Raw genomic sequence first — 55,704 nt, 5'->3', positions numbered from 1 at the left:
AGGGCGTCGAGTTCATCCAGCTTGCGGCGGTAGACCGCGAGCGACGCGGGGCAGGAGTCGCCCTCCGGGTGCCCGGCTCTCAGACACTCCACGAAGGGCCGCGTCTCCTCCAGGTCGAACCCGAAGTCCCGCAGCGTCCGGATCTGCCGCAGCAGCTTCAGATCGCCCTCGTCGTAGGTGCGGTGACCGTTGCCCGTGCGTCGCGCGGTCAGCAGCCCCCGTGACTCGTAGTACCGCAGGGCCCGGGTGGTGGTCCCGGCCCGCGCCGCCAGCTCACCGATTCGCATGCGTCCGACCGTAGCCCTTGACGCCGACGTCAAGGCAACGCGTCATGAGGGCACCCGCCACCCCGGTGGCCACCAGCAGCCCGGCCGCCGTGCCGAACGCGGCCCCGGCGCCCCGGGCGAGGAACACACTGCCGAGCAGGGCGACCCCGAGCGTCGAGCCGAGCTGCTGCACGGCGTTGAGCAGCCCGGCCGCGGAACCGGTCTCGTGCGGGCGCACCCGGTGCAGCGCCGTGGTGAAGAACGGCACCGTGAACAGCCCCTGCCCCACACCGCACACGGCGAGCACGGGCAGCAGCGGCCACGGGTAGCGGCCGGCCGGGACGACGCCGTACACGGCGACGCCGGCCAGGACCCCGGCGAGCAGCACCCCGAGACCGGCGTGCAGGACCCTCGCCCCGTGCGCCGGCACCAGCCGCGCCCCCGCGTACCAGGACGCGACGGCCATCGCGCACGACCAGGGCAGCAGGGTCAGACCGGCGGGGAGCACCCCGATGCGCGGGCCCAGTTGCAGCTGCACGACCACGACCAGCGTCAGCCCGGTCACCACCGCGAAGAACAGCAGGGAGCACAGCAGCGCGGCCGGGAAGCCGCGGTCGGCGAAGAGACCGGGCTCGACCAGGGGGCTGCGGCCGAGGCGGTCCCGGCGCCGCTGGTGCAGTGCGAAGAGGGCGGCCAGAGCGAGGCCCGCGGTCCACATCACGGCGTACCGCAGGAGGCCCGCGCCCTCGATCAGCGGATACGTGACCAGTCCGGCGGCGGCGGTCGCCAGGGCCGTGCCGAGCGGGTCCAGCCGGGGACGCCGTAGCGACCGGTCCTCGCTCAGCAGCGGGGTCGTGAGCAGCACTCCGACACCGAGGGGGACGTTGACGAGGAACGCCGCCCGCCAGGACGCGGCATGGGTGAGCACCCCGCCGAGGACCGGTCCGCAGACCGAGGCAAGGCCCATCACCGGGCCGATCCAGCCCATGGCGCGGGCCAGTTCGCGCCCGTCGAACAGGGCGCGTATCAGCCCGATGGTCTGGGGGATCACCAGTGCCGCGGCGGCGCCCTGTACGGCCCGTGCGGCGAGGAGCGCTCCGGTCGCGGGCGCGCAGGCGCACGCCAGGGACGCGAGGACGAAGACGGCCGTCCCGGCCCGGAAGACCCGTCGGCGGCCGGCGATGTCACCGAGGCGGCCACCGGTGACGAGCAGCACCGCGAACGGCAGGGTGTACGCGGCGCCGTACCACTGGATGGCGGAGAGGGGGCCGCCGAGATCGGCGTGGATGGCGGGCGCGGCCACGTTCATGATCGTGGCGTCCAGAAGGTTCATCGCCTCGGCGACGAGCAGGACGGCCAGTGCCGCCCAGCGCAAGGAGTGACTGTTCCGCATGCCGACGAGCGTGCGGACGAACGCCCCGCGCGTTCCATCCACAGCGCCTAAACTGCCGATTCCTTCCATGTGACGCCCATCGGTGAGGGATTCATCCGTGATCGACGAGATCGACCGGGCTCTGGTGCACGCGCTGCACATCGACGGCCGGGCCCCGTTCAGCCGTGTCGGCAGCGTGCTCGGGGTGTCGACACAGACGGTGGCGCGGCGCTTCCGGCGGCTGGCGGCCGAGGCGTCGCTGCGGGTCGTGGGGCTGGCGGAGCCCGGGCACGCCGGGCGCACCCAGTGGCTGCTGCGGCTCGGCGCGGGCCCGCACAGCGCACAGGACCTGGCGCGGGCGCTGGCCCGGCGTCCGGACACGTCCTGGGTGCGGCTCGCCTCGGGCGGCACCGAGATCCTCGCGGTGGTGCAGACCCCCGCGGACGACGGGCACACGCTGCTGCTGCACGACCTTCCGCGCACGAGCGGGATCACCGCGGTCTCGGCGCACTGTCTGCTGCACGTCTACCGGGGCGGGCCGACGGGCTGGCGAGGCCGGGAGGTGGTGCTGACGGAGGACCAGGTCCGGCTGCTGCGGCCGGGCGGCGCGGCGCCCGTGACGGCACGCCCGCTCACCGACGCCGATCTGCCCCTGCTGGAGGCGCTCGGGCGGGACGGCCGGGCGAGCCAGGCCGAGCTGGCCGCGGCCACCGGCTGGTCGCCCGCCACGGTCGCGCGCCGGCTCGCCGAGCTCCAGGCCTCCGGTGCCCTCTACTTCGATGTCGACCTCGACGACACCGCGCTGGGCGCGACCGCGCAGGCGTTGCTGTGGATGTCGGTCGCGCCGGCCCGGCTGGACGAGGTGGCGCGCACCCTCGCCGGCCACCCCGAGCTGGCGTTCGTCGCGGCGACGACCGGCCCCACCGATCTGGTCGCCCAGGCGCTGTGCCCCGGCCCGGCCGCGCTGCACGCCTATCTGACCCGCCGTCTGGGTGCCCTGGACGCGATCCGCTCGCTGGAGTCGGCGCCGGTGCTGCGCACGGTCAAGGCCGCGGGCCCGCTGGGTCCGGCGCCGGCCCGAATCAGACGGTGACCTCGAGGCCCGCCGACTCCTCCACCTCCATGAGCGAGGCGCTGTGCCGCTCCTCGTCGAACGCCTTGCGGCCACCGCGCACCCCGAACAGCCGTTTGGCGAGGGCGATGTAGAGGACCGCGAGGATGTTGAGCACCAGCGTGGCGATCTTCAGTCCGCTGACGTGCTCGGTGAGTTCGTAGATCTCCAGGGGCAGAAAGGCCGCGGTGGCGACGACCGTCAGATACTCCGCCCAGCGCTTGGCGTACCAGAGCCCGACCGCCTCGATCAGCTCGATCAGCGCGTAGGCCAGCAGGAGCCCGGCGACCAGGAGCAGCGTGGAGTGCCGGTAGCCGAAGGCCTTCTGGACGGTGCCGACCACGGGTGAGTGGTCGAGGTCGTAGTGGAAGTGCCGGAAGACGGGCCGCAGCACGTCGAGGTACTCGGTGAAGAGCCGCCGTACCGCGTCCTGGCTGTTGCTGAACTTCCACACGGCCACCGCGACGAGCACGATGAACACGCCGCGCACGGCCCGTTCGACGGCCAGGAAGCGCAGGATGAACAGGTCGCGCAGCACCTTCCCGCGCGGCACGAGCGGCGCGTCGGAGGCCGGTCCGGAGCCGTGCGGCTCGCCGAGCACGAAGTCGCCGCAGCGCAGGCACCGCCAGACGTCCCCGAGTGCCGTCCGGGCGTGCAGCCGGACCCGCAGCCGGGGGTCGTCGGGCGCGTAGGTCACATGCCCGCGGCGCGCACAGGTGCGCCGGTCCCAGTCGATCTTCATGCCCCGTGCCTCCCGGACAAAAGGTGCCGTGCCGGTCGGTCCGGCACGGCACGGTCGTACTCGTACTACGAGACGTAGACGCAGGGGCCCGGGGTTCCGCGGGGGATCAGCGGTTTCCGGTGGCCACGAGCTCGCGCTCCTCATTCTCCTCCCTGGCGGCGGCCGAGGCGCCCTTCCGCGGCAGCAGCACCCCGACCAGCACGGTCCCGACGGCGAGGATCACCGCGCCGACCAGGCTGGTGTGGGCGACCGCGTCCGCGAAGGAGGCGCCGACGGCGTCGGCCATCTGCCGGGCGCCGTGGGCGAGCTGGTCGGCCTGCGCCTTGAGCTGCCCGGCCTGCCGGGCGTTCTGGACGTGCGCGGCCTGCTCGGCGAGCTGCCTGGCCTTGTCGCCGATGCCCTGCGCCACCGCGTAGCCGGCGCCGACGGAGTCCTGGGCGGTGGACAGGGCTCCCGGGGGCAGTCCGTGACCGGCCGTGGCGTCCTTGAGGTGCGAGGAGTAGGAGTCGGCGAGGACCGAGCCGAGGACGGCGATCCCCAGCGAGCCGCCGAGTTCAAGGGAGGTGTCGTTCACCGCGCCGCCGACACCCAGCTCGGACTCCGGGAACGCGCCCATGATCGCGTCCGTGCAGGGCGAGAGCGCGAGGCCGATCGCGAGGCCCAGGATCACCAGGGGTGGCGCGAAGTCGCCGTACGTCGAGGTCGAGTCGATCCGGGTGAGCAGCGCGAGGGCGGCCGTGCCGCCGACCATGCCCGCGGTCACCGTGATCCGCATACCGATCCGGGGGGTGAGGTAGCCGGTCAGCGCGGAGCCGACGAACACCGCGCCGGCGAGCGGCAGCATCCGCACCCCGGTCTGGAGAGCGTCGTAGCCGAGAACGAACTGGAGGTGCTGGGTGAGGTAGTAGAAGGCGCCGAAGACGGACAGGAAGAACAGCGCGACGGCCACGTTGGAGCCGGCGAAGCGCCGGTGCGCGAAGCGGCGCACGTCCAGGACCGGGCGCGGGTGCCGCAGCTCCCAGAGGACGAACAGGACGAGCCCGGCGCCCGCGACGACGGCCGCCGTGACCGCCTTGGCACCCCAGCCGAAGTGCGGCCCCTCGATGATCATGTAGACCAGGGAGCCGACCCATACGACGGACAGCGCGCCGCCGACGTAGTCGATGCGGTCGTGGTGCGCGGCCCTGGACGGCGGGACCAGGACCAAGGCGGCGACGAGCGCCACCGCGGCGATCGGCACATTGATCAGGAACGTGGACGACCAGCCGTGGTTCTGAAGGAGGGCACCGGCGACCAGGGGACCCGCCGCGATGGCGAGGCCGGCGGTCGCGGTCCACAGGGTGATCGCCTTGGCCCGCTCGGCGCGCGGGAAGGTGGCGGCGAGGAGGGACAGGGTGGCGGGCATGATCAGCGCGGCGCCGACGCCCATCACCGCACGGGCCGCGATGACCGTCGCGGCGCTGTCGGCCAGATAGCCGGAGACGGCTCCGCCGCCGAAGACGACGAGCCCGAGGACGAGCGCGCCGCGCCGGCTGTACTTGTCACCGATCGCGCCGAGCAGCAGCATCAGCGCCGCGTAGGGCACGGTGTAGCCGTCGATGACCCACTGCAGGTCGGCGCTGGACAGACCGAGGTCGCGGGTCATGTCGGGCGCGGCGACGGTGAGGGCGGTGTTCGCCATCACGATGATCAGCAGACTCAGGCAGAGCACCAGCAGCGCCCACCAGCGCCGGGCGTAGGGCCGGTCCATCCTCTCGACCGGTTCGCTCATGACGAGACGCATGGGTGCGGGCCTTCCTCTTTCTCCGTGACCGAGGGCCTGTGCAGGCCAACGACTTGCACAGCGGCGTGCAATTGCACAACCATGTGCAATGTACTGCGTTGCACAGCGCTGTGCAAATGAGGAGGCGAAGACTCTGTGGAGGCACAGGCAAGCGCTCGGGCGGCCGTGCAGAATGGCTGACATGACCACGGGTAACCCGAGCCGGGCCGACGCCAACCGCCGCCGCATCCTCGAGGTCGCGCTCACCGAGCTGCTGCGCGACCCGGACGCGTCCATGGACCAGATCGCCCGGGCCGCCGGTGTCGTACGGCGCACGGTCTACGGCCACTTCCCGAGCCGCGAGGCACTGATCAGCACGCTCGTCGACGGCGCCGTCGAGGCGGTCGCGGCGGCGCACGCGGCGGGGCGCGAGGGGGTGGCGGACCCGGCGGAGGCGGTGGCCCGCTCGATCCTGGCGGTGTGGGAGGTCGCCGACCGCTACCGGATCCTGGTCGCGCTGGCCCAGCGCAGCGTCACCGTGCAGGGCATCCGCGACCGTCTCGCGCCGGTCCGCTCGGCCTGTGCCGAGATCCTGGCCCATGGTCTGGAGCAGGGCGTGTTCGTCTCACCGCTGCCGCCCAAGGCTTTGGCGTACGTCCATGAGCAGATGCTGTTCGCGCTGATGGAGGCGGTGAACGACGGTCTGCTCCCGGCCCGGGACGCGGGCCCCTCCGCCGCGCTCACCCTGCTGTGCGCGGTGGGCGTGCCCGCTGCCCGGGCCGCCGAACTGGTGGCGAAACTCAGCGAGTGAAGCCCCCGACGCCGGACGACAACTGCCCGAGGGGCTGTAACAGCACCGAGCGGCCGGGCCCACAGGGATGGGGCCCGGCCGCTCGGGGTCGGGGGAGGCGCGGACCGGGCGGCCGACGACGGGGGATCGGTTCGGCCGCCCGGGGTACGGCGGATACGGGAACTACCGGATCACGGGTTACGAGGCTCAGGCCTTGGCCAGTTCCTTGCCGCCCTGCTCGGGCAGCGGGGCCGCGGCGCCGCCCTCCTCGTCCACCAGGGTCTGCTCGTCGAAGGGGATCTCACCCGCGAGCACCCGCCGCACCCGCTCCTTGTCGACCTCACCGGTCCAGGTGCCGATGAGCAGAGTGGCGACCGCGTTGCCCGCGAAGTTCGTCACGGCGCGGGCCTCGCTCATGAACCGGTCGATACCGATGATCAGGCCCACACCGTCCACCAGGGCGGGCTTGTGCGACTGCAGACCGCTGGCCAGGACGGCGATACCGGAACCGGAGACCCCGGCCGCGCCCTTCGAGGCGACCATCATGAACAGCAGCAGACCGATCTGCGACCCGATGCTCATGGGCTGGTCCAGTGCGTCCGCGATGAACAGCGAGGCCATCGTCAGATAGATCATCGTGCCGTCGAGGTTGAAGGAGTAGCCGGTCGGCACGGTGATGCCGACGACCGGACGGCTGACGCCCAGATGCTCCATCTTGGCGATGAGCCGCGGCAGCGCGGACTCCGAGGAGGAGGTGGACACGATCAGCAGGAACTCACGGGCGAGGTACTTCAGCAGGTACCAGATGTTGACCTTGGCCACCACGCGCACCAGCGTGCCGAGCACGATCCCGACGAACAGCAGACAGGTCACATAGAACCCGACCATGATCGTGGCCAGCGCCTTCAGCGCGTCCACGCCGGTCTCGCCTACCACGGCCGCCATCGCGCCGAAGGCACCGACCGGGGCCGCCCACATGATCATCGCGAGCACCCGGAAGACCAGCTTCTGAATGTGCTGGACCCCGCGCAGGACCGGCTCGCCGGAGCGTCCCATGGCCTGCAGCGCGAAGCCCACGAGCAGCGCGACGAGCAGCGTCTGGAGCACCTGCTCCTGGGTGAAGGCCGACACCATGGTGGTCGGGATGATGCCGAGCAGGAAGTCCACCGGTCCCTCGGCGGCGGCCTTGGCCTGCTGGTGCCCGACGCCCTTCACGGCCTCGGTCAGATGCATCCCGCTGCCGGGGTGGATGACATTGCCGACGACGAGACCGATGGCGAGCGCGACGAAGGACATCGCGACGAAGTAGCCGAGGGCGAGGCCGCCCACCTTGCCGACCTTGGCGGCCTTCCGGACGGAGCCGACACCGAGCACGATCGTGCAGAAGATGATCGGCGAGATCATCATCTTGATCAGGCTCACAAAGCCCGTGCCGAGCGGCTTCAGCTCCTTGGCGAAATCGGGCGCGGCGAAGCCCACGGCGATGCCGAGGAGCACCGCGGCGATCACCGCGAGGTAGAGATAGTGGGTGCGGTCCCGCCTGGCTGCGGGCGCGGCTGGTGCCGTTCCGGGTGTGCTGGCCACGGCTGCTCTCCTCGACGTCGTCGTCGGATCTTCCGGCGTGCGGCTCACGTCCGGCGAAAACCGGGAGGCGTCCGCCCGGTGGCCGGAAGACATCCCCCCGGCGACCGGGAGGCGTCTTGCTCCCGGGGATGCGGTGACTATCTCCCGCCCTGTGAGGGTGGTCACCCTTCCGTTCATTTAGTTCACGCTTATACGGCGTCGGTCACGAGGTCCGAGGGGGCGGCAGGCCCCGCTACGGCGGACCGGGGCCCCGGTACGGCGGGACCGCGAAGCCCCGTGCGACCGCCTGGAACGCCGAGAAGGCCGCCCGCGACCCCTGGACGACGGGCCGGGACCGCGAGGCAGACTGAACGCATGCGCGTGCCCAGACTCCCGAGACCCCGCAGCCTGGCCGGCCAGCTCTTCGCGATGCAGGCCGTGCTGATCGCGGTGCTCGTCGCCGGGTACGCCCTCTTCTCCTACGTCAGCGACCGCGGCCAGGCCCAGGACGCGGCCGGCCGGCAGGCGATGGCGGTCGCCCGGTCGGTCGCGGACGCCCCCTCGGTACGGACGGCGATCCACACCCCGTACCCGACACAGACGCTCCAGCCGTACGCGTCCGAGGTGCAGCGGCACACCGGCGTCGACTTCGTCACGATCATGAACCCGGGGGGCATCCGCTGGACCCACCCCAATCCGGAGCTGATCGGCGAGCACTTCCTCGGCCACACCGCCCGCGCGCTCAAGGGCGAGTCGTTCACCGAGACCTACACCGGAACCCTGGGCCCGTCCGTGCGCGCGGTCACGCCCATTCGCGACGGCGGCCGGATCATCGGCCTGGTGAGCGCGGGCATCAAGGTCGACACCGTCTCGGCGCGGATCCGGGAACAGGTGACGACCCTGGTCTCGGTGGCGGGCGGGGCCCTGGCCCTGGGCGCCGTCGGCACGTATGTGATCAACGCCCGCCTGCGCCGCTCCACCCACGGCCTGAACGCCACCGAACTGAGCCGGATGCACGACTACCACCAGGCCGCGCTGCACGCCGTGCGCGAGGGTCTGCTGATGCTGGACGGCCGCTTCCGGGTGGCACTGATCAACGACGGCGGGCGGGAGCTGCTCGGGGTGAGCGGCGAGGTGGTCGGCCGCTCGGTCGCCGACCTGGGGCTGCCCGCCCCGCTGACGGGTGCGCTGCTGTCCTCCGAGCCCCGGGTCGACGAGGTCCATCTGACGGCGACGCGGGTGCTGGTCGTCAACACCTCCCCCGTCTCCGGCGGCGAACGCCGGGGCACGGTGGTCACCCTGCGCGATGTGACCGAACTCCAGTCGCTGACGGGAGAGCTGGACTCGGAGCGCGGCTTCACCCAGGCGCTGCGCTCCCAGGCGCACGAGGCGGCCAACCGTCTGCACACGGTGGTCTCGCTGATCGAACTGGGCCGCGCGGAGGAGGCCGTCGACTTCGCCACCGCCGAACTGGAGCTGGCCCAGGCCCTCACGGACCAGGTGGTCGCCGCCGTGAACGAGCCGGTGCTCGCGGCGCTGCTGCTCGGCAAGGCGGCGCAGGCCAACGAGCGAGGCGTGGAACTGGTGGTCTCGGCGGCGAGCCGCATCGACGACGGACTGCTGCCGGCGTCCCTGCCGTCCCGGGACCTGGTCACGATCCTCGGCAATCTGATCGACAACGCGGTCGACGCGGCCCAGGGCTCGGAGGGCGGCCGGGTGACGGTGACCGCCTGCGCGGAGGGGACGGAGCTGGTGCTGCGGGTGTCGGACACGGGCGCCGGGGTCGATCCGGCGCACGCGGAGGCGGTGTTCCGGCGAGGCTGGTCGACCAAACCGGCCCCCGCGCCCGGCGGCCGGGGCCTCGGCCTCGCCCTGGTCCGTCAGACGGTGCGCCGCCACGAGGGCAAGCTGACGGTGTCGGAGGCCGCGGGAGGCGGGGCCGAGTTCGAGGCGCGGATCCCGTTGCCTACCGTAGGGGCGGCTTCGGGGACGGACGCCGCGGCGGCCGACGAGCTTCCCGGGGCCTTCGCCGAGCCCGCGCTGCCCGGAGGTGACCTGTGAGCGAGCCCATCCGCGTCCTCGTCGTGGAGGACGACCCGGTCGCCGCCGACGCCCATGTGATGTACGTGGGCCGGGTGCCGGGCTTCACGGCGGTGGGCACGGCGCACACGGGCGCGGAGGCACGTCGCCTGCTGGACCGGACCCCCGTGGACCTGCTGCTGCTGGATCTCCACCTGCCGGATGTGCACGGCCTGAAACTGGCGCGCTCCCTGCGGGCGGCCGGCTACCACGCGGACGTGATAGCGGTGACGTCGGCGCGGGATCTGGCGGTGGTGCGGGAGGGGGTCTCGCTGGGGGTGGTCCAGTACGTGCTGAAGCCGTTCACCTTCGCGACGCTGCGGGACCGGCTGGTGCGTTACGCCGAGTTCCGGGGCGCGGCGGGCGAGGCGAGCGGCCAGGAGGAGGTGGACCGGGCCCTGGCCACGCTGCGGGCGCCGGGACCGGCGGCGCTGCCCAAGGGGCTGAGCGCGCCGACCCTGGAGCGGGTGACCGGGGTGCTGCGGGACCAGGAGGAGGGACTGACGGCCGCGGGGGTCGCCGAGGCCGTCGGCATCTCCCGGATCACCGCCCGCCGCTATCTGGAGCACCTGGTGGAGACGGGCCGGGCGGGGCGCAGTCCGCTGTACGGGCAGGTGGGACGACCGGAGTTGGTGTACCGGTGGGTCCGGGAGACCGGGCGGACGCGCTGAATCCGGCCGACGACGGCCGGGTCCCGGGTGTCCGGGTGTCGGCGGCACCGGGATCGACAGGTTCGCGCCGCGCCCGCCACTCCCCCGCGCCCCTTCACCACCCCTCTTCCCCTGACGTATGGTCCTCCGGTGTCCACCCGCGCCGGCGCTCCCCGGGCCGTCCCGTACGCGCCGTGATCACCGGCGGGGGCGGCCCTCACAAGCACGCATATGCCCCGTCACCTTGCCCGACGCCCTCCGCGCCGCCCGCGGGAACGCCCTCCGGCCCGGGCCGTGCGGCCCCCGTGGCCCGCTCGGTGCGGCCGACGAGCGGCGCCGGCCGTCAAACCCCGGACGGCCGAAACCGTATGTTCCTACAATCCGTGAGTGTGGCCGAACAGACCGTAGTCACCGCAGTCCACACCCCCCTACGTTGTGCGCGTGCACCGACCGCAGTCTCAGCAGCCCACCCCACCCACTCCGCCGTTCAACGCCCTTGCCGCCCGGAGACTGCGGGCGGCGCTCGGAATGCGGCCCGAGCACGTCGCCCACGGCATGCGCTCCTCGTACGGGCTCCCCTATGTGACCGTCGACCTCGTGATCGCCTGGGAGCGCGGGATCAGCGCCCCGAGCACCTCCGAACTCACCGCGCTGGCTGGCATGTTGTGGTGCTCCACCGGTGAACTCATCGGCGCGCCACGCACGTTACGCGAGCACCGCGTCGCGCGCGGGCTCGCGCCGGAGGACATCGCGCACGCCGTGGGTCTCGAACTCCTCGCCTACGTACGGATGGAGGAGGCGGACGAGTGGCGGGGCAACGACCGGCAGTCCGCCGCCCTCACCGAGGTGCTGGGCCTGACCCTGCCCGACTTCGTCACGGTGTCCGGGCGCGACGGCCGCCTCGCGGAACTGCTGCGCAGCGCGGTCACCGCCCGCTGGCAGGCGTACGTCCGCCCGCTCGGCAAACTGCTGCCCCTGGGCCGGCATCTCCTGGAGGACGTCCTGGAGGAGATGCACGCCGACTACCAGGGGCAGATGGTCGCCCCGCTCAACTGGGGCGCCACGGCGGCCGCGGCCGACTCGGGCGAGGCCGGCCGCGACTATCTCGACCACATCGTCGGGATCTTCTGGTCCACGGTCGAGAGGAGCTCCGCCTGAGCCCCCGGGCGACCCGAAGGCCCCTGCTGACGACAGGCCCTAGAACACCGACTCCGCCTCGTCCATCCGGTCCGTGGGCACCGTCTTCAGCTCGGTCACCGCCTCCGCCAGCGGCACCATCACCACGTTCGTGCCGCGCAGCGCCGTCATCATGCCGAACTCGCCCCGGTGCGCCGCCTCCACCGCGTGCCAGCCGAAGCGGGTCGCGAGCACCCGGTCGTAGGCGGTCGGCGTGCCGCCGCGCTGGACGTGGCCGAGGATGACCGGCTTGGCCTCCTTGCCGAGGCGCCGCTCCAACTCGTAGGCCAGCGCCGTGCCGATGCCCTGGAAGCGCTCGTGGCCGTACTGGTCGATCTCGCCCTTGCCGTAGTCCATGGTGCCCTCGGCGGGGTGTGCGCCCTCGGCGACGCAGATCACCGCGAACTTCTTGCCGCGGGCGAAGCGCTCCTCGACCATCTTGACCAGGTCGGCGGGGTCGAAGGGGCGCTCGGGCAGACAGATGCCATGGGCACCGGCCGACATGCCCGACTCCAGCGCGATCCATCCGGCGTGGCGGCCCATGACCTCCACGACCATCACACGCTGGTGGGACTCGGCCGTGGTCTTCAGCCGGTCCATCGCCTCGGTGGCGACGGTGACCGCGGTGTCGAAGCCGAAGGTGCGGTCCGTGGACGAGATGTCGTTGTCGATCGTCTTGGGGACGCCGACCACCGGCAGACCCGCGTCCGAGAGCATGCGCGCCGCGGTGAGCGTGCCCTCGCCGCCGATCGGGATGAGGGCGTCGATCCCGAAGTCGCGGATCATGTCCGAGGCGTTCTCGCACGCCTCGCGCAGCCGGTCACGTTCCAGGCGGGAAGAGCCCAGAATGGTGCCGCCGTGGGCCAGGATGCCGCTGACACCGTCGAGGTCGAGGGTGCGGTAGTGCCCCTCCAGCAGTCCTCGGTAGCCGTCCTCGAAGCCGATGACCTCGTCGCCGTACTGCGCCACGGCCCGGTGGACGACCGATCGGATCACTGCGTTCAGGCCTGGACAGTCGCCGCCCGCGGTGAGGATTCCGATGCGCATCGTGCTGTGTCTCCTGCTCGCTTTGATACCGGTGAGCCAATGCGATTCTTTCACGCTCCACAGGCGGGTGCCGCGCCCGCCCGGACCGGCCTCCGGCCCCGCGACCTGACGGGCGCTTTATCCAGCCTCAAGGGTATTGTCAAGAGGGTTCTGCCCACCCGCGGGGTGGATTTTCGCGCGCCGTAGAACCCAACAAATATCCCCAGAAACGGCCAAGAACCCCACCCGAGAGACGAAACGGAGAGCCCGCGTGACGCCCAGCGTGTACGTGACCGGGATCGACCGCGGCGACGGCCGCCAGGTCGTCGAGCTGGGAGTGATGGAACTCCTGAGCCGGCAGGTCGACCGCGTGGGCGTGTTCCGCCCGCTCGTCCACGACGGACCCGACCGCCTCTTCGATCTGCTGCGGGCCCGCTACCGGCTGACCCAGGAGCCGGCGACGGTGTACGGGATGAACTACCGGGAGGCGTCCGCGCTCCAGGCGGAGCAGGGGACGGACGAGCTGGTCTCGGCCCTGGTGGACCGCTTCCACGCCGTGGCCCGCGAGTACGACGTCGTCCTCGTCCTCGGCTCCGACTTCGCCGACACCCAGCTCCCGGACGAGCTGTCCCTCAACGCCCGGCTCGCCAACGAGTTCGGGGCGTCCGTGATCCCCGTGGTCGGCGGGCGCGACCAGACCACCGAGTCCGTACGGGCCGAGGCGCGCAACGCCTACCGCGCGTACCACGGACTGGGCTGCGACGTCCTCGCCATGGTCGTCAACCGGGTCGCCCGCGAGGACCGGGACGAGATAGCCGAGCGGCTGGACTCCCGCCTCCCCGTGCCGTGTTACGTCCTTCCCGACGACCGCGCCCTCTCCGCCCCGACGGTCGCCCAGATCGCCCACGCCCTGGACGCCAAGGTCCTCCTCGGCGACGAATCAGGGCTGGCCCGGGACGCGCTCGACTTCGTCTTCGGCGGCGCCATGCTGCCCAACCTCCTGGGCGCCCTGACCCCGGGCTGCCTGGTGGTGACCCCGGGCGACCGAGCCGACCTCGTCATCGGCTCGCTCGCCGCCCACAGCGCCGGCACCCCGCCGATCGCGGGCGTGCTGCTCACCCTGAACGAGGTGCCGCGCGAGGAGATCCTCACCCTCGCCGCCCGGCTCGCCCCGGGAACCCCGGTGCTCTCGGTGTCCGGCAACAGCTTCCCCACCGCCGCCCGGCTCTTCTCCCTGGAGGGAAAGCTGAACGCGGCCACCCCGCGCAAGGCGGAGCGGGCCATCGGTCTCTTCGAGCGCCACGTCGACACCGCCGACCTCCTCACGCGGGTGTCCGCGCCGAGCAGCGACCGGGTCACGCCGATGATGTTCGAGCACAAGCTGCTCGAACAGGCCCGCGCCGACAAGCGCAGGGTGGTGCTCCCGGAGGGCACCGAGGAGCGGGTGCTGCACGCCGCCGAGGTGCTGCTGCGCCGCGGTGTGTGCGACCTGACGCTGCTCGGACCCGTCGAGCAGATCCGCAAGAAGGCCGCCGACCTGGGCATCGACCTCGGTGACTCGCAGCTGATCGACCCGACCGACTCGCCGCTGCGCGACTCCTTCGCCGAGAAGTACGCCCGGCTGCGCGCCCACAAGGGCGTCACCGTCGAGCTGGCGTACGACGTGGTCGCCGATGTGAACTACTTCGGCACCCTCATGGTCCAGGAGGGCCTGGCCGACGGCATGGTCTCCGGATCCGTGCACTCGACGGCCGCCACCATCCGGCCCGCGTTCGAGATCATCAAGACCAAGCCCGACGCGAAGATCGTCAGCTCGGTGTTCTTCATGTGCCTCGCCGACAAGGTCCTCGTCTACGGCGACTGCGCGGTCAACCCCGACCCGAACGCCGAGCAGCTCGCCGACATCGCCATCCAGTCGGCCGCCACCGCCGAGCAGTTCGGCGTGGAGCCCCGGATCGCGATGCTGTCGTACTCCACCGGCACCTCCGGCTCGGGCGCCGACGTCGACAAGGTGCGCGAGGCCACCGAGCTGGTCCGGCTGCGCCGCGGTGATCTGAAGACCGAGGGTCCCATCCAGTACGACGCCGCGGTCGAGCCGACCGTCGCGGCTACCAAGCTGCCGGACTCGGAGGTCGCCGGGCAGGCGTCCGTGCTGATCTTCCCGGACCTCAACACCGGCAACAACACCTACAAGGCCGTGCAGCGCTCGGCGGGCGCGATCGCCGTCGGCCCGGTGCTGCAGGGCCTGCGCAAGCCCGTCAACGACCTGTCCCGGGGCGCCCTCGTCCAGGACATCGTCAACACCGTCGCCATCACGGCGATCCAGGCCCAGACCCCCCACGAGAAGGCGACCGCCCAGTGAGCCCCTCCCGCGTCCTCGTTCTCAACTCCGGCTCCTCGTCGGTGAAGTACCAGCTGCTGGACATGCGCGACAGCAGCCGGCTGGCCACGGGGCTCGTCGAGCGCATCGGTGAGCAGACGTCCCGGCTGAGGCACACGGCGCTCACCACGGGCGAGACCCGCGAGCAGAACGGGCCCATCGCCGACCACCAGACCGCGCTGAAGACCGTCGCCGAGGAGCTGGCCAGGGACGCGCTGGGCCTCGACTCGCCCGAACTCGCCGCCATCGGCCACCGGGTGGTGCACGGCGGGTTGTTCTTCACCGAGCCCACCGTCGTCGACGACACCGTGCTCACCGAGATCGAGCGGCTGATCCCGGTCGCGCCGCTGCACAACCCGGCCAACCTCACCGGCATCCGCACCGCCATGGCGCTGCGGCCGGACCTGCCGCAGGTCGCCGTGTTCGACACCGCGTTCCACACGACGATGCCGGAGTCGGCGGCGCGCTACGCGATCGACACCAGGATCGCCGACCGGTACCGGGTGCGGCGCTACGGGTTCCACGGGACCTCGCACGCGTATGTGTCCCGGGCGACCGCGAAGCTGCTGGGCAGGGCTCCGCAGGACGTCAACGTCATCGTGCTGCACCTGGGCAACGGGGCGTCCGCCTCGGCGGTCCGGGGCGGACGGTGCGTGGACACCTCCATGGGACTGACCCCGCTGGAGGGGCTCGTGATGGGCACGCGCTCCGGCGACCTCGACCCCGCCGTCATCTTCCATTTGGCGCGGGTCGGCGAAATGTCCATGGACGAGGTGGACACTCTCCTCAACAAAAGGAGCGGTCTGTTCGGCCTCTGCGGCGACAACGACATGCGGGAGATTCAGCGCCGGATCGACGAGGGCGACGAGGAGGCACAGCTCGCCTTCGACATCTACATCCATCGGCTGAAGAAGTACATCGGTGCGTACTTCGCGGTACTCGGCCGGGTGGACGCGATCGCCTTCACGGCGGGCGTGGGCGAGAACGCGGCCGCGGTGCGTGCGGCGGCCGTGGCGGGCCTGGAGGGGCTGGGCCCGGTGGTGGACGACGGACTGAACGCCGTACGCGGTGACGCGCCGCGGCTGATCTCGCCCGCGTCCGCGCGGGTGGCCGTCGCCGTGGTGCCGACGGACGAGGAACTGGAGATCGCCAGGCAGACGTATGCACTGGTCGGAAAGGACAAGTGAACAATTCGCGGAGTCTCGCTTGAGCGCCGGTCCGCCCATTTGTATTTTCCGCCGGCCGGAATATTCCGCGCCGAAACAAACCGATAGGATCGCCACATGCGCCGTTCGAAAATCGTCTGTACTCTCGGCCCTGCGGTCGACTCCCACGAGATGCTCGTTGCGCTGATCGAAGCCGGCATGAATGTCGCCCGCTTCAACTTCAGCCATGGCACCCACGCCGAACACCAGGGGCGGTACGACCGCGTCCGTACCGCGTCCGCCGAGACCGGCAAGGCCATCGGCGTCCTCGCCGACCTGCAGGGCCCGAAGATCCGTCTGGAGACCTTCGCGGAGGGTCCGGTCGAGCTGGTGCGCGGTGACGATTTCACCATCACCACCGAGGACGTGCCGGGCGACAAGTCGATCTGCGGCACCACGTACAAGGGCCTGCCGGGCGATGTCTCCAAGGGCGACCAGATCCTGATCAACGACGGCAACGTCGAGCTGAAGGTCCTGGACGTCGAGGGCCCCCGGGTGAGGACGATCGTCATCGAGGGCGGTGTCATCTCCGACCACAAGGGCATCAACCTGCCCGGCGCGGCAGTGAACGTCCCGGCGCTGTCCGAGAAGGACATCGAGGACCTGCGCTTCGCGCTGCGCATGGGCTGCGACATGGTCGCGCTGTCCTTCGTCCGGGACGCCGACGACGTCAAGGACGTCCACCGCGTCATGGACGAGGAGGGGCGCCGCGTCCCGGTCATCGCCAAGGTGGAGAAGCCGCAGGCGGTGGCGAACATGGAGGACGTCGTGATGGCGTTCGACGGCGTGATGGTCGCCCGCGGCGACCTGGCCGTCGAGTACCCCCTCGAGAAGGTCCCGATGGTGCAGAAGCGGCTCATCGAGCTGTGCCGCCGCAACGCCAAGCCGGTGATCGTGGCGACCCAGATGATGGAGTCGATGATCACCAACTCCCGTCCGACCCGCGCCGAGGCCTCCGACGTGGCCAACGCCATCCTGGACGGCACCGACGCGGTCATGCTGTCGGCCGAGTCGAGCGTCGGCGCGTACCCGATCGAGACGGTCAAGACGATGTCGAAGATCGTCCAGGCCGCCGAGGAGGAGCTGCTCTCCAAGGGGCTCCAGCCGCTGGTCCCGGGCAAGAAGCCGCGGACGCAGGGTGGTTCGGTGGCCCGCGCGGCGGCCGAGATCGCGGACTTCCTGGGCGGCAAGGGCCTGATCGCCTTCACCCAGTCCGGTGACACCGCCCGCCGGCTGTCCCGCTACCGGGCCTGCCAGCCGATCCTGGCGTTCACCACGGACGAGTCCACCCGCAACCAGCTGACCCTGAGCTGGGGCGTGGAGTCGCACGTCGTGCCGTTCGTGAACAGCACCGACGAGATGGTCGACCTGGTCGACCAGCACCTGGTGCGGCTCAAGCGGTTCAACGACGGCGACGTCGTGGTCATCACCGCCGGCTCCCCGCCCGGCGTCCCGGGCACCACGAACATGGTCCGCGTCCACCATCTGGGCGAGGGCCGCCGCCACTGACGTCCTGACGACGGCTGTGCGACGCTGAGGGCGCCCCCGGCGACAGGGGGCGCCCTTACGTCGTGGGTCCGGCGCCCGTGGACACCGATGACGCGCCGGGGCTGACAGAGGCGTTGCGGCGGCTCGCCCGGGCCCTCGGACGCACCGACGACCCGGCGACGGAAGAGCACGACCGCTGGGCGCTCTACCGCGCGGCCGTGGGAGTCCCCGCCGCCCGTCCCCCGCTGTTCGAGGCGGTGTCCCTGGAGCCGATCGGTCCGCTGGCCTGCGCGGTGGTCGGCGAGGTGCTCGAGCGGGTGCCCGAGAGCGACCGCGGGCGATGGGGCGCCGTCCTGCCCCCGTCCGTACGGAAGTTCCCGGCACGCCGGGCCCGGGAGCTCGGCGTTCTGGCCGCGCTCGAACGGGGCGCCGTACCGGCCGAGACCGTCGGTGACCAGGTCGGCGACTGGTCCGACCGGCTGCAACGAGGTGCCGTGCGGGTGTCCGGCGACTCGGAGGTCCTGCGCGTGCTGTCCCGGGAGGGGCGCACGAAGCGGATCAGACAGGCGGCCCTGGACGCCCTCCACGAGAGACAGCCGCGTCTCATGCGTCAGGGCCCCGCCGGTGTCCTGCCGGCGGGGCCCTGACTTGTGCGGCTCCCGGAAAGGTCTTGAGAGGTGCTCAACTCGCCCCGGTGACGTACTGGTGCATACCGGGGATGGTCAGCGTCCCGCCGAACTGGCCGGCCTGGGTCACCTTCACGTTGGTGAAGTAGATCAGCGGGATGTTCAGCGGCGGCGGGTTGTCCGGGCTGAACGTGATCGGGATCAGGCCGAGCAGGTTGCCGGAGATGCTCTCGGTGTACATCACCGTCTTGCCGTCGCTGATGGTGGACGTGGAGCCCTTGGCCGCCTGGACGTGGTACGTCTCGCCGTTCTGACCGTCGACGAGCTGGTGCAGGTCGCCGATGTCGGTGCCGTTGGAGATCACGTACTTCAGGACCTTCTTGACGGTCCCGTTCGCGGTGCGCACCTTGACGATGCCCTGGTAGTCGGCGCCCTTGAGCCACAGGGAGCTGGCCTCCAGGTGCCAGGGCTTGTCGGGCAGGGCGAGGATCTTCTCGACGCCGCCCTCGTCGCCGGTGGCCGCGACACAGTCCGCGGGCGTGGAACTCGCGGACGGACTCGGGGTCGCCGACTGGGCCGCCTTCACGGTGTCGTCCGCCGCCTTCGTCGCCGTGTCCGTGGTGTCCTTCACGGTGTCCTTGACCGTGTCGGTGACCTTCTTGACCGTCTTGGTGACGGACGAAGAAGACGACGAGGACGAGGACGAGGACGTGCCGCTGTCCTTCGTGGCGGCCTTGGTGTCCTGGGTCGCGGACGGCGACGGCGTGGCACTCGCACCCGTGTCGCTCGACGAGGTGCCGCCGGGTGTCAGGATGTTCTTGAGCGTGTTGCCGAGGTCGTCCAGCACCCCGCCGTGGGTCGCGGAGGCCGACGGGCTGGGCGTGGCACCGCCGCCCGACGACGTACCGGATCCGCTCGCGGAGGACGCGGACGGCGCGGGCGTCGCCTTGTCGTCGGAACCTGAATCCGACGAAGAAGGCTTGTCCGGCTTGGTGTCCGGCGTCTTGTCCGAGGAGGCCGAGGGCGTCGGCTCCGCCGTGTCGGCGGACTTCGACGCGCTCGCCGACGCGGACGGCGACGGCGTGGCCGACGCGTCCTTGGAGTCCTTGGACTTGTCCAGGACCTCGACGCACTTCTGGTACTCGTCGGCCGTCATGGTCCTGGAGGACGGGTGGTCGTCGGCGCGGGCGAGCGTCGGCGTCAACCCCATTCCCATGAGGACCGCCGTCGGCATCGCCGCCAGGGCTATCGCCTTGCCGGCCGGCACGTGGAACCTGGTGAAAAACGGCTTCCTCGGGGCCGCGTGGCGCGGCCCGGTTCTCGCACGGGACGCGTCCACGTCCGTCCCGTGGGTCACCTCGTCAGCCGGCACTGTGCCTCCCGTTCGTCCCGTTGACCGGGGTCGTCTTGGTCAGGTCCTGCGGCTCGTTCACCCCATCCGGAGCGACCTCGGGAGCACCGCCGTCGCCCGCCGCCCCTGCCTGGGCCGGCTGCTGCTCGGGCGGGACGCCCGGCACCCAGGACACGGCCATGGCTCCACCGACCAGGGCGAGCAGGAAGCCCACGACAAAGCCGCCGAAGTTGGACACCGGGATGGACACCAGCGCCAGCAGGATCGCCGCGACGCCCGCGAACGTGCGGATGTGCTGCTGGAACCACAAGCTGATGCCGAGGACTATCAGCAGCACGCCGATGATGAGGGAGGCGGAGCCACCCGTGGTGGCCATGGCCAACGTCAGGTGACCGAGCTGCAGGTGCGCGTACGGGAAGTAGAGGATCGGGAGGCCGCCGAGCAGGACGAACAGTCCGGCCCAGAACGGCCTCGTGCCCCGCCAGGCGCGGAACTGCAGCCTCCGGCGGCTGAACTGACCGGGTTCGGCGGCAGAAATCTCGGCGCTCATGGAAAACAGCTCCCTGGTGCAGCGTTGCTGTAGGTGGTGGTGCGAAGGTGTGGGGGGTGTGTGAAGGAGCGGTTGAAGGTGGAACGGGCGGGGGCGCCGTCGGCTCCCCCGCCCGTTACCGAGTGCTCAGTGCTTGAGCTGGCACTCGTTGTTGCCCTTCGACAGGCTCATGTTGAGCCCGCTCAGTGTGAAGGTGCCCGCGGTCGTCGCCCAGGCGTGCTGCTCCACGCCGCTCAGCACCGCGTGCTTGGCCTGCTGCGCGAATCCGGCCGGGTTCGACTGCTCGCCGCCGCCCTTCATGCCCGGGCCCTTGCCGCCCTTGTCCGCACCGGTCTCGCCGGCCGCCACACCGATGTCGATGTCGTCGAACTTGGCGTCGGCCTTGAGGTCGTTGACATCGATGTAGATGTTGTGAGCCGAGACCTTGGGGTGGCCCGCCCCGCCGGCCGTCAGCGTCAGCGTGACGTCGCCGAGCAGCGGGATCGGGGTGACCACGGACTGGCACAGGTCCGTGATCTCGGCGTCCTTGAACGCCGAGACGGCGACGGGGTGAGCCGTCTTGCCGCCGTCCAGCGTGTAACCGCTGTCAACCGCCCCGTACTGCTCGAAGCCCCAACCCTCGAGTTGGGTGGCGGTCACCTTGAACTGCTGGCCCGACACACTGAACGAAGCGGCCAGAGCGCCCTGTGCCAGGGCCACGCCTATCGCTGCCGTCGCGGCGACGCTGGGCACCATGACCACAGCGAACCGCTTCCATCTGGTCCCGCCACGCACCTGGGACTCCATATTTCCTCCTTCTCGGACGTACATCTCCTGGCCCGAGCGCGCTACCGTGCGGCGGCTCAGCCGGGCAGGGATGGGAGAAGTGCTACGTCCTCGGGAAGGAGAGCGCCCGCGCTCGGTGGCGCGAACCGCGCCCGAATCACCGGCGATCACCCCCGAGCGACAACCACTGGTCGCGCCTGACACGCATCACGCACAACCTGCCGGACAGGCTCCGCCGGGGCGGAGACCCCCCTGTCCAGGAGCCGGCGCCACTGCCGTCGGCTCCTGCCCGGTGGGGACCCACGAAAACCCGTTGCCCCGGCTGGGTGTCGGGTACGGCGATGGACCGAGCGTGGCCGATCGTGGTGCATTCTCGCCGCCCCCGCAAGGGGGTTCGTTACTCACTAGTAACGGCCGGATAACCGAACAACGACCCCGCGGTCTCACTCGGCAACTCTTAGTTGCCTCATAGGAGATGACTAAACGGTTGAAGCAGGGACAGACCCCCACAGAATCCGGGGGTCGGCTTACTCCAAGTAACAGCGGCCGCGATTACCAAGATTTGGTAAAGCGCGGCCGCGATGCACCTCTGCCGTCAAACTTTCACCCGGGCATCACACGCCCTGGCGTTTAGCGACTGGTCAGAACAGAGCCCTCGCGAGGGCCCGCCGAGCCGCCGCCACACGCGGGTCCTCGGCACCGACCACCTCGAAGAGTTCCAGCAGCCGAAGCCGCACGGACTCCCGGTCCTCCCCCGCTGTGCGTCGTACGGTCTCGACGAGCCGCCCGAGCGCGTCCTCCACATGACCGCCCACCAGATCCAGGTCCGCCGCCGCGATCTGCGCCGGTACGTCACCGGGCTTCTCCGCGGCCTCCTTGCGCACCTGCTGCGGGTCCAGGCCGCTCACCCGCTGCAGCAACTCGGCCTGGACGAGGCCCAGTTTCGCCTCCGTGTTGCCCGGGTCGTCGCTCAGCACGTTCTTGTACGCCTGGATCGCACCGCCCAGGTCGCCCGCGTCCAGGGCCCGCACCGCCGCTTCGAGCAGCGCGTCGTGGGGGCTCGCCGGGACCTCGGCGGCCGCCGGCGCCCCGCCCGGCTCGGCGTCGGGATCGACGGCCAGACCGGTCAGCCCGAAGCGCTGCTCGGCGACCTGGACGAGCTGGTCGAGGGTCTCGCGGATCTGCTGCTCGGGGGCGGCCCCCTGGAAGAGGGGGAGCGCCTGGCCGGCGACGACGGCGAAGACGGCGGGGATCCCCTGGATGCCGAACTGCTGCATCAGCATCTGGTTGGCGTCGACATCGATCTTGGCGAGCACGAAGCGGCCGTTGTACTCGACGGCCAGCCGCTCCAGGACCGGGCTCAGCTGCTTGCAGGGCTGGCACCACTCGGCCCAGAAGTCGATGACGACCGGTACCTCGGTGGAGCGCTGGAGGACGTCGGCCTCGAACCCCGCCTCGTCTACGTCGATGACGAGGTCGGCAGGAGAGACCGCGCCGCCTCCACCCTGCCGGGCCGCTTCGGCGCGCGCCTGCTCCGCCTTCGCCTTGGCCTCCTGGGCGGCCTTCACCGCGGCGAGGTCGACGACTCCGCTCATGGACATGTTCCGTGGCTGCATGAGTACATCCTCCCCCCTCCGAAACGCCGCTGTGAAAAGCGTCGTGAAAGCCGTGCCCGCCGGTCGTGATCCGCGCCGGGTCCCCACCCGGCGCCCGTGGTCGTCGCCGCTCCGCGCGCCGCTTGGACGCGCTTTCGCTACGAGTCGTAGCGTAACTGCCCGCGGGGGTCGCCGTGGCCCGTACACAGGTGATCTCCCTCACCACTTCACACAACGCGCGTATATGGCCGAAACCACTGCGCCGGATAGGGTCACCGACATGCAGCACAGCACTCCCGCCGCCCGTACGGGGCGTCCCCGGAGCGCCGCCGCGGACGCCGCGATCCTGGAGGCGACGCGGGAGGCGCTGGTCGAGCTGGGCTGGTCGAAGCTCACGCTGGGGGACGTGGCGACCCGCGCGGGGGTCGCGAAGACCACTCTCTACCGCCGTTGGGCGGGCAAGAACGAGCTGGTGGTGGACGCGGTCGCGGAACTGTTCGACGAGTTGGAGCTGCCCGACCGGGGGAGCCTCGCCGCGGACATCGAGGGTGTGGTGCTGCAGTTCGCGGCGATCCTGGACCGCCCCGAGGCGAAGAGCGGTCTGATGGCGGTCGTGGCGGAGTCGACGCGCGACGAGGCGCTGCGCGAACGCATCCGCACCTCCATCGTCGACCGCCAGAAGCGCCTGGTCGTCCAGGGCCGGGCCCGCGCGGCCCGCCGCGGTGAGCTGCCGCCCGAGACCGATCCCGAGGCCGCGGCGCGCGTGGCGGACCTGATCTTCGACATGGTCGCGGGTGCGGTGGTCCATCGCACCCTGGTCAGCGCCGAGCCGGTCGACGAGGACTGGGTACGGCGCTTCGCCGCGGTACTGCTCGGCGGGCTCGCGGCGACGGGCATCTGACCCCGTAGACACGTCTCCGGTCCTTCACGCCCTCCGCCGCACGCCCATCGAAGTTCACCGGTCGTGCGGTGCCGAACCCTTGTCGCCATGACATGCCCCCGTCATTATGACCGCGGGCGTCTACTCGCATAGACCCCGCCCCGGGTTCCACGGCTCCACCCCCGACCGCGCGTCATCGACCCTCGTCCAGGAGGACCGATCCACGTGAGACCTCGTCACACCCGCCGACGCGGCACCGTCATGGCCGTCGCCGCGTCCCTCGTCGCCCTGTGCGCCGGCCAGACCCTCGGCGGGCCGTCCGCCGTGGCAGCCCCGCGGACCGCCGCCTCCGCATCCGCCGCCGCGAGCGCCGCCGCGACCGCGTCGGCGGTCTCCACCGCGGAGAACCAGGCCGCGCGGGCGATCGCCGGCTCGCTCTCCGCCCCCGCCTGGCGCACCCGCGTCCGCACGGCCGCCCTCTCCTCCCACGAGGTGGCCGTCACCGCGCTGGCCGACCGGGCCGGCTCCGGCGCCCTGAAGTCGGCCCTGTCCTCGGCCGACCGCCGGATCACCACCGCCAAGGGCCTGGGCACCGACACCGGTTCCCTGCTCCGGCTGCGGCTCGGGGACCCCGCCATGCGCGCCGCGCTCGCCGCCGGCACGCAGCCGTGGGTGGCCGCGGCCGCCGCGGACGACGACGTGGCCACGATCACCGCCTACGACAGCCGCGGCCGCGCCCACACGCTCGACGCCCGCAGGGCGCCCACGCGTCCCGTGTACGTCGTCGACATCGACGGCTCCAAGGCGCTGTCGGCCGGTCTGCGCGTACTGAACAGGGAGCTCACCCGGTACGGCGTCGCCTCCGCCGCGCCCGCCCGGCGACCCGCCCCCACGTCCGGCGCCCGGGCCTCGGCCGCCACCGGGGGCTTCTGGACCACCCGTGTCACCGCGGTGGAGCTGTCGGACGACGAGGAGCCCTGGTTCAAGGGCGACGCCGAGATCTACACCCTCGTCACCGGCTTCGGCCAGGACGGCAAGGTCCGGGTCGACCCGGTCGACATGCCGTACCTGGACAACGACGGCACGGTGTACCGGCCGGGCCAGATCCTGGTCAACTGGTCGAACTACAAGTACAACCTGGCCGATGCCGTGATGATGGAGGACGACGGCGGCACCAACTACCTGGACCTGGCCAAGGCCCTCGCCACGGCGCTGCTCACCATCGCCGACCAGGGCACCTACATCCCCCTGGTGACCGCGATCCTGGACGCCATGCCGAACGACTGGTGGACGGACGATCCGGACTACGTCGACTCCTGGTACACCCTGTCCCGCGCCGACAACGGCACCCGCTACGGCGCCCGCGGCAACGGCTGGATGACCGTGGAGCCGTACTTCGTGCAGGAGTTCTAAAGGGGAGCCGGACACAGCGACGGGCCGGCGGGACGGGTTCCCGCCGGCCCGTCGTGTCCGCCCGTCAGAAGCCGGCCGGCTCCGTGTACGCCCCCCACTCGTCCCGCAGGACCCCGCAGATCTCGCCGAGGGTGGCCTCCGCGCGTACGGCGTCCAGCATCGGCCCGATCATGTTGGAGCCGTCGCGCGCGGCCGTGAGCATGGCGTCGAGCGCCGCGCGCACCGCCGCGTCGTCCCGCCCGGTCCTCCGCTCGCCCAGCACCCGCACCTGCTCGCGCTCGACCTCGTGGCTGACCCGCAGGATCTCCAGGTCCCCGGTGACCGAGCCGGTGTGGACGTTGACGCCCACCACCCTCTTGTCACCCTTCTCCAGCGACTGCTGGTAGCGGAACGCGGACTCGGCGATCTCGCCGGTGAACCAGCCGTCCTCGATGCCCCGCAGAATGCCCGAGGTCATCGGCCCGATGGGGTGCTGCCCGTCGGGATGCGCCCGCAGCCCCCGCTCCTTGATCTGGTCGAAGATCTTCTCCGCGTCCGCCTCGATCCGGTCCGTCAGCTGCTCGACGTACCAGGCGCCGCCGAGCGGGTCGGCGACGTTGCCGACACCGGTCTCCTCCATGAGCACCTGCTGGGTGCGCAACGCGATCTCGGCGGCCTGCGCGCTCGGCAGCGCCAGCGTCTCGTCCAGCGCGTTGGTGTGCAGCGAGTTGGTCCCGCCCAGCACCGCCGCCAGCGCCTCCACCGCCGTACGGACGACGTTGTTGTACGGCTGCTGCGCGGTCAGCGAGACCCCGGCCGTCTGGGTGTGGAAGCGCAGCCACTGCGCCTTGGCGGTCTTCGCCCCGTACACGTCCCGCATCCAGCGGGCCCAGATGCGGCGCGCCGCGCGGAACTTGGCGATCTCCTCGAAGAAGTCGACGTGCGCGTCGAAGAAGAAGGACAGACCGGGGGCGAAGACATCGACGTCCAGGCCCCGGCTGAGGCCGAGCTCCACATAGCCGAACCCGTCCGCCAGCGTGTAGGCCAGCTCCTGCGCGGCCGTCGCGCCCGCCTCGCGGATGTGGTAGCCGGAGACGGACAGCGGCTTGTAGGCGGGGATGCCGGCCGCGCAGTGCTCCATCAGGTCGCCGATCAGACGAAGATGCGGCTCCGGCTGGAAGAGCCACTCCTTCTGGGCGATGTACTCCTTGAAGATGTCGGTCTGGAGCGTGCCGTTCAGCACGGCCGGGTCGACACCCTGGCGCTCGGCGGCCACCAGGTACATGCAGAAGACGGGGACGGCCGGACCACTGATCGTCATCGAGGTCGTGACGTCGCCCAGCGGGATGTCCTTGAACAGGACCTCCATGTCCGCGGCCGAGTCGATCGCGACCCCGCAGTGCCCGACCTCGCCGAGCGAGCGCGGGTCGTCGGAGTCGCGGCCCATCAGGGTGGGCATGTCGAAGGCCACACTCAGGCCGCCGCCGCCGGCGGCCAGGATCATCTTGTAGCGCTCGTTCGTCTGCTCGGCGTTGCCGAACCCGGCGAACTGCCGGATGGTCCAGGTCCGCCCTCGGTAACCGGTCGGGTACAGACCGCGAGTGAAGGGGTACTCACCGGGCCACCCGATCCGCTCGAAGCCCTCGTACGTGTCGTGGGGCCGCGGCCCGTACACCGGCTCCACGGGATCGCCGGAGAGCGTGGTGAAGTCGGCCTCGCGCGTGCGCGAGGCGTCATAGCGGGCCTGCCAGCGTCGGCGGCCCTCCTCGATGGCGTCAGCGTCCATACCCTCGAATTTACTAGGACGTCCAAGTAAATGTCGACGGCTGACCGCCGTACGGCTTCCGTACGGCGGCGTCCGCTACGCCTTGGCGACCGCGGGGGTACCCTCCGCGACCCGCTCCTCCAGCTCGCGAGTGACCTTGCGCTCCACGAAGAAGGCGGCGGTGGGGATGGTCCCCGCCAGCAGCACCCACAGCTGCTTGCCGACCGGCCACTTGGCCTTGGAGCCCAGGTCGAAGGCGAAGACCAGGTAGATGACGTACAGCCAGCCGTGGGCGATGCCGACGACACGGGTGAAGTCCGCGGCACCGTTCATGTCCAGCACGTACTTGGCGATCACACCGAGGGTCAGCAGGACCAGCAGCACGCCGGTGACATAGGCCATGACGCGGTAGCGGGTCAGCACGCTCTTTTTCATGGCTCCGAGCGTAACGGCACGTATCGGTCGATCTTCGAGTGCCCCCGCGACCTTCCCGCGGCGACGGCCCGGCGGGCCGCCGACCTGCTACTCGCCGGCGAAGTCCCCCGCGGCGATGCGCAGCGGGCGCAGCATCGCGAAGATCTCGGCGCACTCCTCGGCGTCGTACGTGCCGAGCCCGAACTCCATCGCCATGAGGTCACGGGTGGCGGCGTCGCAGACCTCACGGCCCTTGTCGGTGATGGAGGCGAGAGTGCCGCGGCCGTCGTTGGGATTGGGCCGCTTGGCCACCAGACCGGACCGCACCAGGCGGTCGACGGTGTTGGTGACGGAGGTGGGGTGCACCATGAGCCGCTCGCCGATCTTGGACATGGGCAGCTCGCCCGCCTTGGAGAAGGTGAGCAGCACCAGCGCCTCGTAGCGCGCGAAGGTCAGTCCGTACGGCTTCACGACCGCGTCCAGCTCGGCGAGCAGGATCTGCTGGGCTCGCATGATCGAGGTGATGGCGGCCATCGACGGCACGTTTCCCCAGCGCTGCTTCCAGTGTTCGTCGGCGCGGGCGATGGGGTCGAAGGACAGACTGAGCGGCTTCGGCACGACACCGACCTTACCCGCCGGTCACATGGTGGTCAGCCCTGTCTCGCTCTTCGGTCGGCGCCGGGCACCGGGCGCACACTGGAGACAGAGGGCCCCGTGCACGGGGCGAACGAGGAGGTGAGCCATGAGCACCCTCGAGGAACACGTCGACATCGCGGTCCCGATCGACGCGGCCTGGGACAGCCTGCACCACATGGAGGAGTATCCGCGCTTCATGGACGGCGTGCGCGACGCCCGTACGGAGACGGGCGGCCGGGCGCATCTGGACGTCGACACGGGCGGCCGGTCCCGGTCGTTCGAGGCCGAGGTCTCCGACCACGGAGACCGGCGCGTGATGGAGTGGCGCACCACGGGCGACCCCCGGCTGTCGGGGTCGTTCTCGCTGCAGCCGATCGACCAGGGCCACACCCGCGTCCAGGCACGCGTGGAGTACGACCCCGGGCCCGTGCGGGACAGCTTCGGCGGCCCGAAGGGGTTCGCCCAGGCGAGCGCGATCGAGCGGCTGGTCCGCGGCGATCTGGAACACTTCAAGGAGTACCTGGAACGGCAACGGTGAGCACCGGGAGGCCGCCGCGGCGCACAGCGGTCTCCTGAGGGCCGGCCCCGGACGAACGCGGGCCCATGACCCGGCGGGCGCGCCCCGCGGCCGTCCGGCGCGGCCCTACGTACGCTTCGGGGCGTTCGAGGCCCGGCGCAGTGCGTGCCGTACCGCCCGCTGTGCCACCGGGCCGAGATCGTCGAGCGCCGCCACCAGGGTCGCCAGTTGGTCCAGGGCGGCCAGCGCGGCGCGCGCGCCCGCCGTGTCCACCCCTTCGTACAGCTCGATCCCGACGAAGGAGGCGGACACCGCGCGGGCCAGGCCGGCCGGGTCCGCGAACTCCCCCGCCGGTGTCGCCGCCAGCACCCGCACCAGCACCCGCTCGATCTCCGCGATCCACAGGTCGAGCCCCGCCGCCGTGGCCGGCGCGAGCCGGGGATGGGTCTGGGCACCGGCCAGCAGCTGGCCCAGCACGGCCACATGCCCCGCGGCCTTCTCCTCCTCGTGCACCTGCCGCCCGAAGGCGAGGAGCTCACCGAGTGACCCGATGCTCTCCAGACGGTCCCGGTAGCGCGCCACCCGCTGTTCCGTGCCGTAGCGGCACGCGGCCGCCAGCAGCTCGTCCACCGAGCCGAAGTGGTAGAAGACCAGCGCCTGGTTGACTCCCGCCGTCGCCGCGATGGTGCGCGCGGACGTCTTGGCGATCCCCTGCTCGGTGAGGGTCCGCAGCGCCCCCTGAAGCAACTTCACCTTCGTCGACTCGCTCACGCCCGCGCCTCCTCCTCCACGAGCCGCGGCGGGAGCCCTGGGGCGTGTTTCGAAAGTCCCGCCCGGCCCGCGACGCCTGACACGGCACCTCGCCGCGTTGTCGGGATCGGCCGCGTACGCCCAGCACGCGGACGACCCTCCGCCCTGCGATGCGCCGCACCGGACGCCTCGGGCCCCGCCCTTCGGGCGGACGACGCTGCTTTCGAAGCACGCCCTGAGCGCGGGTGCGCCTCACGCGCGCGTATCCGGCAGAAACGCGGCTCGCTCGCCAGGAGTTGGTGTGTGCCGGGGAGGTGGAGGATGCGCACGGACGACACCGTCTCACGGCCGGCGGTGCCGGTGCAGGGCACATTCTCGATCTTGAAGGGGACGTCGCGCCTCTGGCCGTCGGCCGGCGTGGCGTCGCCCGGCACCGTACGGAAGACCGAGGTCACGACGGCCGCTCCAGGGCGGCCGGCAGACGCGGGGCGCGCACCCGGGTGGGCGGGGTGCGCAGACAGCGGCGCGCCGCCGGGGTGCCGGCGAGGGGCTCCTTGCACAGGGCCACGGAGATGACGAGGGCCAGCAGCAGCGGGCACAGATACGCCATCGTGGCCGCCAGGGGGCCGAACAGCCGTACACACGAGCGCAGCCCGAGGCCGACGCAGGCGACGGTGAGCACCATCCCGCGGACGACCAGTTCCGCGCACCAGTTGGCGAGTGCGCGCTCCGGTGTCACCCCTCGCTCCACCCACAGGCGGAGGCGGTCGAAGGACCAGGCCGTCGCCCAGCCCATGAGAGGCCGCAGGAACAGCCGGTCGGCGAGGCGGCCGAAGGCGCCCCAGCGCGTCCGGTAGTCGTACCCGCTGAGGAAGCGGACGCCGTCGCCGTCGGGCACGTAGCGCCAGTAGCCGCTGCCCTCGGCGATCAGCGACAGCGGGTGCGGCGTGCAGAAGCGCAGCGCGGAGGTGCGCGTCCCGTCCGGGCGCGTCTTCTCCCCGGCCGACACCCCCGTCCCGCAGACGGTCAGGAAGGGCAGGATGCGCGTGACGTACCGGAAGCGGCGCGGTTCGTCCTCCGCGCCCGGCAGACAGTCGATCTCGGTGAAGCGGAAGTCCCAGCGGCGATGGTGCGCAGGGTCCTGGGTGCGGGCCCAGAGTTCGTCGAGGTCGCCCCGTATGTGCGCCTCCACGTAGAGCCCCATTGTCGATCCCCCATGCCAACGGCCCTATTTGAGCGACTGCTCAAAACAACTGACCTGACAGTACAGGCATTTGAGCAGTCGCTCAAACCACGGCAACGGGAAAGCCCCGGCCGCCGGGGGCCGGGGCTTTCAGGGTCTTCAGCTCGGAGTCCCGCTCGGACTCCCGCCGTGACCTCCGCCGTGATCTCCGGCGCGGAGGGCGCGTCACTCGGTGGACAGGTACCGCTCCACCGTCTCCACCTTGGAGGTGAGGCCGTCCGCCACGCCCGGGCGGATGTCCGCCTTCAGTACGAGGGAGACCCGCGGGGCGCGCGCCTCGACCGCCGCGACGGCGCGCTTCACGACGTCCATGACCTGGTCCCAGTCACCCTCGATCGATGTGAACATCGCGTCGGTGCGGTTCGGCAGGCCGGACTCCCGCACCACCCGCACGGCGTCGGCGACGTACTCCCCCACGTCCTCCCCGACCCCCAGGGGCGTCACCGAGAAGGCGACGATCATGCGTTCACGATCCCTTCCTTGCGGGCGCGGGCCGCGATGACCGCGTTCTCGGCCTCACGGCGCAGCCTGCGCTCGGCGAAGAAGCCGCCGGTCGGCAGCACGGAGAGGACGAAGTAGAGGGCGGCCGTCTTCACGGACCACCTGGCCCGGTTCCAGGCGTCGGCCCAGAAGATCACGTACAGGATGAAGAGGACGCCGTGGATCGAGCCCATGACGGGCACCGCGTTGAAGTCCGAGGTGCGCTTCAGTACCGAGCAGACGAGCAGCAGCAGGAAGGAGACGGCCTCGGGGGCCGAGACCAGGCGGAGCCGGCGGAGGGCGGTGGCGGTCTTTATGTCCACGGGTCACCTTCGGTGGGAGATTCGCTGACGACGCAGTCGTTTTGTGAACGCATGCACAAGCGCCCCCCATTGTGACATCCGGGACGCGACGGTCCGGGAACCGGGGGGCGGGGTGTCGATGACGCGTGGGTGTGACCCTCAGGGACGTGTCGGGGGTGGGATCCGCCTTCGGGCTCTGTCCGCTCCGCCCGTCCGGCGGCTACCTTCACCTCGTGGCGATGTTCCGACTCCAAGGCAGCAAGGTGCTTGCCGTCGACATGACCGGGGACGCCGTGAAGGCGAAGAACGGCTCGATGGTCGCGTACGACGGCCAGATGGCCTTCAAGAAGCTCACCGGCGGCGGCGAGGGGCTCCGGGGGATGGTGACCCGCAGACTCACCGGCGAGCAGATGACCGTGATGGAGGTGAAGGGCCACGGGACGTGCTGGTTCGCGGACCGAGCCTCCGAGATCAATCTCGTGGACCTGCGCGGGGACAAGCTGTACGTCGAGTCGAGCAACCTGCTCGCGACGGACGCGGGCCTGCGCACGGGCACGACCTTCACCGGCCTGCGCGGCGCCTCCCAGGGCAACGGCCTGTTCACCACGACCGTGGAGGGCCACGGCCAGGCCGCGATCATGTCGGACGGTCCGGCGGTGGTGCTGCGGGTGAGCGCGCAGTACCCGCTGACCGTCGACCCGGGCGCGTATGTGGCGCACCAGGGGAATCTGCGGCAGTCGTTCCAGTCGGGCGTGACATTCCGCACGTTCCTCGGTGAGGGTGGCGGCGAGGCCTTCCAGATCCGCTTCGAGGGAGACGGACTGGTCTACGTCCAGCCCAGTGAGCGCAACACGATCGCGGGTGATCTCTGACATGGGCTTCCGCGAGATGAACTCGAAGATGATCGAGGCGACGGTCGTGCCGGGGCAGCGGCTGTACAGCCAACGCGGTGCGATGCTCGCCTACAAGGGGGAGGTCTCCTTCACCCCGAACATCCAGGGCGGCCAGGGCGGGGTGATGTCGATGCTCGGCCGCCGGATCGCGAACGAGGCGACCCCACTGATGACGGTCGAGGGCAGCGGCACGGTGCTGTTCGGGCACGGCGGCCACCACATCCAGGTGATCGACCTCACGGGCGACACGCTCTACGTCGAGGCGGACCGACTGCTCGCCTTCGAGGGCACGCTCCAGCAGGGCACGATGTTCCTGGGCGCGCAGGGCGGGGTGATGGGCCTGGTGCGCGGCCAGGTCGCCGGCCAGGGTCTGTTCACGACCACTCTCACCGGGCACGGCGCGGTCGCCGTGATGGCGCACGGCGGCGTCTTCGAGGTGCCGATCACCCCGCAGCGACCGGTCCATGTCGACCCCCAGGCGTATGTCGCGCACCACGGTGACGTACGCAACAAGCTGTCCACGGCGCTCGGCTGGCGCGACATGGTGGGGCGTGGCTCCGGCGAGGCGTTCCAGCTGGAGCTGAGCGGCAGTGGTGCGGTGTACGTGCAGGCCTCGGAGGAGAAGCTGTGACCACCTACCCGGGCGCCGGGCCCGTCGTGCACGACCCGATGACGCTGCCGGCCGACGACAGCGTCGACAAGTACACCTTCTGCGTGGAGCTCAAGGGGAGCCAGTGGTTCCTGCAGAAGGGGAAGATGATCGCGTACTACGGCTCGATCGAGTTCAACGGCGTCGGGCACGGCCGTCTGGACCGCCTCGTCCGCACTTCCTTCCATTCGCCACTGCACGCGAGCGACTGGGTGGTGGCCGACGGCTCCGGCAAGATGCTCCTCGCCGACCGGGCCTTCGATGTGAATTCCTACGACCTGGACGACGGGAATCTGACCATTCGCTCGGGCAACCTGCTCGCTTTTCAGCCAAGTCTGTCGCTGAAGCAGTCGATCATTCCCGGTTTTCTGACACTCCTCGGAACCGGCAAGTTCGTGGCCGCGTCCAACGGTCCGGTGGTGTTCATGGAACCCCCGATCCGGGTGGACCCCCAGGCACTGGTCGGCTGGGCCGACTGCCCGTCTCCGTGCCATCACTACGACCATGGGTATCTGACCGGCGTATGGGGCGGTCTACGTGCGATGACGGGCCTCGGCGGGGCCTCCGGGGAGGAGCACCAGTTCGAGTTCGTCGGGGCGGGCACGGTGCTGCTCCAGTCCTCGGAGACCCTCATGGCGGAGCAGTCCACGGGAGCGGTTCCACACGAGCCCGGCGTACCGGGCGGCGGAGGGGTACCCGGTCATCAGGGACAGCCGGGGGCACCGCGCCTTCCCGGACAGCTGGGGGACCTCCAGCGTCGCTTCGGGCTGTGAGCGGTAGTCTGCGGAGTGTGACATCGAACGCGTGCGCACTGTCACACCACCCTCACTAGTACGCCTTTCAACCTTTTAGGTAGACTTCATTCATGGAGACCGAGACGGCCACGCGCTGGCTGACCGATGCGGAGCAGTGCGCCTGGCGCACCCACCTGGAGGTCAACAGGCTGTTGACGTACCAGCTCGAAAGGGATCTGCAACCGTTCGGCCTGACGATGAACGACTACGAGATCCTGGTCAATCTCTCGGAGTCGGAGGGCATGCGGATGCGCATGAGCGACCTCGCGGCCGCCACCCTCCAGTCCAAGAGCCGGCTCTCGCACCAGATCACTCGTATGGAGAACGCGAACCTGGTACGCCGCGAGAACTGCGAGTCGGACCGGCGGGGTCTGTTCACCGTCCTGACGGACCACGGCCTGGAGACGATGCGGAAGGTCGCGCCGCACCACGTGGCGTCCGTGCGCAGACACTTCATCGACCTGCTCTCCGAGGACGACCTGGAGCAGGTGCACAAGTCCCTGCGCCCGATCGCGGAACACCTGAGGGGGCAGCGGGGCAAGCCGTAGCGGCACCCCGGGCCCGCCCGGCACCCCGGCCCGCCCGGCGCCGCGGGCGACCGGCGGATGCCACGGCACCGCCGATCGCCCGTGCGACGGCGACGGTCAGCGCCGACGGCCGCGCCGTCGCCGCGGCTGCGCCGGGCAGGCGGACGTAGCGCCTGCGCACTCGTCCCCGGTCTCCGGTACGGCGGCCGCGAGCACACCGTCGGCGGTGCCGGGGCACCGGGCCGCCAACTCGCCACGGAAAGCGCCGCGAGCAGCGCGCCGTAGATCAGCGCCATCGGTTTCAGCGCCCGTCCCGGTCCGTACCGATCGACGAACGCCGCCCGCGGCGGCGAGAGGAGGACCGTGGTGGCGCCGAAGAGCGCCATGACCGTACCGGCCACGGCGTAGGACCCGGTCGCCCTGGTCACGGACAACATCACGGCGATGGACACCGTCCCGTACGACAACCGGCCGACCAGCGCGGCGGCAAAGGTACGGCGGGCATACGGGACACGCAGAACGGCGGCGTACGAAGGCCGCCCGGAAGCAGGCGTGGACACGCAAAGGTTCCTCGACTGAAGGCTTGGAAGGGGACGCCTGAGTCCCGCGACGACCACGGCCGGACGCCGTGTGCCGATCGCGGACCTGGGCGGGTCCTATGCCAAGAGGAGGAACATGCGGGTCAACGTATCAACGGGTGCCCTGGCCCGCCACGGGTTTTTCAGGCACCCGGCGGCCCTCAGCCGTTCGTGAGGCCGGCCACCAGTTCGTCCGCCGCCCGGTAGGGATCGAGTTCGCCCGCCACTATCCGCTCGGCCAGCGTGCTCAGCCGGCGGTCGCCGTGCAGATCGCCGATCCGCTCCCGCAGGGCCGTCACCGCGATGGTCTCCACCTCGTGCGCGGCACGGGCGAGCCGGCGCTCCGTGAGCACCCCCCGCTCCTCCATCCACGCCCGGTGCTTCTCCAGCGCCTCGACGACCTCGTCGACGCCCTCGGCGCGCGCCGCGACCGTCTTCACGATCGGCGGGCGCCAGTCGCCCGGGGCCCGTGACTCCCCCAGCCCCAGCATGTGGTTCAACTCACGCGCGGTCGCGTCCGCGCCGTCCCGGTCGGCCTTGTTGACCACGTACACATCGCCGATCTCCAGGATGCCCGCCTTCGCGGCCTGGATGCCGTCGCCCATCCCGGGGGCCAGCAGGACGACCGAGGTGTCCGCCTGCGAGGCGATCTCCACCTCCGACTGGCCGACGCCCACGGTCTCCACCAGAACCACCTCGCAGCCCGCCGCGTCCAGCACCCGGATCGCCTGCGGGGCCGCCCAGGCGAGGCCGCCCAGATGACCGCGCGTGGCCATGGACCGGATGTACACACCGGGGTCGGACGCGTGCTCCGACATCCGCACCCGGTCGCCGAGCAGCGCGCCGCCGGAGAAGGGCGAGGACGGGTCGACGGCCAGGACGCCGACCCGCTTGCCCTGCTTGCGGTACGCCGTCACGAGCGCCGACGTGGACGTGGACTTGCCGACGCCCGGGGAGCCCGTGAGGCCCACGACGTACGCGTTGCCCGTCAGCGGCGCCAGGGCCGCCATGACCTCCCTGAGCTGCGGGGACGCCCCCTCCACCAGGGAGATCAGCCGGGCCACGGCACGCGGGCGGCCGTCCCTGGCCTGGGCCACCAGTGAGGAGACGTCCTGCATCACAGCTCCGTTCACACGTTCACGACGTTCACGTCAAGAGGTCGGGGCGAGACCGCTCAGGCCTTGGGTACCCGCACGATCAGCGCGTCACCCTGACCGCCGCCGCCGCACAGCGCGGCCGCGCCGACGCCGCCGCCCCGCCGCCTGAGCTCCAGGGCGAGGTGGAGGACGATCCGGGCGCCGGACATGCCGATGGGGTGCCCCAGGGCAATCGCACCGCCATGGACGTTCACCATTTCGGGGGTAACGCCCAGGTCCTTCATTGACTGCACGGTGACCGCCGCGAACGCCTCGTTGATCTCGATCAGATCGAGGTCCGAGACCTCCAGGCCCTCCTTCTTCAGCGCGTGCCGGATCGCGTTCGACGGCTGGGAGTGCAGCGAGTTGTCGGGACCCGCCACATTGCCGTGGGCGCCGATCTCCGCGATCCACTCCAGGCCCAGCTCCTGCGCCTTGGCCTTGCTCATCACGACCACGGCCGCCGCACCGTCCGAGATCTGCGAGGAGGAGCCGGCCGTGATGGTGCCGTCCTTGCTGAAGGCCGGACGCAGCTTGGCCAGCGACTCGACCGTCGTGTCGCCGCGGATGCCCTCGTCCTTGCTGAAGACGACGGGCTCACCCTTGCGCTGCGGTACCTCCACCGGAGTGATCTCGGCCTCGAAGATGCCGTTCTTCTGGGCGGCCGCGGCCCGCTGGTGGGACAGCGCGGAGATCTCGTCCTGCTCCTTGCGGCCGATGCCCAGACGGGTGTTGTGGTGCTCCGTGGACTCGCCCATGGCGATGCCCTCGAACGAGTCGGTCAGACCGTCGTAGGCCATCGAGTCGAGCATCTCGACGGCGCCGTACTTGAAGCCGTCACGGGACTTCGGCAGCAGGTGGGGGGCGTTGGTCATGGACTCCTGGCCGCCCGCGACGATCACGTCGAACTCACCCGCGCGGATGAGCTGGTCGGCGAGCGCGATCGCGTCCAGACCCGACAGACACACCTTGTTGACGGTCAGGGCCGGGACGTTCATCGGGATGCCCGCCTTGACCGCGGCCTGGCGCGCCGGGATCTGCCCGGCCCCGGCCTGCAGCACCTGACCCATGATCACGTACTGCACCTGGTCGCCGCCGATCCCCGCACGGTCGAGGGCGGCCTTGATCGCGAAGCCGCCGAGGTCGGCTCCGGAGAAGGACTTCAGCGAGCCGAGCAACCGTCCCATCGGGGTGCGGGCACCCGCGACGATGACGGAGGTCGTGCTGTTCGTTCCAGACATGAGCTGCGATCCCCTTCCGGCTTGCACAGCCGAGGAGTGAACGAGGGTTTACTTCGAATGTACTGAGCAGTACTGCACCCCGTCATCGGGCTGTCAGTGTGATCGCGCGCACGTTGCGTAACCACGTCCGGAGCGCTGCACTGATTCCTATGCTGACGCGAATCGACCACATCGGGATCGCCTGTTTCGACCTGGAGAAGGCCGTCGAGTTCTACACCTCGACGTACGGCTTCACCGTGTTCCACACCGAGGTCAACGAGGAGCAGGGCGTGCGGGAGGCCATGTTGAAGATCAACAACACGGACGACGGCGGCGCCTCCTACCTCCAGCTCCTCGAACCCGTCCGTGAGGACTCCACCGTGGCCAAGTGGCTGGCCAAGAACGGCGAGGGCGTGCATCACATCGCCTTCGGTACGGCGGATGTCGACCAGGACTCCGCCGACATCCGGGACAAGGGCGTACGCGTCCTGTACGACGAGCCACGACGTGGTTCCATGGGGTCGCGGATCACCTTCCTGCACCCCAAGGATTGCCATGGTGTGCTCACAGAACTCGTCACATCGGCGGCTGTTGAGTCACCTGAGCACTGACTGCCGTACATATGGGCCGGTAGGGTTGGGGGCGGTCGTCGCTCCACCAGGGCGACCGCGTCCCGCCGTGAAGCGGCGTGACGGCAGGCCGGGGTCCGGGTTTCGGGGGACGAGCGTCGGGGCAGCAGCCCATGCTCCGTCGTTGATCTGACACCATTCCCCGGGGGCCCCGTTCGGCGGATGGACGGAGCTCGTTTGGAGAGACTTGCGACCAGGGGACGGATGGGACCGCGCAGTGCGGGGCTACGAACGCCAGGAGCGAGAGCCGGCGGCTGACGTCGACCACCTCTCTCGGTTCGAGGCCGAGATGGAGCGGCTGAAGACCGAGCGGGAAAAGGCGATCCAGCACGCCGAGGATCTCGGCTACCAGGTCGAGGTGCTGCGCGCCAAGCTGCACGAGGCGCGGCGCACACTCATGACCCGTCCCGCCTACGACGGGGCCGATCTCGGTTACCAGGCCGAGCAGATGCTCCGTACGGCGCAGACGCAGGCGGACCAGCTGCGGGCGGACGCGGAACGCGAGCTGAGCCAGGCCCGCGCCCAGACGCAGCGCATCCTCCAGGAACACGCCGAGCAGGTCGCCCGCCTCCAGGCGGAGCTGCACGCGGAGGCGGTCGCCCGCCGCCAGCAGCTGGACCAGGAGCTCGCGGAGCGCCGGCAGACCGTCGAGTCGCACGTCAACGAGAACGTGGCGTGGGCCGAGCAGCTGCGCGCCCGCTCCGAGTCGCAGGCCCGCCGGCTCGTCGAGGAGTCGCGCGCCGAGGCCGAGCAGTCCCTGGCCGCCGCGCGCGCCGAGGCCGAGCGGCTCGTCGCCGAGGCCCGGCAGCGGCTGCAGAGCGACACCGAGAGCGCCCGCGCCGAGGCCGACCAGATCCTGCGCCGGGCCCGCACGGACGCCGAGCGGCTGCTCAACGCCGCGTCCACCCAGGCCCAGGAGGCCACCGACCACGCCGAGCAGCTGCGGTCCTCCACCGCGACCGAGTCGGACGCCGCCCGCCGTCAGGCGGCGGAGCTCAGCCGTACCGCCGAGCAGCGGATGACGGAGGCCGAGACGGCCCTGCGCGAGGCGCGCACCGAGGCCGACAAGGTCCTCGCCGAGGCGAAGGACGCCGCCGCCAAGGCCCTCGCCCATGCCGAGTCGACCAACGAGCAGCGCACGCGCACCGCCAAGGAGCAGGTCGCCCGGCTGGTCAGCGAGGCCACCAAGGACGCGGAGGCCACCAAGGCCGAGGCCGAGCAGGTGGTCGCGGACGCGCGCGCCGAGGCCGAGAAGATCCTCGCCGAGGCCGGCGAGAAGGCCCGCAGCATCACCGCCGAGGAGACCGCCTCCCAGCTCGCCAAGACCGCCCGCACGGCCGAGGACGTCCTCACCAAGGCGTCCGAGGACGCCAAGGCGACCACCAAGGCCGCCGCCGAGGAGGCCGAGCGGATCCGCCGGGAGGCCGAGGCCGAGGCGGACCGGCTGCGCGGTGAGGCGCACGACCTCGCCGAGCAGCTCAAGGGCGCGGCGAAGGACGACACCAAGGAGTACCGCGCCAAGACGGTGGAGCTGCAGGAGGAGGCCCGCCGGCTGCGCGGCGAGGCCGAGCACCTGCGCTCCGAGGCGGTCGCCGAGGGCGAGAAGATCCGCGCCGAGGCCCGGCGCGAGGCCGTCCAGCAGATCGAGGAGGCGGCCAAGACCGCCGAGGAGCTGCTCGCCAAGGCGAAGGCCGACGCGGACGAGCTGCGCCAGAGCGCCACGAACGACAGCGAGAAGGTCCGTACCGAGGCCATCGAGCGCGCTTCGACGCTGCGCCGCCAGGCCGAGGAGACCCTGGAGCGCACCCGCAAGGAGGCCGAGACCCAGCGCGCCGAGGCCGTGGAGCTGTCGGACGCGATCAGGGAGCAGGCGGAGAAGGCCGCCCGCGAGCTGCGCGACGACACCGAGCGGGCCGTCGAGGCCCGCCGCGCGGAGGCCGCCGAGGAGCTGGCCCGCCTCCACAGCGAGGCCGAGCAGCGGCTCGCCTCCGCCGAGGAGGCGCTGTCCGACGCGCGGGCGGAGGCCGAGCGGATCCGCCGCGAGGCCGTCGACGAAGGCGACCGGCTCCGGTCGGAGGCCGCCGAGCGCAGCCGTACGCTCCAGGCGCAGGCCGAGGCCGAGGCCGACCGGCTGCGTACGGAGGCCGCGGCCGACGCGTCCGCCTCCCGTGCCGAGGGCGAGGCCGTCGCCGTACGCCTGCGTACGGACGCGGCGACCGAGGCCGAGCGGCTGAAGACGGAGGCGCAGGACACCGCGGACCGGGTCCGGGCCGAGGCCCAGGCCGCCGCCGAGCGGCTGGCCGCAGAGGCCACCGAGACGCTGGCCGCCGCCCAGGACGAGGCCGTCCGGCGCCGCCGCGAGGCCGAGGAGCTGCTCGGCTCCGCACGGCAGGAGGCCGACCAGGAGCGCGAGCGGGCCCGAGAGCAGAGCGAGGAACTGCTCGCCGTGGCGCGTGCCCGGGTCGAGGAGGCCCAGACCGAGGCCGTCCGCCTGGTGGAGGAGGCCGACCGGCGCGCCACCGAGATGGTGTCGGCCGCCGAGCTGCACGCCCAGCAGGTGCGGGACTCCGTGGTCGGGCTGCACGAGCAGGCCCAGGAGGAGATCACCGGACTGCGCTCGGCCGCCGAGCACGCGGCGGACCGTACGCGCACCGAGGCGCAGGAGGAGGCGGACCGGGTCCGCGCCGACGCCTACGCGGAGCGCGAGCGGGCCGCCGAGGACGCGGGCCGTATCCGCCGGGAGGCCGCCGAGGAGACGGACGCCGCCAAGTCGCTGGCCGAGCGGACGGTCTCGGAGGCGATCGCCGAGGCCGAGCGGATGCGCACGGAGATCGCCGAGCACGCCCAGCGCGCCCGGACGGAGGCGTCGGACACCGTCGCCACCGCCGAGCAGGACGCGGCGCGCACCCGTGCGGAGGCGCGCGAGGACGCCAACCGGATCCGCTCGGACGCGGCCACGCAGGCGGACACCCTGATCACCGAGGCGGCGGCGGAGGCCGAGCGGCTCACCACGGAGACCGCCGCCGAGGCCGAGCGGGTCCGGGCCGAGGCCGTGGCCAAGGCCGATGCGCTCCTCTCGGACGCCACCGGCGAGGCGGAGCGACTGCGCGCCGAGGCCGCCGAGACGGTCGGGTCCGCGCAGGCGCACGCCGAACGCGTCCGCAAGGAGTCGGAGCGAGTGCGGGCCGAGGCCGAGGCGGAGGCCGAGCGGCTCACCACGGCCGCCCGCGAGGAGGCCGAGCGCACCCTGGACGAGGCTCGCAAGGACGCCAACAAGCGGCGCTCCGAGGCGGCCGAACAGGTGGACACGCTCATCACGGAGACCACGGCCGAGGCCGACAAGCTGCTCAAAGAGGCCCAGCAGAGCGCGCACCGGACGACGGCGGAGGCCGAGACGCAGGCGGACACCATGGTGGGTGCCGCGCGCAAGGAGGCCGAGCGCCTGGTGGCCGAGGCGACGGTCGAGGGCAACACGCTGGTGGAGCGGTCGCGTTCGGACGCGGACGAGCTGCTCGTCGGGGCGCGCCGGGACGCGACCGCGATCCGGGAGCGCGCGGAGGAGCTGCGCGAGCGCATCACGACGGAGATCGAGGAGCTGCACGAGCGGGCGCGGCGCGAGTCGGCCGAGACGATGAAGTCGGCCGGCGAGCGGTGCGACGCGCTGGTCAAGGCCGCCGAGGAGCAGCTGGAGAAGGCCAAGGCACAGGCGAAGGAGACCCTCTCGGAGGCCAACTCCGAGGCCGGCAAGGTCCGTATCGCCGCCGTCAAGAAGGCGGAGGGCCTGCTGAAGGAGGCCGAGCAGAAGAAGGCCACGCTGGTCTCCGAGGCCGAGCAGATCAAGGCCGAGGCCATCCGCGAGGCCCGCAAGGCCGTCGAGGAGGGCAAGCGGGAGCTGGAGATCCTGGTGCGCCGGCGTGAGGACATCAACGCGGAGATCTCGCGTGTCCAGGATGTCCTGGAGGCGTTGGAGTCCTTCGAGGCCCCGAACGGTGGCAAGGACGGAGGCGTCAAGGCGGGAGCCGCAGCGGGTGCGACCCGTTCGGGTGGCAAGACGTCAGAAGGGTAGTCAGAAGCGCTGATTCTGTGCTTGTCGGGACGTTTCCACAGGTCCTGGCAAGCCTCCCGACAGTCAGCCACCCAAAAGGAGTGTCATTCTCCAGATCAAACACGCATCCGCTCGATGACACGCCGCATCGACCCCTAGGATTCCCTTATCACCTCACTGGTCTCATTCGACAGGAACCCCATGAGCGACACTTCCCCCTACGGCTTCGAGCTTGTGCGGCGTGGGTACGACCGCGCTCAGGTGGACGAACGGATCTCCAAGCTCGTCTCCGACCGTGACAGTGCTCTCGCACGCATCACCGCTCTGGAAAAGCGCATCGAGGAGCTCCACCTCGAGACGCAGAACGCCCAGGCCCAGGTAAGCGACGCGGAGCCGTCGTACGCGGGTCTCGGCGCGCGCGTCGAGAAGATCCTCCGTCTCGCCGAGGAGGAGGCCAAGGACCTGCGCGAGGAGGCCCGCCGCGCCGCCGAGCAGCACCGTGAGCTCGCCGAGTCGGCGGCCCAGCAGGTGCGCAACGACGCAGAATCGTTCGCCGCGGAACGCAAGTCCAAGGCCGAGGACGAGGGCGTCCGGATCGTCGACAAGGCCAAGAGCGACGCCTCGCAGCTGCGTGCCGAGGCGCAGAAGGACGCGCAGTCCAAGCGCGAGGAGGCGGACGCCCTCTTCGAGGAGACCCGCGCCAAGGCCGCGCAGGCCGCCGCCGACTTCGAGACGAACCTCGCCAAGCGGCGTGAGCAGTCCGAGCGCGACCTGGCCTCCCGTCAGGCCAAGGCCGAGAAGCGACTGGCCGAGATCGAGCACCGCGCGGAGCAGCTCCGCCTGGAGGCCGAGAAGCTGCGTACGGACGCCGAGCGCCGCGCCCGCCAGACGGTGGAGACGGCCCAGCGCCAGGCCGAGGACATCGTGGCCGACGCGAACGCCAAGGCCGACCGCATCCGCTCGGAATCCGAGCGCGAGCTGGCGGCGCTGACCAACCGTCGCGACTCCATCAACGCCCAGCTCACGAACGTCCGCGAGATGCTCGCGACGCTCACGGGCGCGGCGGTGGCCGCCGCCGGTTCGCCGACCGAGGACGAGCCGATCTCCCGTGGGGTCCCGGCGCAGCAGACCCGGTAACGCCTGACCGGTTGTGTACGACAGGGCCCGCATCCTTCGGGGGTGCGGGCCCTGTCGTACGCGGGCACCAGTCCCTTCCGCCGGGCGACCGGCTCGGGTGGCAGGCCCCGAACGCCCGTCTTACGGTGGCCGCATGATCGAGCTGGAGGGGCTGACCAAGCGGTACGGCGAGAAACTGGCGGTCGACGACCTCACGTTCACGGTCAGACCGGGCATGATCACGGGCTTCCTCGGGCCGAACGGCGCCGGGAAGTCGACCACCATGCGGATGGTGCTCGGGCTCGACCATCCCACCGCCGGCGACGTCCGTATCGACGGGATGCACTACGACCAGCTGAAGGACCCGCTGACCCGCATCGGCGCCCTGCTCGACGCGGGGGCGGTGCACGGCGGGCGCAGCGCCTTCAACCATCTGCTGTGTCTCGCGCAGAGCAACGGCATTCCCGCCTCCCGCGTCCACGAGGTCCTCGACACCGTGGGGCTGACCGCCGTGGCGCACAAGAAGGCCAAGGGCTTCTCGCTCGGCATGGGCCAGCGCCTCGGTATCGCGGCCGCGCTCCTCGGCGACCCGGACATCCTGATGTTCGACGAGCCGGCCAACGGCCTGGACCCCGAGGGCATCCACTGGATCCGCACCCTGATGAAGTCCCTGGCGGCGCAGGGCCGGACCGTGTTCGTCTCCAGCCATGTGATGAGCGAGATGGCGCTGACCGCCGACCATCTCGTCGTGATCGGCCAGGGCCGGCTGCTCGCCGACACCTCCATGGCCGACTTCATCCGGCAGAACTCCCGGACCTACGTCCGGATCCGCACCCCGCAGCGCGAGCGGCTGCTCGATGTGCTGCACGAGGGCGGCATCACGGTCGTCGAGTGCGGCAGCGGCGCCCTGGAGGTGGAGGGCGAGAAGGCGGAGCTGGTCGGCGAACTGGCCGCCGGCCACCAGATCGTGCTGCATGAGCTGAGCCCCCGGCAGGCCTCGCTGGAGGAGGCGTTCATGCGGCTGACCGCACCGGCGGTGGAGTACCACGCGCACACCGACGCGGCCGTCGGCCGGCCCCGGCAGGCGGCACGCGCCGGATGGGGTGCCGACCGGGGAAAGGCGGGCTGAGCCATGGCGGTGACCCAGGTCCTGCGCTCGGAGTGGACGAAGATCCGGTCGGTTGCCTCCACGGTGTGGACGCTGTCCCTGGCCCTGGTCGTCACCGTGGTCCTCGGCATGCTGATCTCGGCGCTGACCCGGAGCGAGTCCGACCGCACCCTCCCGGCCGACCGGCTCTCCTTCGATGCGACCTATGTGAGCTTCGCCGGGATGAGCCTCGGCCAGCTCGCGATGATCGTGTTCGGGGTGCTCGTCGTGTCGAACGAGTACAGCACCGGCATGATCCGCACCTCGCTGGCCGCGGTCCCCCGGCGCGGCATGTTCCTGTTCGGCAAGGTCGCGGTGGCGACCGCGCTCGCCCTCGTCGTCGGCATGGTCACGAGCTTCGCCGCCTTCTTTCTCGGGCAGGCGATGCTCGGCCCCTACCGGGCGTCGCTCGGCGAGCCCGGCGTGCTGCGCGCGGTCTTCGGCGGCGGCCTCTATATGACGCTCATCGCGGTGTTCTCGATGGGGGTCGCGGCGATGCTGCGCTCGCCGATGCTGTCGCTCGGCATCCTGATGCCGTTCTTCTTTCTGATCTCCAACATCCTGGGGAGCGTCTCCGCGACGAAGAACGTCGGCCGTTTCCTGCCCGACCAGGCCGGCAGCAGAATCCTCCAGGTCGTGCCGAGCCTCGGCGACGACACCCCGTACGGCCCCTGGGGCGGTCTCGGGATCATGGTGCTGTGGGTGGCCGCGGCGCTGGCCGGTGGATACCTCCTGCTGAGGAGACGCGACGCCTGATCGTCAGGTCCCCGTCACACCCCGGTGACCTGCGAGCTTTTACATTCTCTTGAGTGGAACCGTCAGCGCCCCGATATCCTCCTAACCCTTACGGGGGCAGTGTGGGCCCCGACGTCCTGAACCTTTCGATGGGTGCGGAGCATGATCGAGGCAGTCGGCCTGACGAAGCGCTACGGCGACAAGACGGCCGTGTACAACCTTTCCTTCCAGGTGAGGCCCGGTGCCGTCACCGGCTTCCTCGGGCCCAACGGCTCGGGCAAGTCGACGACCATGCGGATGATCCTCGGCCTGGACAACCCGACCGCCGGGCAGGTGACGATCGGCGGCTACCCGTACCGCCGGCTGCCGAACGCCGCCCGCCACGTCGGTGCTCTGCTCGACGCCAAGGCCGTGCACGGCGGCCGGTCCGCCCGCAACCACCTGCTCAGCCTGGCCCAGCTGTCCGGCATCCCGGCCCGCCGCGTCGACGAGGTGCTCGGCGTCGTCGGGCTCCAGGAGGTGGCCAGGAAGCGGTCCAAGGGCTTCTCGCTCGGCATGGGCCAGCGTCTCGGCATCGCCGCCGCGCTGCTCGGCGACCCCCAGGTGCTGCTGTTCGACGAGCCGGTCAACGGCCTGGACCCCGAGGGCATCCTCTGGGTGCGCAATCTGATGAAGGCGCTCGCTGCGGAGGGCCGTACGGTCTTCGTCTCCTCCCATCTGATGAGCGAGATGGCGCTGACCGCCGACCACCTGATCGTGATCGGGCGCGGGCAGCTGCTCGCCGACATGAGCGTCAAGGACTTCATCTCGGCGAACTCCGCCGACTTCGCGCGGGTGCGCACGCCCGACACCGAGCCGCAGCAGCGCGAGAAGCTGACCTCCGCGCTCACCGAGGCGGGCGGCCATGTGCTGCCCGAGCAGGACGGCGCGCTGCGGATCACCGGGCTGCCGCTGCCGCGCATCAGCGACATCGCGCACGACAGCGACGTACGCCTGTGGGAGCTGTCGCCGCACCAGGCATCGCTGGAAGAGGCGTACATGCGGATGACGCAGGCCGCGGTCGACTACCGCTCGACGATCGACCAGAAGGCCGGCCTGATGCAGCCGCTGCCGCCCGGCGTCCAGCCTCCGGTGCCGGTGCCGGGGCAGGGCCAGCCGGGCTGGTACGCCCCGCCGTCGCCCCAGCACGGCGGGCAGCCGTTCGCGCTGCCCGGGCAGCCGCCCGCGGACACGGACGGGCAGCCGAACCCCTACGCCCAGCCGGCCCCGCAGGACCAGGCGCCGGCCCCGGCCGCAGCGCCCGCCGCGCCGGCTCCCGCGAAGCCCGAGGCCTCCGCGCCCGAGCAACCGCCCGCGAAGCCGGCGGAGTCCGCTGCCCCGGCGCCCGCCTCCGCCCCTGCCTCCGCCGCCGCCGACCTGACCAAGTCCGAGGACGCCCGATGAGCACCCCCCAGCCCCCGATGCCGCAGGCCGCGCCCGCCTGGCAGACGGCCTCCGGGTCCGCGTATCCCACCTACACCTCGCCGATCCCCGTGGTGCGCACGCGCCTCGGACACGCCCTCTCCTCGGAGTGGACGAAGATCAGGTCGGTGCGCTCCACGATGTGGACGCTGGGCGTGTTCGTCCTGCTCGTCGTCGGCATCGGTCTGCTGGTCGCCGCGCTGGTGGCCGCCAGCTCCGGGACGGCGGAGCTGAACGGGCAGAACCCGCTGTCGTTCGGCGTCTTCGGGCTGCTGCTCGGCAGCATCTGCCTCATGACGCTGGGCGTGCTGACCACGGCCTCGGAGTACGGCACCGGCATGATCCGCACCACGATGGTCGCCTGCCCCTCCCGCGGGCGGGTGCTGGCCGCGAAGGCGGTGGTGTTCTTCGCGGTCGCGTTCACCGTGACCCTGATCTCCGTCGGCCTGGTCGCCTTCGCCGATGTGGCCCTGCTCGACGGCGCCCGGACGCCCTCCGGCGGGGAGTGGCTGAAGGGCACGCTCGGGATCTCGCTCTACCTGGCGCTGCTCGGCCTGCTCTCGCTCGCCCTGGGCTCGATCATCCGGCACTCGGCGGGTGCCATCACCATCATGATCGGCATTGTGCTGGCCCCGCTGGTCATCGCGCTGTTCATGTTCTCGGACTCGCTCGACGGCGTGCGCAAGGCCCTGTTCGAGTACTCGATCCCGAACCAGCTCAGCGTCTTCTACTCCAACTCCCTGACCTCGTCGGGCCCGTCCGGCTGGGACCCGCTGTGGATCATGGCCGGGGTGACCGCCGCCGCCTTCGCGGGCGCCTATCTGCTGCTGGAGCGTCGGGACGTGTAGTCAGTCCCTCAGTCCTCAGTACCTCGGCGCGTTACGGGACCGCTGCACCCGCGTGGTGCGGCGGTCCTTCGCGCTCCAGCAGGCCCGGTGCCAGTGCCGGCGGTCGTCCACGCCCGCGTGCTCGGGCCAGGCCACCACATGCGGGACGCCGGAGGGGATCACCTGGTCGCAGCCCGGGCAGCGGTAGGTCTTGCCCTCGGTCGCGGCGCCCGCCACATGACGCACGCTCCACTCCTCGCCGCGCCAGCTCTCGGTGGTCTGCCGGCCGCCGTAGCGGGGCTGCTCGTCGTCCTCCGCGTTCCGGCCGGACGAGCCTGAGCCCTTGGGGCGGTTGCGACGCGGCGACACGGAACACCTCACGGAGTCATCGGGGAGCAGGGGCCGCATCCAGCCTACGCGGGCTCGACGCGGGTACGCGTACGTATCCAACCCTGACAGAACCCCCTCCCACCGGCCGATTCTGTAGACAATCCGCAAATCTCTCCGTGAGGCCGTGACTTCGGCACATGTCAGGCAGTTATGCCGGGCGGGGGAGCTCCGCGTCGGAGCCAGGAAAGCAGGAAATGCCATGCTCGTAGGAAGTTTTGTACTGGCCGCCCAGTTTCCGGGCCAGGGACAGGGGGAAGCGCTGCACCGTGCGGTGCGGTCGGCCGAAGTCGCCGAGGAGGCGGGCCTCGACGCCGTGTGGCTGGCCGAGCACCACTTCGTGCCGTACGGCACATGCCCCTCCGCGATCACCCTGGCGGCACTCCTGCTGGGCCGCACCCGACGGATCCGGGTCGGTACGGCGGTCAGTGTGCTGCCCACCTCCCACCCGGTGGCGCTCGGCGAGCAGGCCGCGCTGCTGCACCTCACCACGGGCGGGCGCTTCACCCTGGGCGTGGGGCGCGGCGGCCCCTGGGTGGACCTGGAGGTGTTCGGCGCGGGCCTGCGGGCGTACGAGACGGACTTCCCCGAATCACTCGATCTGCTGGTGCGCTGGCTGCGTGAACCGTCCGTCGCCGCCGCGGGGGAACGATTCACCTTCCGTGAGGTCCCGGTCGTCCCGCGCCCGTCCGAGTCGCTCACCGACACCGAGGGCCCCGAGGTCGTCGTCGCCTGCACCTCACCCGCGAGCGTGAGGCTCGCGGCCGAGCGGGGGCTGCCGATGCTCCTCGGCATGCATGTCGGGGACGAGGAGAAGGCGGACATGGTGGCGCTGTGGCGGAGTTGCGCCCGGGCGGCCGGGATCGACGGAGACACCGTCGCCCGGGCCGGTCATGTCTCGGCCGGCGTCTGCCAGATCGCCGACCGCCGCGCCGACGCCGTCGAGACGCTGACGAAGGCGATGCCAGGCTGGCTGAAACAGGGCCTCGAGGCTCATGTGACGGTCGACGGCCGGGCCCGGAGCATGCGGGACCCGCTGGCGTACACCGAACTGCTCTGCGGACTGCACCCGGTGGGCACGCCACGGCTGTGCGCCGACCGTCTGACGGCTACCTCCGAGCGCACGGGCATCAATCGCTTCGCCCTGTTGCTCGAAGGCTCCGGGGACCTCGCGGCGACGGAGGAGAACGTGCGCAGGCTGGGTGCCGAGGTGCTGCCCCAACTCCGTTGAACCCGCCGGGCCCGGGCCCGTCACCCGGGCCCGGCGGGAGCTTGCCGCTCCGGTACAGATGCACCTCCCGCGTACCGAGCGGCAAGCCTTACGGCTTCATGTGGCTCAGCAGTCGCGCAGTTCCGGCGACTGGTTGAGCAGTTGACTGCGGACCGAGGTGAAGCGAGCCAACGTGTCGTCCACTGAGGAGTCCAGCGGGAACACCGCCACCCGGTGGCAGTTCTGGAAGGCCAGGCGCACTCCGAAGTGCCGCTGCAGGGCGCCGCGTATCGCGTCACTGGCAAGCGCACGCAGCAGCTGTCCACGTGCCTGCTCGTCCGGCGGGGGCGTCTGGTTGTCGGCGAACGCGCCGCCGTCCACCTTCAGCTGGGCCACCAGGGAGCTGATCATCTCCCACGCATAGGGCAGGGAGGTCCGGACGCAGTCGACGAAATCGGCTTCGTCGACCTCGCCTCGCTCGGCCTGTTCGAGTAGGGCCGGTGAGACGTCGAGCGACATGGGTACTCCTCTCGCACCCCGAGACAACAGGGGTTCACGGACAGGGACGGGAAGTTCGCGATATCGAACACGCTGCGTACACACCGCGCGACCTCCCGTTTACTACGGTAAGCAACGGACGGTGACCGCACCAGGAGAATGCGCACAGAGCCGACTCTCATTAGGCACACAACAAGCCATTGGCGAACGGGGGCATCCCGGGTGAAACGGAGGATGCGGGGAGGCCGGTCCGCAGCGGGACCGAGGAGGGCGAATCGCGTCGGGGCGGTTCGGTCGAGTAGCGTTGCCGACCATGCGTCTCGTCATTGCCCGGTGCTCAGTCGACTACGCGGGTCGGCTCACCGCCCACCTTCCCTCCGCACCCCGCCTGATCCTGGTGAAGGCGGACGGCAGCGTCTCGATCCACGCGGACGACCGGGCCTACAAGCCCCTCAACTGGATGTCGCCGCCCTGCACGCTGAAGGAGGGGTCGGGCGACGAGGAGGGCGTCTGGACCGTCGTCAACAAGACGGGCGAAAAACTGATCATCACAATGGAGGAAGTCCTCCATGACTCCTCGCACGAACTGGGCGTGGACCCCGGGCTGATCAAGGACGGCGTGGAAGCGCACCTTCAGGAACTGCTCGCGGACCGCATCGAGACCCTCGGCGAGGGCTACACGCTCATCCGCCGCGAGTACATGACGGCGATCGGCCCGGTGGACATCCTGTGCCGGGACGCCGAGGGCGGGACCGTGGCGGTCGAGATCAAGCGGCGCGGCGAGATCGACGGGGTGGAGCAGCTCACGCGCTACCTGGAACTCCTCAACCGCGACCCGCACCTCGCGCCGGTCCGCGGTGTCTTCGCGGCCCAGGAGATCAAGCCCCAGGCCCGTGTCCTCGCGACGGACCGCGGCATCGGCTGCGCGGTCCTGGACTACGACGCGCTGCGGGGCATCGAGGACGACAAGCTGCGGCTGTTCTGAGCCCGCTGTTACGGTTCCGCCGACCGACGGCCGGGGCCGAGCCCGTGCCACACGGACTCGGCCCCGGCCGTCGGTCTTCCGGGCAACGCTCAGGCGGGCCGGGCCGCCGCGGAGGACGCGGGGGCGGAGGTGGCCGCCGTGCGGGACGGGCACGCGGCCCTTCTCATGCCACAGGGGCCGTCAGATGACCGAACCCGTGCTGCTGGGTGTCCCCGAACCGCCGCTCACCGAACTGGTCGTCGCGGCCGGGGCACTGGAGGACGCCGGGCCGCTGGCCGAATCGGAGACAGGGGGCGTGGACGGCGTCACCGTCGCCGTCGGCGATGAGGACGACGGCGGTGGCTGCGAAGACGGCGGCTCCTGCGACGTCGACGGCTTCGACGTCGGCGTCGTCGGCCTCGTCGGCGGCCGGGACGTCGGCCTCGACGACGACTTCGACGGGGTCGCCCCCGTCGTGTCGGTCGGGGCGTCGGACGGCATGCCGCCGGTGGTACCCGGGGTCGGAGTGCCCGACACCCCGTCCGGGCCCGGGGCCGTCGCCGTCGGGGCATTGGCCACGCCGACCTTGCCCCCGCCGCTCCCCTTGTCCGGCTTGTCCGCACCGAGGCCGTCGTCGTTCGGGTCCTGGCTGGCCGAGGGGCCCACGCGGACGTTGTCGGACGGGGTGTCGCTGTGGTTGTCGGTCATGCCGAGGGTCACCACGGTGCCGAGCACGGCCACCAGAGCCGCCCCCGCGCCCGCGGCGACCAGATTGCGCCGGGTGCCCTGCACCACACCGCGAAGGCCACCGGGCCGGGGCGCCGGCGTGGTCGTCGCCCGGTACGTGAGGAGCGTCGCCGTGTCGCCGCTCGACGTGGCCGGGGCGAAGGCGGCCGGAACTCCGTCGGCCGGGGAGGCCGGGCCCTCCTGCCGCGCGTCAGGCGTCTCCTCGTCCGCGGTGACACCCCGGCCGAGCGGCGCCGTGTCCGCGCGGTCGGAGACCAGGGCGAGGGCCCGCCGTCCGGCGATCGTGCCGCGCTTGTCGGCGAGGGCGCCGCGCAGCCCGATGGACGCCTCGAGTTCGGCGCGGGCCCGGTCGACCTGCCCCGCACAGAGCGCGAGTATCCCCAACTCATGGTGGAAGTAGGACTGTTCGCCGACCGAACCGGCGAGCCGGGACGCCTCCGCGCCGAAGCGCAGCGCCCGCTCCCAGGCCCCCCAGTCGAGCCCCGCGGCGAACGCGGGCGCCGCCTGACGGGCCAGCTGTACGGCGGGGGCCTCCTCCTCGTCCTCTCCGGGCGAGGACGCGTTCCCCTCCTGCTGGGGGGCTGCCGGCTCCCGGGTGGTGAGCGGCACCAGGGCGGCCAGCGCGGCCAGCAGGGCGTCGGCCTCGGCCACCACCCGCGCCGGGGTGACGGAGGGGTGTCCGGCCCACCAGGAGTAGTGCTGGGCGGCCTTGAGCGCGTACTCCTCCACCCCGGTCGCGTACCCGGCGGCCTCCAGCTGGGCGGTCACCCCGGCGGCGAGGCGGTATCGGGAGCCGGCCTGGGAGACCAGCGCGCAGTCGGCCAGCTCGGCGAGCGCCGCATCCGCGTGGGTGTCGTCCACGAGGGCCGGCAGATGCGTCTGGTGGGGCACCTCGCCGCCCAGCGCGACCGCGAACTTGAGCGTCTCACGCGCCGACGGGCTCAGCCGGGAGGCGAGCAGCGGCGCGGCCGCGGCCGCCTCGGCGAGGGACGGCAGCGGTGCGGCGGGTCCGTCGGCGGCGTCGCCGGGCGCGGGATCGCCGGCCCGCTCGGGGACGTGCTGGAAGACGCCGAACTCGTCGACGGCGTCCTCCTCGGCCCGCTGCCGGTCCCGCTGCCGCAGCAGCGCCCCGGCCTGCATGAAGCGCAGCGGCAGTCCCTCGGACTCGAACCACAGGTCGCCCGCCCAGTTGGCCTCGTCCTCGGTGAGGTCGCGGCCGACGGCGCGCTCCAGGAGTTCCAGGCTGCCGGGGCGGTCGAGTCCGCCGAGGAAGACCTCCTCCACGCGCGAGTCGGCCGAGGGCGCGGGCACCTCGGGGGTGGCGGCGAGCAGGAAGGCGCACTCGGGCGTCGCGTCGAGCAGTTCGTCGAGCGCGCTGCCCCCGAACTCCAGGTCGTCCAGGACGACGACGGCGCCGACGTCCTGGAGGTACCGCGCCAGCTCCGCCCGGCCCGGGCGGAACAGGGGCGCGTCGTAGACGGCGGCGAAGAGTTCGTACAGCAGGTCGCTCGCGGAGCGCCGACAGCCGGAGAGGCGGATCACGCCGTCGGGGGCGAGGTCCGCGCAGTCCTCCGCGACGAGGTCCAGAAGCGCGGTACGGCCCGAGCCGGACGGCCCGGTGAGCCGGACCGAGCGGCCGCGTGCGAGGAGCCGTACCAGCCGCTCCCGCTCCTCCTGACGCATCAGCAGGGGCGGCTGCGGGCGGGCCGGGCCGGGCGGTACCGGCGGCCTCGCGGCGCGGGCCTTCTCGGCGCGCTCGGCGGCGGTGTGCTTGGCCGGCGGCTCGGGCCGCTGCCCGGGCGGGCACACCTCTATCTCGCTGCCGTCGACGGGGTTGACGGTGACCAGGAAGTCACCCGTCACAAGCCGCACGGTACGGGCGAGTGCCGGCGCCGGCTGTACGAAGTCGGATGTCATGGGGTCCCGCGGCGGGCGCTGGCGCGGTGTGGCATGGGCGCCGTCGTGGCCGTACTCCTCGGGTCCCGGCTGATTCGGGTCCATAGGTCCAAGCCCCCAAAAGCGTCGTGTGCTGAGCCCCTCCCGGCCTTGCCGCACACTGCGCTGTCGCTTCTGGTCCGGTGCCCGTACGAGGGTTGCGGGCGGCGGGCAGCCGAACCCTAAACCTTCGCACAGTATCGCTGACAAGCCGGGGTGCCGCGCCGTCCGAGACATCACGGTCTCGTGAGGATTGCGCGCCACGTGCGTTTCGTCGGTGTTCGCTCCCGTGACGCCGCGCGCCGGGTGCTCACACCCCGGGGAGCGACTCCACGCCGATGCCGCCCTCGATGGCCAGGATCCGGTGCAACCGGGTGGCCACCAGCAGGCGCTGCATCTGCGGCGGCACGGCACGCAGCACCAGGCGCCGGCCGCAGCGCCCGGCACGCCGGTGGACCCCCATGATCACCCCGAGGCCCGTGGCGTCCCAGGAGTCCAGTTCGGACAGGTCGAGCACCAGGTCGCCGATCCCGTCGTCGACGGCCGAGTGCAGGACCGTACGGGCGTCCGCCGCGCTGCGGACGTCGAGGCGGCCCCCGACGACCAGCTCGGCGTGGTCGCCCCTGATGTGCATATGCGCTCCCCGAGAGTGCGTCGTCCGTACTCCGTGTTGTGGTTGTGCTTGTGCAACTTCTGACTGCGCCGAGCGCCATCAGGTTGCCGTCTGTAAGCGAACCGATACCGAATTCACTCGATGAGGTGATACCTCAGGAGTACGTACGGATTCAGTACGTGTAGAAGCCCTGCCCGGTCTTGCGCCCGAAGTCACCGGCGTCAACCATCCGGCGCATCAGCTCCGGCGGAGCGAACTTCTCGTCCTGGGACTCGGTGTAGATGTTGCTCGTGGCGTGGAGCAGGATGTCGACGCCCGTGAGGTCGGCCGTGGCCAGCGGTCCCATGGCGTGCCCGAAGCCCAGCTTGCAGGCGAGGTCGATGTCCTCGGCGGTGGCCACGCCCGACTCGTACAGCTTGGTCGCCTCGACGACCAGCGCCGAGATGAGACGGGTCGTCACAAAGCCCGCGACGTCGCGGTTGACGACGATGCACGTCTTGCCGACGGACTCGGCGAACTCGCGCGCGGTGGCCAGGGTCTCGTCGCTGGTCTTGTAGCCGCGGACCAGCTCGACGAGCTGCATCATCGGCACCGGGGAGAAGAAGTGCACACCGACGACCCGCTCCGGGTGCTCGGTGGCCGCCGCGATCTTGGTGATCGGGATGGCGGAGGTGTTGGACGCAAGCACGGCGTCCTCGCGTACGACCTTGTCGAGCGTCCGGAAGATCTCGTGCTTGACCTCGAGCTTCTCGAAGACGGCCTCGACGACGACGTCCGCGTCGGCGGCGGCGTCCAGGTCGGTGGTCGCCGTGATGCGGGCGAGCGCCGCGTCCGCGTCGTGCGCCTCCAGCCTGCCCTTGCTCACGAACTTGTCGTAGGAGGCCTTGATGGCGTCCGTGCCGCGCGTCAGTGCCTCGTCCGTGACGTCACGCAGGACGACGTCCCAGCCGGCCTGGGCCGATACCTGGGCAATGCCGGATCCCATGAGTCCGGCTCCGATGACGGCAAGCTTCCGTGCCACTGTGCGACTCCCCTGACGCGCTGTCCATATAAGGCTCTCGGCCGGACCCTAGCGCCCTGAAGGCGCTGTGTGACCGGTTAGTAACGCGCGTCACGTCTCACATGACGGACTTCACACCGGCACGAATCATTCCGCCGCCGGACGGCGTACGGGAGCAGCCGCGCGCCCCCGGCGGGGTGTCGCCGAGCGGTGCGCCGGGTGCTCCGACCGGCGGTGACGACGGGCACACGGGTGTTCCGCCCGGCCGGGGTCTCACTACGCTGGTCGCATGGTCAATCTGACGCGCATCTACACGCGGACCGGCGACAAGGGCACCACCCATCTCGGGGACATGAGCCGGGTGCCGAAGACCGATCTGCGCATCGCCGCCTACGCGGACGCCAACGAGGCGAACGCGGTCATCGGCACCGCGATCGCGCTGGGCGGCCTGGCCGCGGAGGTCGTCAAGGTCCTCACCCGGGTCCAGAACGACCTGTTCGACGTGGGCGCGGACCTGTCCACGCCGGTCACGGAGAACCCGGAGTTCCCGCCCCTGAGGGTGGAACAGTTCTATGTCGACCGGCTGGAGTCGGACTGCGACCGCTTCCTCGCCGAGCTGGAGAAGCTGCGCTCGTTCATCCTGCCCGGCGGCACCCCGGGCGCGGCACTGCTGCACCAGGCCTGCACGGTCGTACGGCGGGCCGAGCGATCCACCTGGGCCGCGCTGGAGGTCCATGCCGAGGTGATGAACCCGCTCACCGCGACCTATCTCAACCGGCTGTCGGACCTGCTGTTCATTCTGGCCCGCTACGCCAACAAGGAGACCGGGGACGTGCTGTGGGTCCCGGGCGGGGAGCGCTGACCGGCGCTCCCCAGCAGGTGCGGGCGCACACCGGCCGGCGCATCCCCATCGGGCGCACACCGGCCGGCGCATCCCCATCGGGCGCACACCGGCCGACGCATCCCATCGGGCGCACACCGGCCGGCGCATCCCATCGGGCGCGCACCGGCCGGCGCATCCCATCGGGCGCACACCGGCCGACGCATCCCCATCGGGCGCACACCGGCCGACGCATCCCCATCGGGCGCACACCGGCCGACGCATCCCGCTGCCCGGGCTCAGCGGTCGCCGTCGCCCTGCGCGGCGTCCCGGTCCGCCGCGGTGAGCGCCGACTGAGCGGCGTCCACCTTCTTCTGCATGTCCTGCACCGTGCCCTGCCCCCGGTCCGCGCTACCGGAGGGCGTGGCCGACGAGGCGGGCGGGGCAGCCGAGCCGTGGTCCCGTGCGCAGCCCGCGGTGAGGCCCACGAGCAGGACCACCGCGGGGGCCGCGATCCGCAGCATCCGCCGTCCCCGCATCAGCTCGCCGCCTTTCCGTTCCCGTGGGCCGAGCACCAGCTCTTGACCCCCGCGAGATCCTTCTGCCGCTGCTCCAGCGTCGGCACCAGGGACTTGCGGAAGTCCAGCCGGTGCTGGAGATAGGTGGCGATCTCGGTGTGGCCCGCCTTGTTCGCGTTGTCCGCACGCTGCTGGAGCCGCGCGACCGACCCCCGGACGCCCGCGCCCCCGTCGAGCCGCTCGAGCGCCCGCTCGATCCGCCGGTCGATCTTCGGCAGCCGCTTGCACAGCGCCTGCGCCCCGTCGCCGGTCGGCGCGGCAGCGGTGGGGGCGGAAGCGGCCGGGGTGGCGGCCATCGCCGCCCCGGTCCCGCTCACCA

At 71.3% G+C, this 55,704-nt stretch carries 52 protein-coding genes and 1 pseudogene (2 of these 53 cut by a window edge); 26 read left to right on the top strand and 27 right to left on the bottom strand.

Annotated features, from left to right (window positions below):
- Together ACFY2Z_RS30660 and ACFY2Z_RS30655 are read right to left on the bottom strand one after the other, a co-directional pair.
- Nucleotides 1-287, bottom strand: the 5' portion of a protein-coding gene (locus ACFY2Z_RS30660) for a MerR family transcriptional regulator (RefSeq protein ID WP_390747320.1). Its footprint begins 142 nt before the window's first position; the window shows 287 of its 429 coding nt (coding positions 1-287); it begins with the start codon at nucleotides 285-287; the stop codon falls past the left edge of the window.
- A complete protein-coding gene (locus tag ACFY2Z_RS30655; protein ID WP_390747319.1) occupies nucleotides 274-1,659 on the bottom strand; it encodes an MFS transporter in 1,386 nt (461 codons plus the stop codon). The genes ACFY2Z_RS30660 and ACFY2Z_RS30655 overlap by 14 nt, the downstream gene beginning before the upstream one ends.
- Before the next feature lie 97 nt (nucleotides 1,660-1,756).
- Here ACFY2Z_RS30655 and ACFY2Z_RS30650 point away from each other — a divergent pair, with 97 nt between their 5' ends.
- Nucleotides 1,757-2,731: an Lrp/AsnC family transcriptional regulator gene (locus ACFY2Z_RS30650; protein ID WP_390747318.1), complete on the top strand. Its 975-nt coding sequence runs from the start codon at nucleotides 1,757-1,759 to the stop codon at nucleotides 2,729-2,731.
- Here ACFY2Z_RS30650 and ACFY2Z_RS30645 read toward each other — a convergent pair.
- Both ACFY2Z_RS30645 and ACFY2Z_RS30640 read right to left on the bottom strand, forming a co-directional pair.
- Nucleotides 2,721-3,491, bottom strand: a complete 771-nt coding sequence (locus ACFY2Z_RS30645; RefSeq protein WP_390747317.1) for a DUF2127 domain-containing protein — start codon at nucleotides 3,489-3,491, stop codon at nucleotides 2,721-2,723. The genes ACFY2Z_RS30650 and ACFY2Z_RS30645 overlap by 11 nt on opposite strands.
- A gap of 106 nt (nucleotides 3,492-3,597) precedes the next feature.
- Nucleotides 3,598-5,274 carry an MFS transporter gene (locus ACFY2Z_RS30640; RefSeq protein WP_390747316.1) on the bottom strand — a complete coding sequence of 559 codons (1,677 nt, stop codon included), beginning with the start codon at nucleotides 5,272-5,274 and terminating at the stop codon, nucleotides 3,598-3,600.
- Nucleotides 5,275-5,446: 172 nt separating this feature from the next.
- On the opposite strand from ACFY2Z_RS30640, the gene ACFY2Z_RS30635 reads away from it, so the two are divergent.
- Nucleotides 5,447-6,064, top strand: coding sequence for a TetR/AcrR family transcriptional regulator (locus tag ACFY2Z_RS30635; RefSeq protein WP_390747315.1), 618 nt, complete (start codon nucleotides 5,447-5,449; stop codon nucleotides 6,062-6,064).
- A gap of 186 nt (nucleotides 6,065-6,250) precedes the next feature.
- Here the strand turns inward: ACFY2Z_RS30635 and ACFY2Z_RS30630 are convergent, their stop codons facing one another.
- Nucleotides 6,251-7,627: a cation:dicarboxylate symporter family transporter gene (locus ACFY2Z_RS30630; RefSeq protein WP_390747314.1), complete on the bottom strand. Its 1,377-nt coding sequence runs from the start codon at nucleotides 7,625-7,627 to the stop codon at nucleotides 6,251-6,253.
- Nucleotides 7,628-7,981: 354 nt separating this feature from the next.
- Between ACFY2Z_RS30630 and ACFY2Z_RS30625 the strand changes: the two genes are divergently transcribed.
- The 3 genes from ACFY2Z_RS30625 to ACFY2Z_RS30615 all read left to right on the top strand — a co-directional run bounded on the left by ACFY2Z_RS30625 (nucleotide 7,982) and on the right by ACFY2Z_RS30615 (nucleotide 11,493).
- Entirely contained in the window at nucleotides 7,982-9,667 is a 1,686-nt protein-coding gene (locus tag ACFY2Z_RS30625; RefSeq protein ID WP_390747313.1) for an ATP-binding protein, read from the top strand.
- On the top strand, nucleotides 9,664-10,356 hold the full coding sequence (locus ACFY2Z_RS30620; RefSeq protein ID WP_390747312.1) for a response regulator: 693 nt from the start codon (nucleotides 9,664-9,666) through the stop codon (nucleotides 10,354-10,356). The genes ACFY2Z_RS30625 and ACFY2Z_RS30620 overlap by 4 nt, the downstream gene beginning before the upstream one ends.
- Before the next feature lie 414 nt (nucleotides 10,357-10,770).
- Nucleotides 10,771-11,493: an XRE family transcriptional regulator gene (locus ACFY2Z_RS30615; protein WP_390747311.1), complete on the top strand. Its 723-nt coding sequence runs from the start codon at nucleotides 10,771-10,773 to the stop codon at nucleotides 11,491-11,493.
- A gap of 39 nt (nucleotides 11,494-11,532) precedes the next feature.
- Here ACFY2Z_RS30615 and ACFY2Z_RS30610 read toward each other — a convergent pair whose 3' ends face one another.
- A complete protein-coding gene (locus tag ACFY2Z_RS30610) occupies nucleotides 11,533-12,558 on the bottom strand; it encodes an ATP-dependent 6-phosphofructokinase (RefSeq protein ID WP_311697296.1) in 1,026 nt (341 codons plus the stop codon).
- A gap of 250 nt (nucleotides 12,559-12,808) precedes the next feature.
- Between ACFY2Z_RS30610 and pta the strand changes: the two genes are divergently transcribed.
- From pta to ACFY2Z_RS30590, 4 genes are all read left to right on the top strand, one after another.
- The gene (pta, locus tag ACFY2Z_RS30605; protein ID WP_390747310.1) at nucleotides 12,809-14,899 is read left to right on the top strand and encodes a phosphate acetyltransferase; all 2,091 of its coding nucleotides are present in this window, start codon (nucleotides 12,809-12,811) and stop codon (nucleotides 14,897-14,899) included.
- Complete coding sequence (locus ACFY2Z_RS30600; RefSeq protein WP_390747309.1) at nucleotides 14,896-16,104, top strand: acetate kinase; 1,209 nt, start codon at nucleotides 14,896-14,898, stop codon at nucleotides 16,102-16,104. Before pta ends, ACFY2Z_RS30600 begins: the two co-directional genes overlap by 4 nt.
- A 96-nt stretch (nucleotides 16,105-16,200) precedes the next feature.
- Nucleotides 16,201-17,631: a pyruvate kinase gene (gene pyk, locus ACFY2Z_RS30595; protein ID WP_390747308.1), complete on the top strand. Its 1,431-nt coding sequence runs from the start codon at nucleotides 16,201-16,203 to the stop codon at nucleotides 17,629-17,631.
- A gap of 77 nt (nucleotides 17,632-17,708) precedes the next feature.
- Nucleotides 17,709-18,257, top strand: coding sequence for a hypothetical protein (locus ACFY2Z_RS30590; RefSeq protein WP_390747307.1), 549 nt, complete (start codon nucleotides 17,709-17,711; stop codon nucleotides 18,255-18,257).
- A gap of 34 nt (nucleotides 18,258-18,291) precedes the next feature.
- On the opposite strand, the gene ACFY2Z_RS30585 is transcribed toward ACFY2Z_RS30590, so the two are convergent.
- From ACFY2Z_RS30585 to ACFY2Z_RS30570, 4 genes are all read right to left on the bottom strand, one after another.
- On the bottom strand, nucleotides 18,292-19,608 hold the full coding sequence (locus ACFY2Z_RS30585) for a hypothetical protein (RefSeq protein WP_390747306.1): 1,317 nt from the start codon (nucleotides 19,606-19,608) through the stop codon (nucleotides 18,292-18,294).
- Nucleotides 19,598-20,137, bottom strand: a complete 540-nt coding sequence (locus tag ACFY2Z_RS30580; protein WP_390747305.1) for a DUF6114 domain-containing protein — start codon at nucleotides 20,135-20,137, stop codon at nucleotides 19,598-19,600. Before ACFY2Z_RS30580 ends, ACFY2Z_RS30585 begins: the two co-directional genes overlap by 11 nt.
- Nucleotides 20,138-20,263: 126 nt before the next feature.
- Nucleotides 20,264-20,923: a DUF6230 family protein gene (locus tag ACFY2Z_RS30575; protein ID WP_390747304.1), complete on the bottom strand. Its 660-nt coding sequence runs from the start codon at nucleotides 20,921-20,923 to the stop codon at nucleotides 20,264-20,266.
- 620 nt (nucleotides 20,924-21,543) lie between these two features.
- Nucleotides 21,544-22,518 carry a tetratricopeptide repeat protein gene (locus tag ACFY2Z_RS30570; protein WP_390747303.1) on the bottom strand — a complete coding sequence of 325 codons (975 nt, stop codon included), beginning with the start codon at nucleotides 22,516-22,518 and terminating at the stop codon, nucleotides 21,544-21,546.
- 259 nt (nucleotides 22,519-22,777) lie between these two features.
- Here ACFY2Z_RS30570 and ACFY2Z_RS30565 point away from each other — a divergent pair, with 259 nt between their 5' ends.
- Nucleotides 22,778-23,398 (top strand): TetR/AcrR family transcriptional regulator, encoded by a 621-nt coding sequence (locus ACFY2Z_RS30565; protein WP_390747302.1) that lies wholly within the window; start codon nucleotides 22,778-22,780, stop codon nucleotides 23,396-23,398.
- A 204-nt stretch (nucleotides 23,399-23,602) separates the two neighbouring features.
- Complete coding sequence (locus ACFY2Z_RS30560) at nucleotides 23,603-24,790, top strand: DUF3103 family protein (RefSeq protein ID WP_390747301.1); 1,188 nt, start codon at nucleotides 23,603-23,605, stop codon at nucleotides 24,788-24,790.
- 64 nt (nucleotides 24,791-24,854) lie between these two features.
- Here the strand turns inward: ACFY2Z_RS30560 and ACFY2Z_RS30555 are convergent, their stop codons facing one another.
- The 3 genes from ACFY2Z_RS30555 to ACFY2Z_RS30545 all read right to left on the bottom strand — a co-directional run bounded on the left by ACFY2Z_RS30555 (nucleotide 24,855) and on the right by ACFY2Z_RS30545 (nucleotide 27,566).
- Nucleotides 24,855-26,555, bottom strand: coding sequence for a methylmalonyl-CoA mutase (locus ACFY2Z_RS30555; RefSeq protein ID WP_390747300.1), 1,701 nt, complete (start codon nucleotides 26,553-26,555; stop codon nucleotides 24,855-24,857).
- A 75-nt stretch (nucleotides 26,556-26,630) separates the two neighbouring features.
- Nucleotides 26,631-26,969 (bottom strand): DUF3817 domain-containing protein, encoded by a 339-nt coding sequence (locus tag ACFY2Z_RS30550; protein ID WP_311697309.1) that lies wholly within the window; start codon nucleotides 26,967-26,969, stop codon nucleotides 26,631-26,633.
- An 87-nt stretch (nucleotides 26,970-27,056) separates the two neighbouring features.
- Nucleotides 27,057-27,566 (bottom strand): MarR family transcriptional regulator, encoded by a 510-nt coding sequence (locus ACFY2Z_RS30545; RefSeq protein WP_311697310.1) that lies wholly within the window; start codon nucleotides 27,564-27,566, stop codon nucleotides 27,057-27,059.
- Nucleotides 27,567-27,690: 124 nt separating this feature from the next.
- Between ACFY2Z_RS30545 and ACFY2Z_RS30540 the strand changes: the two genes are divergently transcribed.
- Nucleotides 27,691-28,122 carry an SRPBCC family protein gene (locus tag ACFY2Z_RS30540; RefSeq protein WP_390747299.1) on the top strand — a complete coding sequence of 144 codons (432 nt, stop codon included), beginning with the start codon at nucleotides 27,691-27,693 and terminating at the stop codon, nucleotides 28,120-28,122.
- Between the two features lie 105 nt (nucleotides 28,123-28,227).
- Here ACFY2Z_RS30540 and ACFY2Z_RS30535 read toward each other — a convergent pair whose 3' ends face one another.
- The 4 genes from ACFY2Z_RS30535 to ACFY2Z_RS30520 form a co-directional block, all read right to left on the bottom strand.
- Nucleotides 28,228-28,872 (bottom strand): TetR/AcrR family transcriptional regulator, encoded by a 645-nt coding sequence (locus tag ACFY2Z_RS30535; RefSeq protein ID WP_390747298.1) that lies wholly within the window; start codon nucleotides 28,870-28,872, stop codon nucleotides 28,228-28,230.
- Nucleotides 28,873-29,302: 430 nt separating this feature from the next.
- A complete protein-coding gene (locus ACFY2Z_RS30530) occupies nucleotides 29,303-30,055 on the bottom strand; it encodes a hypothetical protein (RefSeq protein ID WP_390747297.1) in 753 nt (250 codons plus the stop codon).
- A 204-nt stretch (nucleotides 30,056-30,259) separates the two neighbouring features.
- Nucleotides 30,260-30,556 (bottom strand): MTH1187 family thiamine-binding protein, encoded by a 297-nt coding sequence (locus tag ACFY2Z_RS30525; protein WP_390747296.1) that lies wholly within the window; start codon nucleotides 30,554-30,556, stop codon nucleotides 30,260-30,262.
- Nucleotides 30,553-30,897 carry a DUF3817 domain-containing protein gene (locus ACFY2Z_RS30520; RefSeq protein ID WP_390747295.1) on the bottom strand — a complete coding sequence of 115 codons (345 nt, stop codon included), beginning with the start codon at nucleotides 30,895-30,897 and terminating at the stop codon, nucleotides 30,553-30,555. The genes ACFY2Z_RS30525 and ACFY2Z_RS30520 overlap by 4 nt, the downstream gene beginning before the upstream one ends.
- A gap of 218 nt (nucleotides 30,898-31,115) precedes the next feature.
- Between ACFY2Z_RS30520 and ACFY2Z_RS30515 the strand changes: the two genes are divergently transcribed.
- From ACFY2Z_RS30515 to ACFY2Z_RS30500, 4 genes are all read left to right on the top strand, one after another.
- Nucleotides 31,116-31,748 carry an AIM24 family protein gene (locus ACFY2Z_RS30515; RefSeq protein ID WP_390747329.1) on the top strand — a complete coding sequence of 211 codons (633 nt, stop codon included), beginning with the start codon at nucleotides 31,116-31,118 and terminating at the stop codon, nucleotides 31,746-31,748.
- A 1-nt stretch (nucleotide 31,749) separates the two neighbouring features.
- Entirely contained in the window at nucleotides 31,750-32,400 is a 651-nt protein-coding gene (locus ACFY2Z_RS30510) for an AIM24 family protein (protein WP_390747328.1), read from the top strand.
- 38 nt (nucleotides 32,401-32,438) lie between these two features.
- Nucleotides 32,439-33,191: an AIM24 family protein gene (locus ACFY2Z_RS30505; protein WP_390747327.1), complete on the top strand. Its 753-nt coding sequence runs from the start codon at nucleotides 32,439-32,441 to the stop codon at nucleotides 33,189-33,191.
- A gap of 92 nt (nucleotides 33,192-33,283) precedes the next feature.
- Nucleotides 33,284-33,760, top strand: coding sequence for a MarR family winged helix-turn-helix transcriptional regulator (locus ACFY2Z_RS30500; protein WP_390747294.1), 477 nt, complete (start codon nucleotides 33,284-33,286; stop codon nucleotides 33,758-33,760).
- A 212-nt stretch (nucleotides 33,761-33,972) separates the two neighbouring features.
- Here the strand turns inward: ACFY2Z_RS30500 and ACFY2Z_RS30495 are convergent.
- The 3 genes and pseudogenes from ACFY2Z_RS30495 to ACFY2Z_RS30485 form a co-directional block, all read right to left on the bottom strand.
- Nucleotides 33,973-34,299 (bottom strand): annotated as a pseudogene (locus tag ACFY2Z_RS30495) (MFS transporter); the annotation flags it as partial.
- 179 nt (nucleotides 34,300-34,478) lie between these two features.
- Entirely contained in the window at nucleotides 34,479-35,435 is a 957-nt protein-coding gene (meaB, locus tag ACFY2Z_RS30490; RefSeq protein WP_390747293.1) for a methylmalonyl Co-A mutase-associated GTPase MeaB, read from the bottom strand.
- 56 nt (nucleotides 35,436-35,491) lie between these two features.
- Complete coding sequence (locus ACFY2Z_RS30485; RefSeq protein WP_390747292.1) at nucleotides 35,492-36,694, bottom strand: acetyl-CoA C-acetyltransferase; 1,203 nt, start codon at nucleotides 36,692-36,694, stop codon at nucleotides 35,492-35,494.
- 149 nt (nucleotides 36,695-36,843) lie between these two features.
- Here ACFY2Z_RS30485 and mce point away from each other — a divergent pair, with 149 nt between their 5' ends.
- The 7 genes from mce (at nucleotide 36,844) to ACFY2Z_RS30450 (ending at nucleotide 46,654) form a co-directional block, all read left to right on the top strand.
- Complete coding sequence (mce, locus tag ACFY2Z_RS30480) at nucleotides 36,844-37,284, top strand: methylmalonyl-CoA epimerase (protein WP_390747291.1); 441 nt, start codon at nucleotides 36,844-36,846, stop codon at nucleotides 37,282-37,284.
- A 235-nt stretch (nucleotides 37,285-37,519) separates the two neighbouring features.
- Nucleotides 37,520-41,368 carry a polarized growth protein Scy gene (scy, locus tag ACFY2Z_RS30475; RefSeq protein WP_390747290.1) on the top strand — a complete coding sequence of 1,283 codons (3,849 nt, stop codon included), beginning with the start codon at nucleotides 37,520-37,522 and terminating at the stop codon, nucleotides 41,366-41,368.
- 180 nt (nucleotides 41,369-41,548) lie between these two features.
- Nucleotides 41,549-42,484, top strand: coding sequence for a cellulose-binding protein (locus tag ACFY2Z_RS30470; protein ID WP_390747289.1), 936 nt, complete (start codon nucleotides 41,549-41,551; stop codon nucleotides 42,482-42,484).
- Between the two features lie 133 nt (nucleotides 42,485-42,617).
- Nucleotides 42,618-43,592: an ABC transporter ATP-binding protein gene (locus tag ACFY2Z_RS30465; protein ID WP_390747288.1), complete on the top strand. Its 975-nt coding sequence runs from the start codon at nucleotides 42,618-42,620 to the stop codon at nucleotides 43,590-43,592.
- A 3-nt stretch (nucleotides 43,593-43,595) separates the two neighbouring features.
- On the top strand, nucleotides 43,596-44,366 hold the full coding sequence (locus ACFY2Z_RS30460; protein ID WP_390747287.1) for an ABC transporter permease: 771 nt from the start codon (nucleotides 43,596-43,598) through the stop codon (nucleotides 44,364-44,366).
- Nucleotides 44,367-44,507: 141 nt separating this feature from the next.
- Entirely contained in the window at nucleotides 44,508-45,788 is a 1,281-nt protein-coding gene (locus tag ACFY2Z_RS30455) for an ABC transporter ATP-binding protein (RefSeq protein WP_390747286.1), read from the top strand.
- Complete coding sequence (locus tag ACFY2Z_RS30450; protein WP_390747285.1) at nucleotides 45,785-46,654, top strand: ABC transporter permease; 870 nt, start codon at nucleotides 45,785-45,787, stop codon at nucleotides 46,652-46,654. The genes ACFY2Z_RS30455 and ACFY2Z_RS30450 overlap by 4 nt, the downstream gene beginning before the upstream one ends.
- Before the next feature lie 15 nt (nucleotides 46,655-46,669).
- On the opposite strand, the gene ACFY2Z_RS30445 is transcribed toward ACFY2Z_RS30450, so the two are convergent.
- A complete protein-coding gene (locus ACFY2Z_RS30445) occupies nucleotides 46,670-47,002 on the bottom strand; it encodes an ATP/GTP-binding protein (protein WP_390747284.1) in 333 nt (110 codons plus the stop codon).
- Nucleotides 47,003-47,222: 220 nt separating this feature from the next.
- Here ACFY2Z_RS30445 and ACFY2Z_RS30440 point away from each other — a divergent pair, with 220 nt between their 5' ends.
- Nucleotides 47,223-48,251, top strand: coding sequence for an LLM class flavin-dependent oxidoreductase (locus ACFY2Z_RS30440; protein ID WP_390747283.1), 1,029 nt, complete (start codon nucleotides 47,223-47,225; stop codon nucleotides 48,249-48,251).
- 105 nt (nucleotides 48,252-48,356) lie between these two features.
- Here ACFY2Z_RS30440 and ACFY2Z_RS30435 read toward each other — a convergent pair whose 3' ends face one another.
- Nucleotides 48,357-48,749, bottom strand: a complete 393-nt coding sequence (locus tag ACFY2Z_RS30435; RefSeq protein WP_310767044.1) for an SCO5389 family protein — start codon at nucleotides 48,747-48,749, stop codon at nucleotides 48,357-48,359.
- 292 nt (nucleotides 48,750-49,041) lie between these two features.
- Between ACFY2Z_RS30435 and nucS the strand changes: the two genes are divergently transcribed.
- On the top strand, nucleotides 49,042-49,713 hold the full coding sequence (gene nucS, locus ACFY2Z_RS30430; protein WP_390747282.1) for an endonuclease NucS: 672 nt from the start codon (nucleotides 49,042-49,044) through the stop codon (nucleotides 49,711-49,713).
- Between the two features lie 180 nt (nucleotides 49,714-49,893).
- On the opposite strand, the gene ACFY2Z_RS30425 is transcribed toward nucS, so the two are convergent.
- The 3 genes from ACFY2Z_RS30425 to ACFY2Z_RS30415 all read right to left on the bottom strand — a co-directional run bounded on the left by ACFY2Z_RS30425 (nucleotide 49,894) and on the right by ACFY2Z_RS30415 (nucleotide 54,008).
- On the bottom strand, nucleotides 49,894-52,440 hold the full coding sequence (locus ACFY2Z_RS30425) for an ATP-binding protein (protein WP_390747281.1): 2,547 nt from the start codon (nucleotides 52,438-52,440) through the stop codon (nucleotides 49,894-49,896).
- A gap of 244 nt (nucleotides 52,441-52,684) precedes the next feature.
- The gene (locus ACFY2Z_RS30420; protein WP_311697334.1) at nucleotides 52,685-53,008 is read right to left on the bottom strand and encodes an STAS domain-containing protein; all 324 of its coding nucleotides are present in this window, start codon (nucleotides 53,006-53,008) and stop codon (nucleotides 52,685-52,687) included.
- A gap of 151 nt (nucleotides 53,009-53,159) precedes the next feature.
- Nucleotides 53,160-54,008, bottom strand: coding sequence for a 3-hydroxyacyl-CoA dehydrogenase family protein (locus ACFY2Z_RS30415; protein WP_390747280.1), 849 nt, complete (start codon nucleotides 54,006-54,008; stop codon nucleotides 53,160-53,162).
- Between the two features lie 268 nt (nucleotides 54,009-54,276).
- Between ACFY2Z_RS30415 and ACFY2Z_RS30410 the strand changes: the two genes are divergently transcribed.
- A complete protein-coding gene (locus tag ACFY2Z_RS30410) occupies nucleotides 54,277-54,849 on the top strand; it encodes a cob(I)yrinic acid a,c-diamide adenosyltransferase (protein ID WP_311697336.1) in 573 nt (190 codons plus the stop codon).
- Nucleotides 54,850-55,106: 257 nt separating this feature from the next.
- Here the strand turns inward: ACFY2Z_RS30410 and ACFY2Z_RS30405 are convergent, their stop codons facing one another.
- Together ACFY2Z_RS30405 and ACFY2Z_RS30400 are read right to left on the bottom strand one after the other, a co-directional pair.
- Entirely contained in the window at nucleotides 55,107-55,346 is a 240-nt protein-coding gene (locus ACFY2Z_RS30405; RefSeq protein ID WP_390747279.1) for a hypothetical protein, read from the bottom strand.
- Nucleotides 55,346-55,704, bottom strand: partial view of a hypothetical protein gene (locus ACFY2Z_RS30400; protein ID WP_390747278.1) — the 3' portion only. Its footprint extends 58 nt past the window's final position; only the last 359 of its 417 coding nucleotides appear in the window; its start codon lies off the right edge, out of view; its stop codon occupies nucleotides 55,346-55,348. The genes ACFY2Z_RS30405 and ACFY2Z_RS30400 overlap by 1 nt, the downstream gene beginning before the upstream one ends.

Origin of the sequence: Streptomyces sp. NPDC001222 (genome assembly GCF_042896945.1) — a bacterium.
Lineage (GTDB): Bacteria > Actinomycetota > Actinomycetes > Streptomycetales > Streptomycetaceae > Streptomyces > Streptomyces gibsoniae.
The sequence above is the reverse complement of the archived record's forward strand: the minus strand, read 5'-3'. Positions and strand labels throughout refer to the sequence as shown.

Coding starts and splice junctions, on each gene's coding strand:
- ACFY2Z_RS30575 (WP_390747304.1), bottom strand. CDS start 20,923: ATGGAGTCCCAGGTGCGTGGCGGGACCAGATGGAAGCGGTTCGCTGTG.
- ACFY2Z_RS30530 (WP_390747297.1), bottom strand. CDS start 30,055: ATGGGGCTCTACGTGGAGGCGCACATACGGGGCGACCTCGACGAACTC.
- ACFY2Z_RS30465 (WP_390747288.1), top strand. CDS start 42,618: ATGATCGAGCTGGAGGGGCTGACCAAGCGGTACGGCGAGAAACTGGCG.
- ACFY2Z_RS30440 (WP_390747283.1), top strand. CDS start 47,223: ATGCTCGTAGGAAGTTTTGTACTGGCCGCCCAGTTTCCGGGCCAGGGA.
- ACFY2Z_RS30515 (WP_390747329.1), top strand. CDS start 31,116: ATGTTCCGACTCCAAGGCAGCAAGGTGCTTGCCGTCGACATGACCGGG.
- ACFY2Z_RS30525 (WP_390747296.1), bottom strand. CDS start 30,556: ATGATCGTCGCCTTCTCGGTGACGCCCCTGGGGGTCGGGGAGGACGTG.
- ACFY2Z_RS30635 (WP_390747315.1), top strand. CDS start 5,447: ATGGCTGACATGACCACGGGTAACCCGAGCCGGGCCGACGCCAACCGC.
- ACFY2Z_RS30410 (WP_311697336.1), top strand. CDS start 54,277: ATGGTCAATCTGACGCGCATCTACACGCGGACCGGCGACAAGGGCACC.
- nucS (WP_390747282.1), top strand. CDS start 49,042: ATGCGTCTCGTCATTGCCCGGTGCTCAGTCGACTACGCGGGTCGGCTC.
- ACFY2Z_RS30570 (WP_390747303.1), bottom strand. CDS start 22,518: ATGCAGCCACGGAACATGTCCATGAGCGGAGTCGTCGACCTCGCCGCG.
- ACFY2Z_RS30420 (WP_311697334.1), bottom strand. CDS start 53,008: ATGCACATCAGGGGCGACCACGCCGAGCTGGTCGTCGGGGGCCGCCTC.
- mce (WP_390747291.1), top strand. CDS start 36,844: ATGCTGACGCGAATCGACCACATCGGGATCGCCTGTTTCGACCTGGAG.
- ACFY2Z_RS30655 (WP_390747319.1), bottom strand. CDS start 1,659: ATGCGGAACAGTCACTCCTTGCGCTGGGCGGCACTGGCCGTCCTGCTC.
- ACFY2Z_RS30455 (WP_390747286.1), top strand. CDS start 44,508: ATGATCGAGGCAGTCGGCCTGACGAAGCGCTACGGCGACAAGACGGCC.
- ACFY2Z_RS30565 (WP_390747302.1), top strand. CDS start 22,778: ATGCAGCACAGCACTCCCGCCGCCCGTACGGGGCGTCCCCGGAGCGCC.
- ACFY2Z_RS30610 (WP_311697296.1), bottom strand. CDS start 12,558: ATGCGCATCGGAATCCTCACCGCGGGCGGCGACTGTCCAGGCCTGAAC.
- ACFY2Z_RS30450 (WP_390747285.1), top strand. CDS start 45,785: ATGAGCACCCCCCAGCCCCCGATGCCGCAGGCCGCGCCCGCCTGGCAG.
- pyk (WP_390747308.1), top strand. CDS start 16,201: ATGCGCCGTTCGAAAATCGTCTGTACTCTCGGCCCTGCGGTCGACTCC.
- ACFY2Z_RS30555 (WP_390747300.1), bottom strand. CDS start 26,555: ATGGACGCTGACGCCATCGAGGAGGGCCGCCGACGCTGGCAGGCCCGC.
- ACFY2Z_RS30405 (WP_390747279.1), bottom strand. CDS start 55,346: ATGCGGGGACGGCGGATGCTGCGGATCGCGGCCCCCGCGGTGGTCCTG.
- meaB (WP_390747293.1), bottom strand. CDS start 35,435: ATGCAGGACGTCTCCTCACTGGTGGCCCAGGCCAGGGACGGCCGCCCG.
- ACFY2Z_RS30645 (WP_390747317.1), bottom strand. CDS start 3,491: ATGAAGATCGACTGGGACCGGCGCACCTGTGCGCGCCGCGGGCATGTG.
- ACFY2Z_RS30540 (WP_390747299.1), top strand. CDS start 27,691: ATGAGCACCCTCGAGGAACACGTCGACATCGCGGTCCCGATCGACGCG.
- ACFY2Z_RS30485 (WP_390747292.1), bottom strand. CDS start 36,694: ATGTCTGGAACGAACAGCACGACCTCCGTCATCGTCGCGGGTGCCCGC.
- ACFY2Z_RS30550 (WP_311697309.1), bottom strand. CDS start 26,969: ATGAAAAAGAGCGTGCTGACCCGCTACCGCGTCATGGCCTATGTCACC.
- ACFY2Z_RS30500 (WP_390747294.1), top strand. CDS start 33,284: ATGGAGACCGAGACGGCCACGCGCTGGCTGACCGATGCGGAGCAGTGC.
- ACFY2Z_RS30425 (WP_390747281.1), bottom strand. CDS start 52,440: ATGGACCCGAATCAGCCGGGACCCGAGGAGTACGGCCACGACGGCGCC.
- ACFY2Z_RS30460 (WP_390747287.1), top strand. CDS start 43,596: ATGGCGGTGACCCAGGTCCTGCGCTCGGAGTGGACGAAGATCCGGTCG.
- ACFY2Z_RS30640 (WP_390747316.1), bottom strand. CDS start 5,274: ATGCGTCTCGTCATGAGCGAACCGGTCGAGAGGATGGACCGGCCCTAC.
- ACFY2Z_RS30510 (WP_390747328.1), top strand. CDS start 31,750: ATGGGCTTCCGCGAGATGAACTCGAAGATGATCGAGGCGACGGTCGTG.
- ACFY2Z_RS30505 (WP_390747327.1), top strand. CDS start 32,439: ATGACGCTGCCGGCCGACGACAGCGTCGACAAGTACACCTTCTGCGTG.
- ACFY2Z_RS30625 (WP_390747313.1), top strand. CDS start 7,982: ATGCGCGTGCCCAGACTCCCGAGACCCCGCAGCCTGGCCGGCCAGCTC.
- ACFY2Z_RS30435 (WP_310767044.1), bottom strand. CDS start 48,749: ATGTCGCTCGACGTCTCACCGGCCCTACTCGAACAGGCCGAGCGAGGC.
- ACFY2Z_RS30580 (WP_390747305.1), bottom strand. CDS start 20,137: ATGAGCGCCGAGATTTCTGCCGCCGAACCCGGTCAGTTCAGCCGCCGG.
- ACFY2Z_RS30470 (WP_390747289.1), top strand. CDS start 41,549: ATGAGCGACACTTCCCCCTACGGCTTCGAGCTTGTGCGGCGTGGGTAC.